Annotated in this window: 49 protein-coding genes (2 of these 49 only partly in view); 26 read left to right on the top strand and 23 right to left on the bottom strand. The window is 44.6% G+C overall.

What is annotated here, in order from left to right; all coding sequences use genetic code 11:
* Positions 1–682: the 5' end (the start) of an exopolyphosphatase gene (gene ppx, locus MARME_RS17405; protein WP_013662579.1), read on the bottom strand. It extends 839 nt beyond the left edge of the window; the window shows 682 of its 1,521 coding nt (coding positions 1–682); it begins with the start codon at positions 680–682; the stop codon falls past the left edge of the window.
* A 654-nt stretch (positions 683–1,336) separates the two neighbouring features.
* Here ppx and rho point away from each other — a divergent pair.
* Entirely contained in the window at positions 1,337–2,602 is a 1,266-nt protein-coding gene (gene rho, locus MARME_RS17400) for a transcription termination factor Rho (RefSeq protein WP_013662578.1), read from the top strand.
* Between the two features lie 144 nt (positions 2,603–2,746).
* A complete protein-coding gene (locus MARME_RS17395) occupies positions 2,747–3,463 on the top strand; it encodes an NAD(P)H-flavin reductase (protein WP_013662577.1) in 717 nt (238 codons plus the stop codon).
* Between the two features lie 44 nt (positions 3,464–3,507).
* On the opposite strand, the gene MARME_RS17390 is transcribed toward MARME_RS17395, so the two are convergent.
* Positions 3,508–4,419 carry a lysine exporter LysO family protein gene (locus tag MARME_RS17390; RefSeq protein WP_013662576.1) on the bottom strand — a complete coding sequence of 304 codons (912 nt, stop codon included), beginning with the start codon at positions 4,417–4,419 and terminating at the stop codon, positions 3,508–3,510.
* Positions 4,420–4,734: 315 nt separating this feature from the next.
* Here MARME_RS17390 and MARME_RS17385 point away from each other — a divergent pair, with 315 nt between their 5' ends.
* On the top strand, positions 4,735–6,021 hold the full coding sequence (locus MARME_RS17385; RefSeq protein ID WP_049787835.1) for an MATE family efflux transporter: 1,287 nt from the start codon (positions 4,735–4,737) through the stop codon (positions 6,019–6,021).
* A 25-nt stretch (positions 6,022–6,046) separates the two neighbouring features.
* Here MARME_RS17385 and MARME_RS17380 read toward each other — a convergent pair whose 3' ends face one another.
* Positions 6,047–7,540, bottom strand: a complete 1,494-nt coding sequence (locus MARME_RS17380) for a cobyric acid synthase (protein ID WP_013662574.1) — start codon at positions 7,538–7,540, stop codon at positions 6,047–6,049.
* Between the two features lie 88 nt (positions 7,541–7,628).
* Between MARME_RS17380 and cbiB the strand changes: the two genes are divergently transcribed.
* The 6 genes from cbiB to MARME_RS17350 all read left to right on the top strand — a co-directional run bounded on the left by cbiB (position 7,629) and on the right by MARME_RS17350 (position 12,121).
* Positions 7,629–8,570 (top strand): adenosylcobinamide-phosphate synthase CbiB, encoded by a 942-nt coding sequence (gene cbiB, locus MARME_RS17375; protein WP_013662573.1) that lies wholly within the window; start codon positions 7,629–7,631, stop codon positions 8,568–8,570.
* A complete protein-coding gene (locus MARME_RS17370) occupies positions 8,555–9,673 on the top strand; it encodes an aminotransferase class I/II-fold pyridoxal phosphate-dependent enzyme (protein ID WP_013662572.1) in 1,119 nt (372 codons plus the stop codon). The genes cbiB and MARME_RS17370 overlap by 16 nt, the downstream gene beginning before the upstream one ends.
* Positions 9,670–10,218: a bifunctional adenosylcobinamide kinase/adenosylcobinamide-phosphate guanylyltransferase gene (gene cobU / locus MARME_RS17365; RefSeq protein WP_013662571.1), complete on the top strand. Its 549-nt coding sequence runs from the start codon at positions 9,670–9,672 to the stop codon at positions 10,216–10,218. The genes MARME_RS17370 and cobU overlap by 4 nt, the downstream gene beginning before the upstream one ends.
* A 251-nt stretch (positions 10,219–10,469) precedes the next feature.
* On the top strand, positions 10,470–10,967 hold the full coding sequence (gpt, locus tag MARME_RS17360) for a xanthine phosphoribosyltransferase (RefSeq protein ID WP_013662570.1): 498 nt from the start codon (positions 10,470–10,472) through the stop codon (positions 10,965–10,967).
* 406 nt (positions 10,968–11,373) lie between these two features.
* Positions 11,374–11,784: a DUF2914 domain-containing protein gene (locus MARME_RS17355; RefSeq protein WP_013662569.1), complete on the top strand. Its 411-nt coding sequence runs from the start codon at positions 11,374–11,376 to the stop codon at positions 11,782–11,784.
* Positions 11,785–11,788: 4 nt separating this feature from the next.
* A complete protein-coding gene (locus tag MARME_RS17350; RefSeq protein WP_013662568.1) occupies positions 11,789–12,121 on the top strand; it encodes a DUF1904 family protein in 333 nt (110 codons plus the stop codon).
* A 129-nt stretch (positions 12,122–12,250) separates the two neighbouring features.
* On the opposite strand, the gene astB is transcribed toward MARME_RS17350, so the two are convergent.
* The 4 genes from astB to MARME_RS17330 form a co-directional block, all read right to left on the bottom strand.
* Positions 12,251–13,600 (bottom strand): N-succinylarginine dihydrolase, encoded by a 1,350-nt coding sequence (astB, locus tag MARME_RS17345; protein WP_013662567.1) that lies wholly within the window; start codon positions 13,598–13,600, stop codon positions 12,251–12,253.
* Between the two features lie 11 nt (positions 13,601–13,611).
* Complete coding sequence (gene astD, locus MARME_RS17340; RefSeq protein ID WP_013662566.1) at positions 13,612–15,090, bottom strand: succinylglutamate-semialdehyde dehydrogenase; 1,479 nt, start codon at positions 15,088–15,090, stop codon at positions 13,612–13,614.
* 71 nt (positions 15,091–15,161) lie between these two features.
* Complete coding sequence (astA, locus tag MARME_RS17335; RefSeq protein ID WP_013662565.1) at positions 15,162–16,205, bottom strand: arginine N-succinyltransferase; 1,044 nt, start codon at positions 16,203–16,205, stop codon at positions 15,162–15,164.
* Between the two features lie 34 nt (positions 16,206–16,239).
* Positions 16,240–17,271 carry an arginine N-succinyltransferase gene (locus tag MARME_RS17330; protein WP_013662564.1) on the bottom strand — a complete coding sequence of 344 codons (1,032 nt, stop codon included), beginning with the start codon at positions 17,269–17,271 and terminating at the stop codon, positions 16,240–16,242.
* A 329-nt stretch (positions 17,272–17,600) separates the two neighbouring features.
* Between MARME_RS17330 and MARME_RS17325 the strand changes: the two genes are divergently transcribed.
* Positions 17,601–17,858, top strand: coding sequence for a DUF1653 domain-containing protein (locus MARME_RS17325; protein WP_013662563.1), 258 nt, complete (start codon positions 17,601–17,603; stop codon positions 17,856–17,858).
* On the opposite strand, the gene MARME_RS17320 is transcribed toward MARME_RS17325, so the two are convergent.
* The 3 genes from MARME_RS17320 to MARME_RS17310 all read right to left on the bottom strand — a co-directional run bounded on the left by MARME_RS17320 (position 17,847) and on the right by MARME_RS17310 (position 23,100).
* Positions 17,847–18,845: a LysR family transcriptional regulator gene (locus MARME_RS17320; RefSeq protein WP_013662562.1), complete on the bottom strand. Its 999-nt coding sequence runs from the start codon at positions 18,843–18,845 to the stop codon at positions 17,847–17,849. The genes MARME_RS17325 and MARME_RS17320 overlap by 12 nt on opposite strands.
* Positions 18,846–18,907: 62 nt before the next feature.
* Positions 18,908–21,988, bottom strand: a complete 3,081-nt coding sequence (locus tag MARME_RS17315) for an efflux RND transporter permease subunit (RefSeq protein WP_013662561.1) — start codon at positions 21,986–21,988, stop codon at positions 18,908–18,910.
* A gap of 2 nt (positions 21,989–21,990) precedes the next feature.
* On the bottom strand, positions 21,991–23,100 hold the full coding sequence (locus tag MARME_RS17310; protein ID WP_013662560.1) for an efflux RND transporter periplasmic adaptor subunit: 1,110 nt from the start codon (positions 23,098–23,100) through the stop codon (positions 21,991–21,993).
* A 352-nt stretch (positions 23,101–23,452) separates the two neighbouring features.
* Between MARME_RS17310 and MARME_RS17305 the strand changes: the two genes are divergently transcribed.
* The 3 genes from MARME_RS17305 (at position 23,453) to MARME_RS17295 (ending at position 26,115) form a co-directional block, all read left to right on the top strand.
* Complete coding sequence (locus MARME_RS17305) at positions 23,453–24,943, top strand: CoA-acylating methylmalonate-semialdehyde dehydrogenase (RefSeq protein WP_013662559.1); 1,491 nt, start codon at positions 23,453–23,455, stop codon at positions 24,941–24,943.
* A gap of 146 nt (positions 24,944–25,089) precedes the next feature.
* The gene (locus tag MARME_RS17300) at positions 25,090–25,788 is read left to right on the top strand and encodes a COG3904 family protein (RefSeq protein ID WP_013662558.1); all 699 of its coding nucleotides are present in this window, start codon (positions 25,090–25,092) and stop codon (positions 25,786–25,788) included.
* Between the two features lie 33 nt (positions 25,789–25,821).
* Positions 25,822–26,115 (top strand): DUF1289 domain-containing protein, encoded by a 294-nt coding sequence (locus MARME_RS17295; protein WP_013662557.1) that lies wholly within the window; start codon positions 25,822–25,824, stop codon positions 26,113–26,115.
* A 58-nt stretch (positions 26,116–26,173) separates the two neighbouring features.
* On the opposite strand, the gene radA is transcribed toward MARME_RS17295, so the two are convergent.
* The 3 genes from radA to glnK all read right to left on the bottom strand — a co-directional run bounded on the left by radA (position 26,174) and on the right by glnK (position 29,577).
* Positions 26,174–27,559, bottom strand: coding sequence for a DNA repair protein RadA (gene radA, locus MARME_RS17290; RefSeq protein WP_041648897.1), 1,386 nt, complete (start codon positions 27,557–27,559; stop codon positions 26,174–26,176).
* A gap of 369 nt (positions 27,560–27,928) precedes the next feature.
* Positions 27,929–29,191, bottom strand: coding sequence for an ammonium transporter (locus tag MARME_RS17285; protein ID WP_013662555.1), 1,263 nt, complete (start codon positions 29,189–29,191; stop codon positions 27,929–27,931).
* Positions 29,192–29,238: 47 nt separating this feature from the next.
* Complete coding sequence (gene glnK / locus MARME_RS17280; protein ID WP_013662554.1) at positions 29,239–29,577, bottom strand: P-II family nitrogen regulator; 339 nt, start codon at positions 29,575–29,577, stop codon at positions 29,239–29,241.
* A 630-nt stretch (positions 29,578–30,207) separates the two neighbouring features.
* Here glnK and MARME_RS17275 point away from each other — a divergent pair.
* The 8 genes from MARME_RS17275 to MARME_RS22220 all read left to right on the top strand — a co-directional run bounded on the left by MARME_RS17275 (position 30,208) and on the right by MARME_RS22220 (position 39,709).
* The gene (locus MARME_RS17275) at positions 30,208–30,450 is read left to right on the top strand and encodes an accessory factor UbiK family protein (protein ID WP_013662553.1); all 243 of its coding nucleotides are present in this window, start codon (positions 30,208–30,210) and stop codon (positions 30,448–30,450) included.
* A gap of 127 nt (positions 30,451–30,577) precedes the next feature.
* A complete protein-coding gene (locus MARME_RS17270; RefSeq protein ID WP_013662552.1) occupies positions 30,578–31,939 on the top strand; it encodes a fibrinogen-like YCDxxxxGGGW domain-containing protein in 1,362 nt (453 codons plus the stop codon).
* A gap of 79 nt (positions 31,940–32,018) precedes the next feature.
* Positions 32,019–33,536 carry a YifB family Mg chelatase-like AAA ATPase gene (locus tag MARME_RS17265; protein ID WP_013662551.1) on the top strand — a complete coding sequence of 506 codons (1,518 nt, stop codon included), beginning with the start codon at positions 32,019–32,021 and terminating at the stop codon, positions 33,534–33,536.
* A 125-nt stretch (positions 33,537–33,661) separates the two neighbouring features.
* Complete coding sequence (locus tag MARME_RS17260) at positions 33,662–34,576, top strand: bile acid:sodium symporter family protein (RefSeq protein WP_013662550.1); 915 nt, start codon at positions 33,662–33,664, stop codon at positions 34,574–34,576.
* Between the two features lie 92 nt (positions 34,577–34,668).
* Complete coding sequence (rep, locus tag MARME_RS17255) at positions 34,669–36,717, top strand: DNA helicase Rep (RefSeq protein ID WP_013662549.1); 2,049 nt, start codon at positions 34,669–34,671, stop codon at positions 36,715–36,717.
* 34 nt (positions 36,718–36,751) lie between these two features.
* On the top strand, positions 36,752–37,066 hold the full coding sequence (locus MARME_RS17250; RefSeq protein WP_013662548.1) for a cupin domain-containing protein: 315 nt from the start codon (positions 36,752–36,754) through the stop codon (positions 37,064–37,066).
* Positions 37,067–37,122: 56 nt separating this feature from the next.
* The gene (locus MARME_RS17245; RefSeq protein ID WP_013662547.1) at positions 37,123–37,464 is read left to right on the top strand and encodes a hypothetical protein; all 342 of its coding nucleotides are present in this window, start codon (positions 37,123–37,125) and stop codon (positions 37,462–37,464) included.
* A gap of 142 nt (positions 37,465–37,606) precedes the next feature.
* Positions 37,607–39,709: a methyl-accepting chemotaxis protein gene (locus tag MARME_RS22220; RefSeq protein WP_013662546.1), complete on the top strand. Its 2,103-nt coding sequence runs from the start codon at positions 37,607–37,609 to the stop codon at positions 39,707–39,709.
* An 85-nt stretch (positions 39,710–39,794) separates the two neighbouring features.
* On the opposite strand, the gene MARME_RS17235 is transcribed toward MARME_RS22220, so the two are convergent.
* Entirely contained in the window at positions 39,795–41,723 is a 1,929-nt protein-coding gene (locus MARME_RS17235; RefSeq protein WP_013662545.1) for a B12-binding domain-containing radical SAM protein, read from the bottom strand.
* 58 nt (positions 41,724–41,781) lie between these two features.
* Positions 41,782–42,060: a hypothetical protein gene (locus tag MARME_RS17230; RefSeq protein ID WP_013662544.1), complete on the bottom strand. Its 279-nt coding sequence runs from the start codon at positions 42,058–42,060 to the stop codon at positions 41,782–41,784.
* 251 nt (positions 42,061–42,311) lie between these two features.
* On the opposite strand from MARME_RS17230, the gene MARME_RS17225 reads away from it, so the two are divergent.
* Positions 42,312–43,553: a GGDEF domain-containing protein gene (locus MARME_RS17225; RefSeq protein WP_013662543.1), complete on the top strand. Its 1,242-nt coding sequence runs from the start codon at positions 42,312–42,314 to the stop codon at positions 43,551–43,553.
* 66 nt (positions 43,554–43,619) lie between these two features.
* Positions 43,620–44,153 carry a DinB family protein gene (locus tag MARME_RS17220; protein WP_013662542.1) on the top strand — a complete coding sequence of 178 codons (534 nt, stop codon included), beginning with the start codon at positions 43,620–43,622 and terminating at the stop codon, positions 44,151–44,153.
* A 16-nt stretch (positions 44,154–44,169) separates the two neighbouring features.
* On the opposite strand, the gene MARME_RS17215 is transcribed toward MARME_RS17220, so the two are convergent.
* The 3 genes from MARME_RS17215 to folE2 all read right to left on the bottom strand — a co-directional run bounded on the left by MARME_RS17215 (position 44,170) and on the right by folE2 (position 47,371).
* Positions 44,170–44,868, bottom strand: coding sequence for a lipoate--protein ligase family protein (locus MARME_RS17215; RefSeq protein ID WP_013662541.1), 699 nt, complete (start codon positions 44,866–44,868; stop codon positions 44,170–44,172).
* 258 nt (positions 44,869–45,126) lie between these two features.
* Entirely contained in the window at positions 45,127–46,470 is a 1,344-nt protein-coding gene (locus MARME_RS17210) for a dihydroorotase (protein ID WP_013662540.1), read from the bottom strand.
* Between the two features lies 1 nt (position 46,471).
* Positions 46,472–47,371 carry a GTP cyclohydrolase FolE2 gene (folE2, locus tag MARME_RS17205; protein ID WP_013662539.1) on the bottom strand — a complete coding sequence of 300 codons (900 nt, stop codon included), beginning with the start codon at positions 47,369–47,371 and terminating at the stop codon, positions 46,472–46,474.
* A 152-nt stretch (positions 47,372–47,523) separates the two neighbouring features.
* On the opposite strand from folE2, the gene MARME_RS17200 reads away from it, so the two are divergent.
* A complete protein-coding gene (locus tag MARME_RS17200) occupies positions 47,524–48,258 on the top strand; it encodes a PIG-L deacetylase family protein (protein WP_013662538.1) in 735 nt (244 codons plus the stop codon).
* Between the two features lie 192 nt (positions 48,259–48,450).
* Here MARME_RS17200 and MARME_RS17195 read toward each other — a convergent pair whose 3' ends face one another.
* The 3 genes from MARME_RS17195 to gap all read right to left on the bottom strand — a co-directional run bounded on the left by MARME_RS17195 (position 48,451) and on the right by gap (position 51,463).
* Positions 48,451–48,912 carry a methylglyoxal synthase gene (locus tag MARME_RS17195; RefSeq protein WP_013662537.1) on the bottom strand — a complete coding sequence of 154 codons (462 nt, stop codon included), beginning with the start codon at positions 48,910–48,912 and terminating at the stop codon, positions 48,451–48,453.
* A gap of 6 nt (positions 48,913–48,918) precedes the next feature.
* Positions 48,919–50,367 carry a pyruvate kinase gene (pyk, locus tag MARME_RS17190; RefSeq protein WP_013662536.1) on the bottom strand — a complete coding sequence of 483 codons (1,449 nt, stop codon included), beginning with the start codon at positions 50,365–50,367 and terminating at the stop codon, positions 48,919–48,921.
* Positions 50,368–50,449: 82 nt separating this feature from the next.
* Complete coding sequence (gene gap, locus MARME_RS17185) at positions 50,450–51,463, bottom strand: type I glyceraldehyde-3-phosphate dehydrogenase (RefSeq protein WP_013662535.1); 1,014 nt, start codon at positions 51,461–51,463, stop codon at positions 50,450–50,452.
* Positions 51,464–51,859: 396 nt separating this feature from the next.
* On the opposite strand from gap, the gene edd reads away from it, so the two are divergent.
* Positions 51,860–53,674: a phosphogluconate dehydratase gene (gene edd, locus MARME_RS17180; RefSeq protein ID WP_013662534.1), complete on the top strand. Its 1,815-nt coding sequence runs from the start codon at positions 51,860–51,862 to the stop codon at positions 53,672–53,674.
* Between the two features lie 416 nt (positions 53,675–54,090).
* On the opposite strand, the gene putP is transcribed toward edd, so the two are convergent.
* Positions 54,091–55,587, bottom strand: coding sequence for a sodium/proline symporter PutP (putP, locus tag MARME_RS17175; RefSeq protein WP_013662533.1), 1,497 nt, complete (start codon positions 55,585–55,587; stop codon positions 54,091–54,093).
* A gap of 449 nt (positions 55,588–56,036) precedes the next feature.
* On the bottom strand, positions 56,037–56,900 hold the full coding sequence (gene hexR / locus MARME_RS17170; RefSeq protein WP_013662532.1) for a transcriptional regulator HexR: 864 nt from the start codon (positions 56,898–56,900) through the stop codon (positions 56,037–56,039).
* A gap of 89 nt (positions 56,901–56,989) precedes the next feature.
* Here hexR and MARME_RS17165 point away from each other — a divergent pair, with 89 nt between their 5' ends.
* Positions 56,990–57,671 carry the 5' portion of a choline kinase family protein gene (locus MARME_RS17165; protein WP_013662531.1) on the top strand. Its footprint extends 194 nt past the window's final position, so only the first 682 of its 876 coding nucleotides appear in the window; it begins with the start codon at positions 56,990–56,992; the stop codon falls past the right edge of the window.

Genomic DNA, 57,671 nt, shown 5'->3' with positions numbered 1-57,671 from the left:
CGGCTTTAATGGTACCAGACGAACCAATGGAGACATCCCATTGTTCGTCGAGATAATCTTCTTGAATGCTGAGCAGTTCCAGACGTGCGGCCGTGACGGCTTTTTGAAAGTTGGATTTAGTGATTGTGCCGTCAGCGAAAAAGCGCTGGCGAAAGCTAACACAGCCCATATGCAAACTTTCAGTAAGAATGGGGTCTAAAGCGCGGCCAATAATAAACTCGGTACTGCCACCACCAATATCAACCACGAGTCGTTTTTGATCGCCGTGATCCATTGTTTTTGAGACGCCAACATAAATCAGTCGAGCTTCTTCTCGCCCTGCAATGATTTCGACAGGGTGCGAGATAACGTCCATCGCTTTCAAAATGAAGTCATATCGGTTTTTTGCCGCACGCAGTGCGTTTGTTCCGACAATTCGGACTGCGCCAGGTGGAAGGTCGTCAATAACTTGAGCAAACTGCGCGAGACAGTCTAAACCCCTTTGTTGAGATGCATCGTCTAATCTATCGTCACTCTGCAATCCTGCTGCAAGCTGAACTTTATCTCCAAATTGACCTGTAATACGAAGCTGTCCATGCGTAACCTGTGCAACGACCATGTGAAAACTGTTTGAACCGAGGTCGATGGCAGCAATTTTTTCAAATGGGAAGTCGTGGGATTGTTGCAGTAAAAGTGATTGCATCCAATTAAAGCCTTGTTTTGTCTATTTTGAAACTCTATGACGCACAACCTTCGCTTCTTTGTTTACCATTTGGCAAAAGCGGGTTGGGATCTAGAGTGCCGAATGAGTGACTTGGGACGAGGGCCCCAAAACTGACATAGGTGGATTTTACACACTAATGAACGAAATCAACATAGAAGGATGGGCATCAATTTTACTGTCGTTCGCGTTACTTACTGTGATAAAGCCTATAATTAAGAGCAGACAGACTACTTTCTGTTTGTTTTTTGAACATTGATTGTATGCTATTCCCTTGTTATTGATCAAAAAATAGCAAAAAAAGCATTTTTCATGTATTTTCCTATAGACCTTGCGAATAAGTCGAACTATAGTACCTAGTGTCTAAGGGACTTACTCTTACTCAAGATGACGTCTACTTTGACTCCAATCAGATTTTTTCGCGCTATATAACTTTGCACACCGTTGCGAGATTTCGCTCAGTGGCAGGTTTATTGATCACGGTTGTGAGCATCGTATTGAACGACGTTTTTCGCAGCCATAAATAATTAAAATGGCGATAATATTAACCACTTCCGACTTCGATTAGCATACAAACTAACTTTTCTAACGCTAGTCTCGTCAAGTGTCCGCAGATGAGCTAAATAAAACTCCTTTATGAACCTTACCGAACTAAAACAGAAATCAGTACCCGAACTTCTCGATATCGCTGCTGAGATGGGATTGGATAACCTAGCCCGCTCTCGTAAGCAGGATGTCATTTTCTCAATTTTAAAGCGTCATGCTAAAAGCGGTGAAGATATCTACGGCGATGGTATCCTAGAGATTCTTCAAGACGGATTTGGCTTCCTACGCTCTCCAGACAGCTCTTATCTAGCGGGCCCCGATGATATTTACGTTTCACCTAGCCAGATTCGTCGATTTAATCTGCGTACGGGTGACACCATTGCCGGTAAAATTCGCCCACCCAAAGATGGCGAACGTTATTTTGCATTGTTGAAAGTCAACGAAATCAACTTTGATAAGCCGGACAGTGTTCGTAATAAAATCTTATTTGAAAACTTAACGCCTTTATTTGCCGATGATCGCTTACTAATGGAAGCGGGTAACGGCTCTACAGAAGACGTTACGTCTCGTATTATCGACTTAGTTGCTCCAATGGGTAAAGGTCAGCGTGCTTTGGTGGTTTCACCACCGAAAGCAGGTAAAACCTTTATGTTGCAGAATATTGCCAATGCCATTACTCGCAACAACCCAGAATGTCACATGATTGTTCTTCTTATTGACGAACGTCCTGAAGAAGTAACAGAAATGTCTCGTACTGTACGTGGCGAAGTGGTTGCATCGACCTTTGATGAGCCGCCAGCGCGTCACGTTCAAGTCGCTGAAATGGTTATTGAGAAAGCAAAACGTCTAGTTGAGCACAAAAAAGACGTGGTTATTCTGCTTGATTCCATTACACGTCTTGCTCGCGCATACAACACTGTCATCCCGTCCTCTGGTAAAGTGCTTACTGGTGGTGTAGATGCAAATGCGCTTGAGCGTCCTAAGCGCTTCTTTGGTGCGGCACGTAATATCGAAGAAGGCGGTAGCTTAACCATCATTGCGACAGCACTTGTTGATACTGGCTCTAAAATGGACGAAGTTATCTTTGAGGAATTTAAAGGTACGGGTAACTCTGAGCTTCATTTGGACCGTAAGATTGCAGAAAAACGTACTTTCCCAGCGATTAACATTCGTCGTTCCGGTACTCGTCGTGAAGACTTGTTAACCACAGAAGACGAATTACAACGTATGTGGATACTGCGTAAACTTCTTAATCCAATGGAAGACATTGCTGCGACAGAATTCTTAATCGATCGTCTAAAAGTGACCAATACGAATGAAGAGTTCTTCCAGTCTATGAAAGGCAAGAATAAATAAGATAGCTCGCTCGCGAATATCTGACTAAAACCACTTTCAGAAAGTGGTTTTTTTTTGCTTGTCGAAAAGGTATAACCAATATCGTATAGTGTGATTCCTAAGGGCGATTAAGCCTTAACTTTTATAGAATGTGGAGTAAGTTGAGTGAGAGATGTACAAGCCAGTGTTCGTGCGGTAGAACAGATTAGTCACAACGTCTACAGTGCAACGCTTAATGTTGGTGATGCTGATTTTATTGCTGGGCAGTATCTAATGATTATTCTGCCAAGTGGCGAACATGTACCTTACTCAATTGGTAGTGGCCCGAGCAATCTTCCTGAGCTAACTTTGTATATTCTCGTTTCCGAAGAAACGTCGCTTGCAGCTAAAGTCATGGCGTACTTGAGTGAAAACGCTGTTGTGAATATTAAGATGGCGGGCGGCGATTGCCATATCGAAAATGGTGCTCTTGACCTAAACGCAGATAATTTGCTGATGATTGCAGGCGGTACCGGTTTTTCTCAAATTAAAAGCTTTTATGACGACCTAATTGCCCGTAACTATTCAGGCAAGGTTTCCCTGTACTGGGGGATTCGTACAGAGAAAGATGTCTTCATGAAAGAGTGGTTGGAAGAAACTCAGAAAAAAGCCCTTTTCGATTTTCATGTGGTTGTTAATGAGTGCAGTGATGAATGGGCTGGCCGTAAAGGTTGGTTATACGAAGCAATTTTGCAAGATCATCCTGATCTATCAAACAGTGCCGCGTATATCTGTGGCTCGGTTGCTATGGTTTATGGCACCCTTGATGAACTGGAAAAAGCGGGACTTGACGAAAAACGTTGTTATTCTGATGTCTTTGCTTACGCCCCGAGAAATAAGTAGCGAAACCTGCTGTGATATGGGGCTGCTGACTACAGCTCCATAAACTACAGCCCCATAAAAAGAGGGATTAGGAATGGGACGAAAAAGCTCATGATGAAGCCACTTGCAATACACACAGGCACGACTTCCACTCCGTGACACTTTCCAAGCAATGGTAGCGTAAAATCCATGGCCGTTGCTCCCGCGTAACCAACCGACATATGACTGTTTATTCTCGCAAGAAAAGGAACCAGCATCAGAGCAACGATTTCCCGACTGATATCAAGTAGGAATGCGGTTGTACCTAACACAGGGTCTCCAAGTCCAGTAATAAGGATTCCAGATAGGCTATACCAACCAAATCCAGAGACGGCTGCAAGGCTATGATTCCAATTTAAGCCAAGCAGAGCACCGCCAATTAAGCCACCTATTAGCGTTGTACTGATTGCAACTAATGCAATGACGCCCCCCTGTTTGTTTAAAAACAGTTTACGTAACCGATGATTCTCTTGCCTTAACTGGCAGCCCACCAGTAATAACAACGCATATAATAGCCACGTGACAAATTCGTCGACGTTGCTGAGCCAGTGTTTTAAAAAAAATCCTAATACGGTGCCTGCAATGACCCAAGCCAGTGTGATCGTTGCGTCGATCAACGCCTGTTTCATCGCGGTTTTGTTATCCACATTTAAGGTTGTGCTGTGGCTGGCGTGCATAAATTGACCGCTTATCCACAAAGCAATGAGCGGCAAGAGGGTGATAAAGAGGAATAATACGGCGGCTTGAGTGCCAGCAATGGCTACTTTTTCCATTAAATTGTCTAGCGCGCCAATGCTATAGCCAATAAACCCTAATATTAGGTAAGTCAGGTAACTTAAACTTTTAGAGACGATGTGCTGGTTTAGAAAAGGAATCTTAAACCAAAAGCCTACGAGGAGTGACGCCAATAAGGGGCCGAGAGTAGATAGTATTGTCATGTTGTGAATTCGTTCGCTACTAATATCAGGTCGTTTGGGTTGGCGGTCAAGGTAATTGCTGCTTTCTTAAGCGACGCACGATTCTGACAACCCTAATTCAGAAATGCAATTCTGTGCCTTTTTGGCGATGTTGCTTCCTTTATTTTTGGCATTTTAACGCTTTCGGCTTTTTTGCACTTAACGTAAGGTGTCTCGCATAAAGAAAGGGATGTTTGAACACGGCAAAACATAATAATCGACAGAGCAACGTAAGTGTTAAAAAGAATCTCTAAAAAATACCCAGATTTAGCTGAAATACTTCATCTTCTATTTCCCATGGTGCTGACCATGACAATAGAGCTTTCTATCAGTGCAGTAGATACCATTATGCTGGGGCATTATGACGCACTGCATCTTGCTGCGGTTGGCTTGGCGGCGAGCCTTTGGCTGCCATTAGGTTGCTTTCTAATGGGCATTACATTTGGTTTGACGCCTTTGATCACAAAGCATTTGCATGGTCGACAAATTAAATTGGTTAATGTTTATATGTCGCAGGCGGTGGGAGTTTGTTTCGTCTTTGGTATCATTGCTGCTTTGCTGACTGCTTTTGTCCTGCCTGAATTTGCGCAACTTTTAGCCAACGAGCCCGAAACTCAAAACGTCACAAAACAGTACTTAGTCATGATTGCACCAGCTATACCTATGCTGGCTCTTATGACTGCGTATAAGAATTTATACGAAGCCGCAGGTAAGCCAAATTTACCTTTGTTGATTGCAACACTCGGCCTAGTGATAAACGTCGTATTGAACTACGTATTAATCTATGGGCATTTTGGCTTTCCTGAAATGGGAGCTGAGGGCGCCGCGTTAGCCTCGTCGGTATCACTTTATCTTTCCGTGTTGATCTTTGTGTTCTTCGATCGGAAGATTAACCCTTCACCGTTATTTTCCAAACTAAAATGGCGCTATGTCAAAAACTTTACGCTTTTGCTAAAAGTCGGTGTACCTGCTGGATTTGCTTTCGCGTTTGAGCTTGGGCTTTTCTCATCTTTGACCTGGCTGATTGCCGCTTTTGGGGATGTTGCACTCGGCGCGGGACAAATCGTGATGTCCTACTCTACTACCTTATTTACGCCGTTAATGGCCATGAGCGCAGTCACTGCCATCGTGGTCGCTAAGGCCATTTCTATCGAAGGCATCATCGGCGTCAAGCGACGTGTGAAGTTGATACTGATCATGGGTGTTGGTTATTTTTGTGTTTGCTTTATGCTTACGCAGACCTTTTATAATGCGATTCCATACATCTACTCAAAGGATGTAGAGGTCGCGACGATGGCGGCGGGTATCTTGCTCATTTCGTCTTGTTATCAATTGCCTGATATCGTTCAAACGATCTTTACTGGCACATTACGAGGCCTACGAGATACCAGAACGCCGATGATCGCGTTTGGTATGTCGTTGTTTGGCCTAAGTATCCCGCTTGGCTATTGGTTATCCCATTATAGCCCTTGGGCAGAAACCTTAACGGTTCGAGGTTTCTATTTAGGGCTGCTTGCTGGGCTGTTCTTATTGGCTTTTCTTCTTATATGGCGGTTTCGAGTATTGTATCGTCGTTTGGCGTGATGCAATCGTCAGCAAACAGAATCCATCAAGCTTGCGTTACAAATGCGCGACAGGACTCAATCAGCGCATCGATGTCCATATGTTGTACGCAGCTATCGGCAAGCCGTTGTATTTCCTGTTCTCGAAAGGCTTGATAATCGAAGTGTTGCGTTTCCGTCGCGCCAGCCCATTTTAGAATCGTTTCTAATGACTCGGGGTGGTCGAGTAATCCATGTAAATAAGTGCCGATGATTTGTTTGTCTGGAGAAATATAGCCTTCACAAGACGACGCTAACTGGATCAAAGGCGTGATGTCTTGGTGGAAACTGGAAACACCGGAATGTATTTCATAGCCTTCTACGTGCGCAGCGGAATCGTTATTGTCAGCCAGCCCTACTATCTTTCCTTTTTGTAATTTCAGCTGTTTTTCTTCGGCCAGCACGGTTGTCATTGGAATGAAACCCAATCCATTAGCAGTGGTATAGGCGGTTTTATTTTCTAAACCGAGCGGATCTTCCAATGTTTCTCCTAACATTTGAAACCCTCCACAAATACCTAATACTTTGCCGCCGTAGCGTAAGTGATGATTAAGGTAACTTTCCCAACCTTGTTCTCTAAGGAAAGACAAATCTGTCTGAACGCTTTTACTTCCCGGCAGAATAACCAAATCACAAGCGGGAATAGCTTCGTTTGCACCGACAATCGTAACGTCTACATTGGGGTGCAAACGCAATGCGTCCCAGTCAGTGTGGTTACTGGTTCTTGGTAGAACCGGAACCACGACTTTTAGTCGAGTTTCGGTTTTTTCAAAGGTGTTGTGAGCAACGGCATCCTCAGATTCCAGATGAAAGCCTTGTAGATAAGGGAGTACGCCAATAACAGGCTTGCCTGTGCGCTCTTCCAGCCAATCTAAACCAGACTGGAGTAGAGACTTATCACCTCTAAATCGATTGATGACAAAGCCAATGATGCGCTTTTGCTCTGCTTGGCTTAATAATTCCAATGTACCGACTAGGTGAGCAAAAACACCGCCTTTATCGATATCGGCAATAATGATAACAGGGCAGTCTACGCTTTCTGCAAACCCCATATTGGCGATGTCTCGTGCACGAAGGTTTATTTCGGCTGGGCTACCAGCCCCTTCGATTAACATCATGTCTTGGTTTTCTGCCAGCGAATAATAGGACTCAAGAGCGGAGGCTTTGGCGATCGTTTTGTATTCATGATAGCCAACGGCATTCATATTGCCGATTGCTTTCCCTTGTATAATGACTTGTGCGCCTGTGTCTGTATTCGGCTTAAGCAATATTGGGTTCATGTGGACATTTGGCTCAAGACCCGCCGCCTGAGCTTGCACTGCTTGCGCGCGACCAATTTCATGACCTTCAGGCGTAACGGCGCTGTTCAAGGCCATGTTTTGAGGTTTGAATGGTGCTACTTTGTGTCCTTTTTGCTTCATGATTCGGCATAACGCCGTGACCAATGTACTTTTACCTGCATCGGACGTTGTACCTTGTACCATCAAACTTAATGTTGTCATGTATAGTGTTCACTTAAATTGCTTCAATCAGTGTTAGAATTCTAACCTTGTTTTCGTTTGTATTAGAGTGAATTTTTACCCCTTTCTTATGATTGATTTTCTTGTATCTTATTTTTCTGAGGCGGCGTTTGTCGTTGTTTCAGCTTTGGCCTTAGATCGAATGATCGGCGAACCTAAAAATTGGCATCCGCTCATTTGGTTTGGAAAGTGGGTGGATGCGTGTCGAGCACGATTTCAGTTACCACTCGACAACAGTGTGTTTCATCAGCGGTTTATGGGGGTAGTCGCATGGGGCTGTGCGGTGATCCCTTGGATTCTAATCTACGTGTTTATTATGGATAGTCTGCCGCATTGGTTACATATCCTACTTTCTATCGTGGTGTTGTATTTTTGCATTGGGTGGCAAAGTCTACGAGAGCACGCTGAGGCTATTTTAGTCCCTTTGGAGCAGGGCGACATTGCAAACGCGCGGGAAGCGGTAGGCCGAATCGTTAGCCGTGATACGAATGCCTTAGATGAATCCGGCATCGCCAAAGCGGGTATTGAATCGGTGCTTGAAAATGGTGCGGATGCGATTTTCGCCCCCATATTTTGGTATTTTCTACTGGGGCCTGTTGGTGCCTTGCTTTATCGATTAAGCAATACACTGGATGCGATGTGGGGCTATAAGAACCGAGCGTTTATACAATTTGGTTGGTGTGCCGCCCGATTCGATGATGTTATGAATTATCTGCCTGCTCGCCTTGTGGTGATAACCTACGCCATTTGTGGCGAGTGGGAACCTGCTACTCGTTGCGCACGGCAACAATCTTACACATGGAAAAGTCCAAATGCTGGCCCCGTTATGTCGGCGGGCGCGGGTGCGCTGGGCGTAGAGGTCGGTGGTGAAGCGCCTTACTTTGGCAAGCTAGAACAAAGGCCTGTATTAGGAGAGGGGCTTCCTCCGACGCCGCATCACTTGAGTGAATCCATTAAGCTAATCGATAAAGGTGTGTATCTTTGGGGAGTAGTAATATGCATTTTGATATAAAGCCTCCCAAACATGGCGGCGATTTAAAGAAATGGTCTCGAAAAACGAACGGCGCCGCGAAGACTTGGCTAGATTTGTCTTCGGCTTGCAACCGAGAACCGTGGCCGATCCCTGAGATCCCCATGCAAGAATGGCATGAACTGCCTGATCAAGATGCGCTATATCATGCGGCTCAAGAATATTTTCATTTGAAGCCCATTGCGATTGGGTCGGGAAGTCAGCAATTCATTGAGGCGCTGCCAACCTTTTTTTCGGCTAACGCCAGCATAGAAAGTAATGCACAGAAAGTAGTGAAAGTGCCGCTTATCGGGTATCAAGAGCATGCGTTTGCTTGGAAAAAATGGGGCTTTAGGGTCGAAAGCTACCGTACTGTCGAGGAATTAATTGATTCAACGTGGTTTGCGGCGGTAATCATAAACCCCAATAATCCAACGGGAGAATGCCTGTCTTCGGATGTGTTATCCCAGCTACTTTCTCAAGTACTTTCTCAAATAGAAAAGCGAGAGGAAGACAGTTCAAGTTCTGACGTGTCTGATGAGTGCCATTTGATTATCGATGAAGCGTTCATGGATGCAACTCCTGAGCAAAGTTTGCTGTTTACTCAAGCAGAGCAGATCGAGCGAAGCAATGTGTGGGTCATGAGATCTGTTGGGAAGTTTTTTGGCTTGCCTGGTGCGCGTATTGGTTTTCTCTTTGCCGCTGAAAAATACGCAAACAGTATTAACAACTTGATTGGGCCATGGCCGGTCTCGACCCCTGCACTCTATTTAGTTGAACAGGCTCTAAAAGACATAAAATGGCAAGAATCCGCTCGAGCGAGCCTAGTCAAAAGGCATGACTATTTTTGGCAAATTATTCGCCCAAAGCTAAATACCGTTTTTGATTCTCAGTCTATTACTGCTAATGCACTGTTTTATACTTGGCAATTAGAGTCACAACAAGACGCTGAGCGAGCGTTTGATTGGCTACAAAGTGTCGGGGTGCATGTGCGTCAAGGGGAGAGCTGGATACGGGTAGCATTGCCCGCGCTAAGCGAAATGGATCGACTGGATAAAAGCTTAATTCGATTAATACGTGGAGAGGGTGGGAAGGATCTTTCATGAAACATTTAGTCTTAGGCGGAGTTCGGAGTGGCAAGAGTGCCTATGCCGAACAATGGATCGAGCAACGAGAAGGAACGGTTTCCTATGTCGCGACCACTAAAATATGGACGGATGAATCTGGGAATGCAGTCGATGCGAATTTATTAGAGAGAATAGAGCTGCATCGACAAAGAAGACCAGATGCATGGCAGCTTGTTGAAGAGCCGATCGAACTAGCTGAAACCCTCTTAAACATTGCACGTCAACATCGAAATACCTCACATACTATTCTCGTTGAGTGTTGTTCGTTGTGGCTTACAAATCTGCTGTGTGAAGAGCCTAGAAAAGACATTGAAAAGTATAAGACAGCCTTGCTCAATGCCTTATCATCTGTTGAATGCGATATTGTGTTGGTTTCCTCTGAGGTTGGATTAGGGATAATGCCGATGAACAAATTGGCTCGAGAGTTTTCAGATGAACTAGGTTCACTTAATCAAAACATTGCGCAAAAATGTGACAAAGTCACTTTTGTTGCAGCGGGGCTTCCGCTGACAATGAAAGGGTAAGGAAGAGCGCAGCGGAAATGATAAGGAACGAATGCTGAAATTGGTTGAGATAATGAACTTTTTTGCCACTAATCATGCATTTTTTATCAAAGTCGACTAGAATGCGCTGCAATTAAAAAACTTGACTGCATGGTTAAATAAATCGAAATGATTTTACTTATCATGTCATTTATTTTTTATCGTTAACTGTTTTTAAATATCACCTGTTTATGTCACAGGGCGTAACGACGTTAAAATTGCTGGAGCCAAAAATGAACCCATATTCGAAAGACTTTCCTGTTTCTTGGCAAGAACTGCACCGTGATGCTCGTGCATTGTCTTGGAGGCTACTTGAACAAGGCCCTTGGAAAGGCATCATTGCCATTACTCGGGGTGGACTTGTACCGGCTGCGATTTTGTGTCGAGAAATGGACATTCGCTTAATTGATACGATTTGTATCGTAAGCTATGGTTCGGAAGACAAAGGCGAAGCAGCAATGAAACAAGGTGACCTTAATGTTCTAAAAGGCGTTGAAGGGGATGGTGAAGGTTTCATTCTAGTGGATGATCTTGTTGATACTGGCAGAACGGCTCAAAAAGTCCGTGATATGCTGCCAAAAGCGCACTTCGCGACCATTTATGCGAAACCTGCTGGAAAGCCACTTGTTGATACCTTTATCACAGAAGTGAGTCAGGACACATGGATACGCTTTCCTTGGGACATGGAATACACATTTTCGACTCCGTTAGCAGATCGTCAAGGGCGTTAATTTTTGTAAATTGCTTTGAATGTCGTAGAATACATTCGCTAGACTGATAAGTACGAGATAGAAATTGTATTTTTGTTTGGTATTGATGAGTTCGCAGGGCTGGGTTTAAATCCAGTCTCGTTTTTCTCTCGGGAAGCTGTAAATGCGCTGTGGTCTGCTAGATTGCAAAGCGAGTTTTGCAGAGATCTATCCTCAGATTCCCTAGAGTGTAAGTGATAGTTTGTTGTGTTGTCATGCCGTTGCGGTAGCGTTTATAGTCGAAGAGTTGCTGTGGTGCCTGATAGCAGAGTACAACGTTTTGGCGAGAAGCAACGTATGAACAAGAAATAGCGTAAGGCTTTCTTGTTCAATCGATACAAGGTACTCGATTAACGGTAATTCACTGGTATTCTACAAAGGAAGCGCTATGAGACATTCTTTCCAACGAGCATTTGTCTATCTGATACTTATATTTGCTGCTATCGGCTCAAAAGCTTGGGCGGAAGGCTACGTTGCTAGAGCTCAATTCTCGTCTGATGTCGTTGAAAGAGAGCCGATTGATGACATTGGTAATGTTATTAACGTTGAATACGGCGAAATTCAGCGGGTCTACTTTTTTACAGATCTTCGCGATATGAAGGGCAGTCAAGTCATACATCGCTGGTTATTGGATGGCGACGTACAAGTTGAGATTCCCTTTGATATTGGTGGTGACCGCTGGCGTGTGTGGTCAAGTAAAAAGCTGATGCCTGGGTTTGATGGTAAATGGACTGTCGAAGTGGTGAAAGACGGCAACGTTGTCAGCAGTTACTCTTTTGACTATGTAGACGAGTACTAACGTTATGTTCCGTATTCGTGTACGAGGTCTGCCATTTGAAGACCTTGAATTTTTGTCTGAGCGACTAATTCGAAAATTAGCCAGTCTTACCGATCTCCCCGCTTCACTTTTCACCTTAGAGTACGAAAAATCGATCTATCTAAGTGTCGCTGGCGCTTCTTCTGGTTTCCCGTACTTTGAAATCTCTTGGCTTAATAGCAGCCCGCAATTGAAGCCAAAGATCGCCACATCTATTGAAGAGCTTGTTAGAACGGCTGTCGAGCCTCAGCAAGAGATCGTTGTTGTCTTCCATGATATTGATGAGCAAAACTACTTCAAAAATGGAAAGCACGTTTGAACCTGTGGCTTTCCAGGTCGTTGCTTTAACCTACTACTTTACGTCAAAAACAGACTCTTTCTAGCCCCAAGAGAGCCTTTGCGTTCTAGATTTCTCCCAAATGATCTCCCAATTACAACTAAGACAAAGCTAGCGTTGGAAGTCGTAAATACTGCCTAATTTCAATATTTGGGTCAGTTCATCAAGCGCCTGTCTGCTTTCTTGAAGCAGTTGAGGGTCGGCTAAGTCACTTTCGACCAATTGATCTCGATAGTGTTGCTCAACCCACTGGTTAAGTGTGTTAAACAATTGGTCATTCATGAGTGTGTGTTGGTTTAACGCGGCTTTTTCTTCGTTTGTTAAGACGACTCTGAGTCGCAGACAAGCAGGACCTCCACCGTTACTCATGCTTTGTTTTAAGTCGAAGACGTTAATTTCTTTAATAGGAGAAGAGGCGTCTTTTAGACGGTTAAGGTAAGACCAAACATTTGGATTTTCCTGACATTCACGAGGCACAACGAGCATCATATGGCCATTTTCTAAGCTTAGTAATTGGCTATTGAATAGGTACGACTGAATGCAGTCTTGGACGCTGACTTCTGCACTGGGCACTTCAATAAAGTGAAAGGTATCTGTGTTGCCAGCGTCGTTCCAAGCCTTTTGGAGATCGTGTTGCATTGCATTCGTGTCTAAAAAAGCGTCTTGATGATAGAAGTGGACGTTTCCATTACCAACGGCGATAACGTCATTGTGGAAGACGCCTTTGTCTATGACGTTTGGATGCTGTTGCGCAAAGACAACGTGACGCTCATTGAGACCATGATTCCTTGCAATCGCTTGTGATGCTTCCAAGGTTTGGCGTGCTGGGAATTGCGTTGGCCTCGGGCTCTGGGTGTTGAAAGCAGACATGCCGTAAACAAAGAACTCGACCCCTTTTTCGCCGTAGCCTGAAGCAAAGCGTGTATGGTTTGCAGCGCCTTCATCGCCAAAGTGTTCAACGCTTGGTAGCGTGGGATGATGAGCAAAATGCGTTTTATCGTTAAACGTGGCTTTTAGAATACGTCCTGTGACTTCATGTTCTATTGATCGATGAAATTTGTTCACAAGATTGGCGGGGGTAAAATGCACTCTCCCGTCTTTTGTGTCTGCACTGGGAGAGACCGTCGCCGCATTGGCGGTCCACATGCAAGAGGCAGAACTGACGGCGGAGAGTAGTTTAGGGGCTTGTTTGAAGGCTTGTGTCAGAATCTCTTGATCAGAGCCAATAAAGCCAAGTTTTCGCAAGGTTGGAATATGAGGTCTTTCGTGAGGCGCAAGTACGCCTTGCACAAAGCCAAGGTCCGTCAACGCTTTCATTTTTTCCAAACCCTGTTTTGCTGCTGCTTTAGGGTTGGAGGGTTTGGATGTATTACCTGTCGAGGCGATATTTCCAAATGAAAGGCCACTGTAATTATGGGTCGGGCCGACTAAGCCATCAAAGTTTGCTTCGATCGTTGTCATGGTCCGTTCCTCTATTTAGGTAAGCTTAAGCCTGGGCTTAATGTTTCAGGGGCTTTTAATGTCTCGACTTCAATGCTCGCGACAGGGTAAGCACAGTAGTCAGCCGCATAGTAAGCACTCGCCCTGTGATTACCGCTGGCACCCGTCCCACCAAACGGTGCTGAGCTTGAGGCACCTGTTGTTTGTCGATTCCAATTGATGATGCCCGCTCGGCTGTGCTGTAGAAACCATTCGTATTCTTTTTTGTCGTCGGACAGAATACCAGCCGATAAGCCATATTGAGTGGCGTTAGCGAGCGTCATAGCTTGTTCCAATGTGTCGTATCGAATAACGGTAAGCAATGGACCGAAGTATTCTTTATCTGGCAGTGTATCGAGTATGTCTGTGACGTCGACAATGGCAGGGGATACATAGCCAGTTTCCGCCTCGCCACGTACCATAGATACTAAGCTGGTGGCTCCTAACGACACTAGATTTTCATAAGCCGAAAACAGTCCGTCGGCGGCGTTTGACGAGATGATTGGCCCCATAAAGGGTTGTGGAGAATCGTCATATTTACCAACGACAATGGCTTGGGTAGCTGTAATCAGATTGCTCAGGATATGGTCGCCATGCTCGCCTTTCGGTAAGAAGAGTTTACGAGCGCACGTGCAGCGCTGCCCTGAAGAAATAAAAGCGGACTGAATGATTTCATGAACCACCGCAGACGAATCTTTTGTCTTCTCTGAGACCAATAATGGGTTGTTCCCCCCCATTTCTAGTGCCAGTATTTTCCCTGGGTGTCCTGCGAAGTTTTTGTGAATAATGTGGCCGACTTCAGGACTTCCGGTAAAGAACAGGCCATCAATACCACTGTGATTAGATAAGATGATCCCCGTTTGCTTCTCGCCTTGAATTAGATTCAAAACGCCGTCTGGTAACCCGGCTTTTTGCCAAAGTTGAACCACTAAATCCGATGTTGCTGGGGTTTGTTCCGATGGTTTAAGAACAACGGTGTTTCCTGCAATCAGTGCCGGTACTATGTGTCCATTAGGTAGATGTCCGGGAAAGTTATAAGGACCAAATACAGCAACGACGCCATGCGGACGATGACGCAGTCTAGCCATTGCGCCGGGGACTTCGCTGGATTTCTCTCCGGTTCTTTCATGGTAGGCTTGTTTAGATATTGCGATTTTACCCACCATAGCCGCGACTTCGGTTCGAGTTTCCCAAAGCGGTTTGCCGGTTTCTTGGCTGATAACGGTGGCAATCTTTTCTGTGTGTTTTTTCAGTTCTTCCGCGAAGTTCTCTATGATGGCAAGGCGATCTGTTAGATCGGTATTAGCCCATGTCGGAAAAGCAGCGCGAGCGGCCTCAACGGCTTTGTCTACTTGTGATGATGAGGCTGAACGAGTCTTCCACAGTGAAAGGCCAGTGCTTGGGTCAATAGACGAAAAGACGGCGCCTTCGCCATCTAGCCACTGACCATTGATATAATGCTGCTGTTTCATGATGTGCTCCAAATTCGAATCTAAAGAGGGTCGACTCGATCAGAGATCAACCCCATCAATAAGAGAAATTGCTATCTTCGGGCGTGTGGAGATAGCTCTACAATGCGTATTGGGTCTTTGTAATCGACTTTTAACTGCTTTGCTTCTTCATCTGACAGAACCAAACTGCTGCTAGGCGGTGTGGAACGTTGAATCAAAATACACCTGAAGTCCTCAAGTTTGGCGTTGGATATCAGATAATGTGTGCCTTCAGCTCTGTCTTTTGGTGTGCCGATAGAAGACAGACATAGGCGACTTTCTCGTACAGCCCTAATATCTGGAATTCTAGCTTCGATGGTCGGGCCGCCATCGAAAATATCGACGTAGTTTTCATAGCGAAAGCCTTCTTGCTCCAGCAAGTGGCGTGCAGGCGCGGTTTTTTCATGTACTTTTCCAAGCACAGCCCGTGCTGATTCAGGCAGTAGATTCACGTACACCGGGTTATTGGGCATCAGTTCTGCAATAAATTGCTTACTTCCCAATGCCGTGAGTTCGTCCGCTCGTTCGAAGTCGATGGAGAAGAAATGTTTACCGAGACTTTCCCATAGAGGCGATAATCCGTTTTCGTCGCAAACACCCCGCATCTCAGCGAAAATCTTCTCTGTGAAGCGTTCTGGAAATTGCGCGAGAAACATAAAACGACTCTTTGATAAGAGTTGTCCATTTTTGGAATGTCGGTAGCCTTCTTCTAAGAATAACGTGCAGACTTCACTAAACCCGGTGTAATCGTTGTTTAAAACCAGAGTAGGATGAATGTTATGGACGCCTAACTCTCGAGAAGAATGCGTTGTCGTACCGATATGGTAGCTATAGAAAGGTTCTTCTAGGCCCACTGCGGCGAGTAAACCTGTGGTACCGACTACGTTACCTGTTTCGGTGTCTTCCAATACAAATAAGTAGTCTTCGTTACCTGGCTGATTTAGATTTTTCTTTGAGAATGACTCTAGCGACGCATTAATTTTACGTTCTAAGATAGCTTCATCGGCAATTAGGGAGGTGAATCCAACCCCAGTTTGCTCCGCTAAACGATACAGCGAAGGCATATCATCCTTTTGAATTGGGCGTATAACCATCATGATGTGATTCCTCGTTCAGTACGACAGGAGAAGCTTAGAGCTTTGTCCACTGGATTCGACTTCCTGAACTGATAGAAAGTCGGCTTTGGGTTTGTTCGTCAATGCTGAGGCCAGCCACTTGAGCAGTAGCCTGAGCGCTTGTCACTCGATAATCTTCAAGATGCCCAGCGGCGACTAAATACGTCGCGGCGTCTTCGGTTTTTAAATTAGACTCGGACGTTGGGGTAATGAGCGCTTTCCCTGATTTATGTTCTCTGATGGTTCTGAGATCACGAGTGCGTGCTTCCACGGTTGGGCCTGCGTCGAAAATGTCGACATAACCTCGGAATTCGAAGCCTTCATCAAGTAGTAAGTCGGAGGTTTTTGCGGACTCTTCGTGCACAACTCCAATGACATCCTGTGCCTCTTTTGAGAGTGTCGGAACATAGATCGGGTATCGTGGCATCAAATCGGCAATAAAATGTTTACTGCTGACGCCGGATAAATAATCTGCTTTCTTAAAGTCCATGCCGAAAAAATGCTTTCCAAGCGACTCCCAAAAAGGCGAGTAACCTCGTTTGTCGCTGTCACCACGCAATTCGACAAAGAGTTTTTGAGTAAAGCGGTCTGGGTGCTTGGCAATAAATAAAAGCCGAGCACGCGACAGCAATGACATAGCGGTTGGATTCTGGTGGTGTCTATCCAGAATCATTGCCATCATTCGGCTAGTGCCGCTGTAGTCGTGACATAAAAATAATGCGGGAATACGGTTGTGAATTTGGAGTTGGGGTGACGCGTGCACAACGTCGTCTATACGGTAACTATAAAAAGGCGTTTCAATGCCAACCATCCCTTCTAGGCCTGAGGTTCCGACGACGTCTCCGGTTGATTCGTCGACCAGAACAAATAAATAGGTTTCACTTCCAGGGTTAACGACATCGGTTTGTAATGCACGTTTAGAGGAGGCGATTTTATCGTTCAGCCTGTCTCGATTGGCAGGAAAGTTTGTAAAGCCGATACCTGCTTGTTGAGCGAGTCGCTCTAGCGCGGGTAAATCTTGAAAATCTGCCGGACGAACGATGTACATATTGGCTCCTTAAAACAATACCTGAAACAAAGGGGCTTAGCGTTTTGTCGTTCTTTGTTTCTTATAGGGTTAAATTATTGCCGAAGTCTTTCAAATTAAGTAGACCGCAACTTATCAAATTGCGACTTGGTATTCTCGCAATTGGACATATTAGGTCGAATTTTGAAAAGTGAATGCGAAAGAAAGCCCTTCAAGATAAAAATAAGTTGGTAAAAAGGTGGATTTTTAAGGCAACGAGATCCACTATTAGGAGCGCTTCTAGATGGCCTTTTCAGTTGAAAATCGGTTCGGCAAACAGTCAGGAAAGTGTGCTGGTAGGAAGCGCTCTGATGTTTTCTTTTCTTCAAATAAAATGGTTTGGTATCACTATGAAAGCAGGCGTTTATCGTCACTATAAAGGGGCGGAATATTGGGTTGAGCGTGTTGTACGACACAGTGAAACGGAAGAAGAGCTTGTTGTTTATCAGGCTCTATATGGAGAACGAGGGTGGTGGGCTCGACCAAAAAGCATGTTTATAGAAAATGTTTTGATCGAGGATGAAGAGATCCCACGTTTTGAATGGGTCCGTGACTCTCTAGACGTCTGATTTTGTTTTAGGCTCACTAAGCACCCAAGGAGAGGCCCGCATAAAGTCGATTATCTTATTTCGTAGCCATCGATGTGCTGCGTCGTTATTGTATCTTTCATGCCAGCATATATGGATTGGGTGTAACCCGTTGTAAGGGTCTAGCTCGACTGCTTCCTTGGGAATAGGGAGCACTTTCACAGGGTGAAACCCCTCTTTGCATTCCGTTATTGAACAAAATAAATCACCAATTGATCTAGAGGTTACCAGAGCCATTCCACGTTTTACGGCCTGTAATGTGACCATTAGGCTTTCAGCCTCGAGTTTGGGTTCAATATCATACCCTTTTTGTCTCAGGCGTTGTTTGATGGTATGCGCAGATGCGTGTTCTATATTTCTAAAGTGCTGAGTGACTACTTTATAGCTTAAAAATTCATCAAGCGTGATTTCTGCTTTATGATACAAAGGATGGGATTCACTGATTACGATACAGGATTCAATATAGCCGACCAACTTACTTCGGATGTGGTTGGGGGTATCGTTTACCGATACGACACCTAAATCACATTGGCCACTAATTAATTCTTCAAAGTTGGAATCCCCCCAGTTTAGGATCGAGAGTTTGACTTCGGGGGCCTCATAATGGATGGTTGCAAGTAGCGGTTCGACGAAGGTTTCTAGATCCCCTTCATTGACACGAACTCTAAAACGTCGATTCAGTGTTTTTAGGTTCAGTTCTGATGGTTTCATTAATTCAGTCAGCGAGTTAATGATTGGCTGAATCTGATCATGAAGCTCTTTTGCCTTGCTAGTGGGACTTAAACCATAGGCTTGTCGGGTAAAAAGAGGGTCGTTAAACAAGGTACGTAAACGCTGAAGCGATTTGCTTAATGCGGGTTGCGTCACGTTGAGGCGGTCTGCTGCTCGCGACACGCTTCCTTCTTCCATTATCGTGACAAATGACACCAAAAGTTTAATGTCGAGTTTCATAATATTGTCTGTATGCATAATTGTACCGTCGCCAGAAACACGATCTGTCGAAGCTGTTCGACAGATCGTGTTTTTGAAGGTTATGGAGTTTCAAACTCAGAACGTTTTCTGTATTTAACGCGGAACAAAATGGCGTAGAAAACAGGGACTGCAATCAACGTCAAGATCGTTGCAAAGCCAAGTCCGAAGGAAATCACGACCGCCATGCCTTCAAAGAATGCGTCGGAAAGCAGAGGGATCATGCCGAGAATCGTGGTGATTGCCGCCATACATACAGGCCGCACACGACTTACCGCAGAGATAAAGATCGCTTCGTACACTTCGGTTCCTTGCTCTCGTTCATAGCTAATTTGGTCCGCGAGAACGATACCGTTTTTCACGATCATGCCCGATAGACTCAAAAATCCGAGTAACGCCATGAAGCTGAATGCGGTGTTCATAACGAGCAAACCGGACGATACGCCAATTAACGCGAGAGGGACACAGAACCAGATCACTAATGGGATTCGGATCGAGTTAAAGAGCAATATCGTAATGATAAACATGAACAAGTAACCCATTGGCAGAGCGCTAAAAATATTAGCCTGTGCATCGCTACTGCTTTCATATTCACCACCCCATTCAAGCTTATAGCCGATAGGAAGCTCGATCGCCTCGATAGGCCCTCTAATGCGGTTGAAGACCGACATGGCGGTTTCGTCACCAAGAATTAAAGGGTCGGACATGATTGTGATGGTTCTTTTACGATCTCGGCGCTCTATGATTGGATCTTCCCATACCGTCTCAAAGCCACTTACCAGTGTAGCAAGACGAACGTATGAACCTGACGATGGGCTGTAGATCTGCATATCACGAATTTGTGCCGTGGAAGTATGCTCATCGTGTGGCGTCGTTAGGATGATCGGAAGTAAATCTGTACCGTCTCGGTACGTACCTACTTGCTTACCGCTGAAGTTGGTTAACAACACGTCATCGAGTGCCGCCTTACTGATTCCTAAACGTCTTGCTTGCACATCATCAAATAATGGACGTAACACTTTTACTGGTTGACGCCAATCGTCTTTGATGTTTTCTAGTCCGCCGTCAGCATGATAAATCTCTTTGATTTTCTCACTTACGTTACGTAATACTTCAGGGTCAGGGCCACTTACTCGAGCTTCTACTTTTGCACCAGAAGATGGTCCAAGCTCTAGTCGAGCAAATTTAACATGAATCTCAGGGTATTCTTTGTTCATCTGAGCATAGAGCTCTTTTAGAAGTCCTGGAATTTCTTCCTGAGTATGCGTTCGTATAATGAATTGAGCATAGCTGGAGTTAGGTTGCTCTGACGAATAGGTAAGCAAGAAGCGCGGCGCACCTTGACCTACAGTAGAAACAACATACTCGATGCGCTCATCTTTAATCAGCTTAGCTTCAATTTCTTCGGCTTTGTCTTTTGTCGCGTCAATATGCGTTCCTTCAGGTAGCCACACATTCATATAGAACATCGGGGTTGTTGAAGGAGGGAAGAATGCCTGTTTTACAAATTGAAAAGCCCAACCTGATGTGAACAAAGCGGCGATCAACAGCACAACGGTTATCCAGCGAAAACGCATTGCGATGTTCAGTAGCCATTTGTACCCAACAAAAAGAAAGCCTTTATACGGGTCTTCAGAAGAAGATTCGTCATCTTGCTTCTGTGAATCTTTGAAGAAAAGATCGCAAAAGAAAGGCGTTAACGTTATTGCCGTTACCCAGCTAAGGAGCAGGGAAATAAGCAGAACGTAAAAAAGCGAACCTACGAACTCGCCGACAGAGTCAGGAGATAATCCGATTGGCGCAAAGGCAACAACGGCAATGACAGTTGCGCCTAACAAGGGCCATTTAGTCTGTTTAACAACACTGCTGGCAGCGTCGAACTTTGTCATGCCTCGTTTTAGGCCAATTAACACACCTTCCGTTACAACAATGGCATTATCAACCAGCATCCCCAGTGCGATAATTAACCCACCTAACGAGATACGTTGAAGGTTGATGCCAAAATAATTCATGACAATGAAGGTGCCAAGAATGGTTAACAATAGGATTAGGCCAATTAGAATGCCTGAGTAAATGCCCATGAAAACAAGTAGGACAAGGATAACGATACCGACAGCAGCCACAAGGTTGAATAGGAAATCATTAACCGAACGATCCACTTCTTTTGACTGGAAGTAAACGGAATCCATGCTGATACCAACGGGTTGTTGGTATTTAAGTTCATCTAAGCGTTGATCAATACGCTTACCCACTTCGACTACGTTGACGTTACTGCTGAATGAAATACCTAACAATAAAGAGTTAGATCCGTTAAAGCTCACATAGTGCTCTTGTGGATCAACGTATTCTCGTTTAATCGTAGCGATATCGCTTAAGCGGATTAACTTACCTTCAACAGGTGTGCCAACGATGAGGTTTTCAAGTTCAGAGATGTCTTTGAATTCGCCCGTTGGGCTAATACGGATGTACTCAGAACCTACTCGAACTCGGCCCGCATTGGAGACTGCGTTTTGATTAGCAAGTAGAGATTTAAATTGATCTGTAGTGATGCCCATTGTTGCCAATTTAGCGCGAGACACTTCAATCGTGACTTGCTCATCTTGTTCGGCAGAAATTTCAACTTTAGCGACACCGTTGACGAGAACCAGCTCTCGTTTGAGGTAATCGACATAATCTTCTAGGTCTTTATAAGGGTAGCCTTCACCGTGTATCGCCAGCATAACACCGTACACGTCACCAAAATCGTCAATCACAATTGGCGTTTGAACACCTGTAGGAAGTGTTCCAGACATATCGCGAATTTTCTTACGCACTTCATCCCAAATTTGTTTGAGAGCTTGCGCGCGATATTTATCTTTAATGGTGATTTGAACTTTAGAATATCCCGCTTTGGATGTTGATTTTATTTTATCAACGTAAGGGAGATTCTGAAGTTCCCGTTCAATAGGATAAGTTACCTCTTCTTCAACCTGTTCTGGTGAAGCGCCTGGGTAAAGAGTCACGATCAATGTGTCTTTAATCGTAAATTCAGGGTCTTCAAGCTGACCTAGGTTAGTAAATGCGATGGAACCACCCACTAACAAGATCAGTGTCACCATCCAACTAGTGACTTTTCTTTGTATAAAATAGCCTGCGATATTCACGTTTAAATGCCTCGCTCTCGTGTCCAGGGACGAACTTTCATATTCTCAGTAAGGCTGTGTATACCCGCAGCAACGACTTTGTCGTTAGGGTTAAGGCCGGTCAGAATTTCAATTTTGTCGTCTTGCAACTCACCCAGTTCAACTTGGCGTGATGACACACTTTGAGTAGATTCATCATAAATCCATACAATGCTGTATGACGTGTTTGATTGCGTATCTTCCTTACGCATCACAGCTTCAACAGGTACGGTAATATGAACTTTTTTACCGAGTAATTTACCTACATCGATGTCAACGTTCGCAGTCATGCCAGGCAGTAAGAATAATGAGTCGCCATCACTTTCGAGTAGTTCCAAAGTAACGTCATAAGCTTTTGTTTGTTTGTTTGAGGTTGTCTCGTGCTCTTTGTATATTCCGTGATATTCAAAGTCAGGAGAGGCGTCGATATAAACGTTTGGAATCATTTCTGTTGTCGGATTCTGAATATTGACAACGATGTGCTCAGGTACTTGGAACAATACATCCATCGTATCGATATTCTGGATGTGCATAAGCGTTTGGGTGGCATTGACGTATTGGAAGTTTTCCACATCAACGGATGCAATTACGCCGTCAAAGGGGGCGTACAATTTGGTGTAGCCCAGTTGATTTCGGCTGCTTTTTAACGCATTGGAGGTTTGATCAAGGTTTGCTTTGGCTTCGTCATATTGCGATTTTGTTGTCGCATTTTGTTTTAGCATGGTTTTTATACGACCAAACTGAGACTTAGCCAATCGATTGTTGGCTTCCGACAGCTCAACCTGCAGTTTAAAGTCAGTGGGGTCTAGTGTTGCGAGTAAGTCGCCTTTTTTTACTCGTTGACCGGATACTACATTTAGAGAGGAAAGCTGTCCGCCAACTCTAAACGCTAAATACGCTTCTTCGCTCGCTTGCAGTTCACCGGGAAAACGACGAACGTTTTCCGCTTCAGTTGAAGCCACGTTAATAAGTTTCACCGGTCGGATAACTTCTTCGGCAACGACTTGTGTTTCTTCTGGAGAGCAGGCTGAAATTAAGCTTGCAGCAATTATGGCGGCGCCCACCAGGTTTGTTTTACGCAAAAAGCGGTTCATGCGGTACTCCGTAACGTCAAAGAAATATTTAATAACTTTATTTTATATCTGGTCTAGGTAAATATGAATCCATTGACATATATGTAAGATATGCCATTAATTCATATCGTGCTAAATATAGGCAAAAAATGTGTCTTCCGTTGTAAAATTGGCCTTAAAAATAAGGATTAAAAAAGTAACGAAAAGAATAGGGTGAGTTGTTGGCTGAGCGAATAGAACGCAATCCAGATAGATAATCGGATAGTTAAGTGTTTACTTAATTTATGTTAACTATATTAGGGATTTATAACCTAAAGCGGCTGATTTATTTTACGTCTCTAAACTATAAACACTACATTAGTCAGGAGTTTCTATGGATGTCATTGGTCATCTGATAAATGGTCGCCGTTCTACTGAGGCAACGCGCACTCAGGTTGTCTTTAACCCAGCGATAGGGGAGGTGACTAAGGAAGTTTCCATTGCTCCTAAAGAAACGGTAGAAGAGGCGATAGCAGCCGCTCAAGCTGCGTATACAGAATGGCGTGATACGCCAGCAATGAAGCGAGCTCGTATTATGTATCGCTTTAAAGCGTTACTGGAAGAGCATTCAGATCGTATTTGTGAGCTTATTGGTGCTGAGCACGGAAAAATATGCCATGACGCAGCGGGAGAGCTCCAGCGTGGGATTGAAAATGTAGAGTACGCCTGCGGCGCTCCTGAATTGTTGAAAGGCGAGCATACCAAAAATGTAGGCCCAAATATTGACGCTTGGAGTGAGTTTCAACCTCTGGGTGTTGTGGCTGGCATTACGCCTTTTAATTTTCCTGCAATGGTACCTTTGTGGATGTTCCCAATGGCGATAGTTTGCGGAAACACGTTTGTGCTAAAGCCTTCAGAACGTGATCCAAGTTCGACGATGTTTATTGCCGAACTTTTGCATGAAGCAGGGCTTCCTGCTGGCGTCTTTAATGTCGTAAACGGCGACAAGGTTGCGGTCGATACGCTATTAGAAGATAAGCGAGTGAAAGCGGTCAGTTTTGTTGGCTCTACACCGATAGCTGAATATATCTATTCAACTGCCGCAGCAAATGGTAAGCGTTGTCAGGCGCTTGGCGGTGCCAAAAACCATGCGATAGTGATGCCTGATGCTGATATGGATAACGTCGTTAATCAGCTTCTTGGAGCCGCTTTTGGATCGTCGGGAGAGCGTTGTATGGCGCTGTCTGTTGCGGTTGCTGTGGGACAGCGAGCAGGCGATGAGTTAATCGAGAAAATGAAAGCGGCAATGGAATCGCTCAAAGTGGGGGAATGCTCGGATAAAACAAACGATTTCGGCCCTCTGATCACTAAAGAACATAAAGATAAAGTGGTGGGCTATATCAATAGCGCAGAGGAGCAAGGCGCAGCGGTTATCGTTGATGGGCGCAACCCAACTGTTCCAGGCTATGAAAATGGCTATTTTGTGGGTGCTACTCTGATCGATAACGTGACAAAAGACATGACGTCTTACGAAGAAGAGATTTTCGGGCCTGTACTTCAGGTTGTACGCGTTGACACGATGGAAGAAGCAATGCAACTGATTAACGATCATGAGTATGGTAATGGAACCTGTATCTTTACTCGTGACGGCGAAGCGGCGCGTTATTTCTCAGACAAAATTGAAGTCGGCATGGTGGGTATCAATGTTCCTCTGCCCGTTCCAGTTTCATACCATAGTTTTGGCGGTTGGAAACGTTCATTGTTCGGTGACCTTCATGCTTATGGGCCTGATGCGGTACGTTTCTATACTAAGCGTAAAACGATAACGCAACGCTGGCCGTCTGCTGGTGTTCGTGAAGGCAAGACGTTTTCGTTCCCGTCTTAATGTGTTTCTGCGTTAGATAGAGAATAGCGGCGTTGGCCGCTATTTTTTTGTTTGTTATAGCCATTCTAGAAAACGAAAACTATGTATATACTGAATTTATGACTTCGGTTTAATCCTATTCCGATACGAATGATGAATGAGGGTATATGCAGCGCTATAAAGGGACATGGCCAGTTTTAGATAGTGGGTGCGTTTTAGATAGTTGGTCAGCGATAGGGCGCTGGCCAGTTGCATTATTGGTAATCGTGTCATTGGCCGGCTGTGCGTCTTCGAGTAGCAAGAATAGAGAAGATGGCGCTGCGAAAGCATCAGTGATTGATACGGATAGCAATATTCAACTTGTCGTCAACGAAGACAGTGCTTATTTATCAGGTGTTCTGGGACGTGAGCTGACGAACACGCTCAAATCAATGATAGAACAACACCCAAATGTGACGGAGTTGGTGTTGGTGGATGTGCCTGGAAGCCTTGATCAGCAGGAAACGATGAACAGCGCTCGTCTTATTCGACGGCTAGGGCTAAACACACATATTGCGCGTACTGGCTATGTTTTATCCGGTGGCGTTGATCTATTTCTAGGTGGCGTGAAACGCACAATTGGCCCCGGCTCTGCTGTTGGCGTACATGCATGGCGAGATCAGGATAACCCCTCTTCAAATACAGGTACTATAATGAAAGGTGAAGTGGATATGGCCGATCCCGTGCATGCAGAGTATGTAAATTTTTACCTATCTCTTGGCATACCTGAGCGATTTTACTGGTTTTCTTTAAATGCGGCCCCAGCGGAGCGGATTTATTATTTAACCTCGGAGGAAATCTATGATTTTCATCTCGCTACTGACTAATACTCAATGTATGTACGCGAATAGGAGCTAAGTTTGGATCAGTATGAACTTTTTGCCATTGAAAGTCCGTGTCGAGGCATCTGTGAAAACAGTAAGAAAGGGTACTGTAAAGGGTGTTTAAGAAGTCGAGATGAGCGCTTTCATTGGCATGGAATGACAGAGGTAGAACGTCGCCATGTTTTGCACTTATGTCGTTCTCGTTGGCAGAGAATCATCAAAGCGCGTCAGGACAAAATGGAAAAAAAACAGTCCGCCTCATTACCTTATGGGATGGATGAAACGGATATGTTGGATTTGTTTTCTACTCCGGCGAAAGAGAAAGAATAACGCGATGTTTAGCGTCTCCTTTCCTATCTTTCCCTACCTGTTTTTACGGTCTAAGTCATTATCCAAAAATCGCTTCTAATGCTTCAGAAAGTCGCTCCACGCCAATAACGGTCATGCCATTAATTAGCTTTTTAGGACAGTTTGTCTTTGGGACGATTGCTTTCGTAAAGCCATGCTTCGCTGCTTCAATAATACGTTCTTGACCCGACGGCACAGGGCGAATTTCGCCAGACAACCCCACTTCCCCAAGTACAACCAAGTCATGCGGTAGGACTTGATCTCTAAAGCTAGACACCACCGCTGCAATTGCCGCTAGGTCGGCACTGGTTTCAACGACTTTTACACCCCCTACGACGTTCAGATAGACATCCTGATCTGATGTGTGCAATCCGCCATGCTTGTGCAGCACCGCTAATAACATCGCAAGTCGATTGTGATCAAACCCGACCGTCACGCGGCGAGGGTTACCAAAGGCTGACTCATCAACTAATGCTTGAAGCTCTACGAGAAGAGGTCGTGTGCCTTCCCATACCACCATAACTAAACTACCAGCAGCAGGGTGTTTGGAGCGGTTTAAGAAGATGGAGCTTGGATTTTTGACTTCTTTTAAACCGTTTTCAAGCATCGCGAATACACCAAGCTCATTGATTGCCCCGAAACGGTTCTTCATGCCACGTAGTGTACGAAAACGAGAGTCTTCTGAGCCTTCTAACAGCACAGAGCAATCCACCATGTGTTCTAGTACTTTTGGACCCGCCAATGAACCATCTTTGGTAACATGACCAACGAGTAAGACTGCGGTTTGAGTTTGTTTCGCAAAACGTGTCAGAACGGCTGCACTTTCTCTTACTTGTGAAACACTGCCCGGCGCCGATTCAATGCCATCCAAATGCATGACTTGTATCGAGTCAATGACCATTATTTTGGGTTTTACTTGTTCAGCAACATTCAAAATAGACTCAACGTTGGTTTCCGACAACATTTTTAGATTCTGAGTAGGGAGACCTAAACGTTGTGCTCGCATAGCGACTTGTTGAAGTGATTCTTCACCTGTTACATAGAGTGCGCCTTGTTGTTGAGCGAGCCAGCACATGGTTTGTAAAAGCAGTGTACTTTTCCCTGCTCCAGGGTGCCCACCAATAAGAACCACGCCACCGGGCACTAATCCCCCACCTAATACCCGATCGAACTCACTGGCACCAGAGCTGAATCGAGGAACGTCACCAAGGTCTACTTCGGATAAATCTTTAACGCTTGTTGTTGCGCCTGCATACCCCTGACGTCTAGGGTCTTGCGTCGCGGCAACACGTGCGGATGTTTTAGTGGAGGTTAAGCGTATTTCTTGAAGGGTATTCCAAGCGCCACAGGCCTGACATTGTCCTTGCCATTTAGCGTAATCAGCACCGCATTCGTTGCATACAAAGGCTGTTTTTGCTTTTGCCATTTTTTGTCTCTGAGTTGTTATGCTTTTCATAACGACCCCTCCCTAACCCTCCCCTTAGTAAGGGGAGGGAATAAGAAATACCTCGCACTACTGCTCCCCTTACTAAGGGGAAGGAGTATGAAATACATCGATGCAATTCCTTCCTCTTTGTTAAGAGGAGGGAGGTTTGAAACACTGCATACTATTCCTCCCCCTTTACAAGGGGGAGGTTAGGTGGGGGTCATTAAACAATATTCAATTGCTTTTATAGTAACAGAGGAACTCAAAAAGTGTGGGAGAAAAAACGACAAACCCCCGCTAAAAGCGAGGGTTTGTATTTGATGTTCCAAACCCTACCTTAAAGGCAAAGTAGTGGACATTAAGAGTATCTTAGTTTTTGTTGAACTCTGGGTACGCTTCCATACCACATTCAGCAAGGTCAACACCTTCGTACTCTTCTTCTTCAGAGACACGAACGCCCATGATTGCTTTAATGATCAACCAAACAACTAGACTTGCAACGAATACCCATACGAAGATCGTTAGAGCACCAGCGATTTGCCCGCCAAATGTCGCACCGTCGTTTGTTAGAGGTACGGCAAGTAGACCCCAAACGCCGACTACACCGTGTACAGAGATTGCACCAACTGGATCGTCAATTTTCAGTTTATCCAATGTTAGGATAGAAACAACAACAATCAAGCCACCAACAACACCAATTAGAGTTGCACCTAGTGCAGATGGTGTAGAAGGTTCTGCTGTGATTGCTACAAGACCTGCAAGTGCGCCGTTTAGAAGCATTGTTAAGTCTGCTTTACCAAACAAGATACGAGCTAGGATAAGAGCTGCAATTGCGCCACCCGCTGCTGCTGCATTCGTGTTTAGGAATACCATTGCAACCGAGTTAGCGTTTGCTATATCGCCAAGTTTCAATACAGATCCACCGTTGAAACCGAACCAACCCATCCAAAGGATAAACGTACCTAGTGTTGCTAGAGGTAGGTTAGCACCAGGAATAGCGCGAACTTCACCGTTAGGTCCGTATTTACCTTTACGAGCGCCTAGTACCAGCACGCCTGCAAGAGCTGCTGCAGCACCGGCCATGTGTACGATGCCTGAGCCAGCGAAGTCAGAGAAGCCCATGTCGCCAAGGTTGTACATACCGAATACATCGTTACCGCCCCAAGTCCAACCACCTTCAAGTGGGTAGATCACAGCAGTCATAACAACGGCGAACGCTAGGAAAGCCCAAAGCTTCATACGTTCAGCTACGGCACCAGACACGATAGACATTGCTGTTGCAACGAAGACGACTTGGAAGAAGAAGTCAGAAGCGCCAGAATAAATTGAACCGCCTTCAAAACCGCCTTCACGGCCTTCAAAGTCAGATAGAGTAGATGCGACATCTACGTCTTGAATACCAGATAGGAACCAATCTCCACCATACATGATGTGGTAACCTACAACGAGGTACATGATACAAGAGATCGCAAACAGTGCGACGTTCTTAGTAAGAATTTCGGTTGTGTTTTTAGAGCGAACTAAGCCCGCTTCTAACATGGCAAAACCCGCTGCCATCCACATAACTAATGCACCACACACCAGAAAGTAGAAGGTGTCCATAGCATATTGTAAGTGATAAACTTCTTGCATTTTTCGCCCCCCTAAAGGCTTGTAAGATAAAAACGGTTTCTTATTATTTAAACCGCGTCTTCCCCAGTCTCTCCGGTACGAATACGAACCGCTTGTTCTAGATTAACGATAAAGATTTTACCGTCGCCAATTTTCCCAGTGTTCGCAGCGCTTGATATCGCTTCGACAACTTGGTCCGCCATGTCATCGGCGATCGCAAGTTCGATCTTCACTTTAGGTAGGAAATCTACGACATACTCTGCACCTCGGTAGAGTTCTGTGTGGCCCTTTTGACGTCCGAATCCCTTTACTTCTGTAACAGTGATACCTTGAACACCGATTTCAGATAGGGCTTCGCGAACATCATCTAGTTTGAAAGGCTTGATGATGGCAGTAATAAGCTTCATTCTGGCAATCTCCTTAGTTTTAGGATTATCTCGTATTGCGAGTACAACCAGATATTCAATATGCGTGCCACAACCATAAGAGTGAGTGTTTATAAGGGGTTGAGGAAAAGTGCACAAAAAAAGTACGGTCAATCGCGCACCAGAGAAAGCTAAGATTCGTGTTTTGTTGGTGCGCTGTGCGCTTTCTTGGTGCTTTTGGAGGGAGGTGGTTAAAGTAACTGGAAAAATGCGCTAACTATTTGGTTTTATAGTGGTTCAATAACATCAATTAGATGAATCACCTTCAGTTATGCGTCTGGTGTCACCAAGTCGGGTCACATATCTCGTTTTATGTGCACAAAAGTAAAGCGGGATTTAATGTTGTTCCAAATTGGGGCAATTTGCTTCGAAAGGGGAAAGGCAAACAGTGTAATAATGTATTTTAAGAAGTCGAATTGGTTTGTATACTTAGGGTAACAACAAACAGGTTACTAGCCCCTTATTTTTACTCGATAGCGATTATTTAAAATATAGTCGAATGCCCTAGTTAGCAAACTATCAAGGCAACCAAAAATAAGAGCGTAGTAATTTAACTCTTTTAAATAGGCTGCTTAAACGCAACCCTAATGACTATAGACGATAGAGGCCAATATGCTAGACCAATTTGTGAAACAAATGGGAGCTGGGCTAGAGCAAGCCGCAGCGACGTTAGGTAAATTGCCAGCAGAAGAAATCCAACAGCAACTGCATCAAGTAGCAAAAGACACGCTTACGAAAATGGACTTGGTTACAAGAGAGGAATTTGAAGTTCAGGCTGATATGCTGGCTAAATACCGAAAACGTCTTTTAGAACTTGAAGCGCGTTTAGAAGAGCTTGAGAAAACTGAATCTTAATCACTTTTGACCAGCTTTTTAGCTTCAGACCAGTTCTTTGATCCAGGTCTTTTTTTGTTATCTTCTTTTACAAAAAGCACAGTGATATAGTCATTGTGCTTTTTATTTGTAAAGGAGAAATGTAAGGATGTTTAAAAAAGCACTGTTAGTATCTGCTATGTCATTATCAGTTACCTATTCATATGGGGCTGATATAGGTGAAACTACTATAAACTCTGTTGTAAAGACGGTGGGTATTTCAGGTGTCTCTGACCCTATTGTTATAACAGGCGTTCCCTCTTCTAACGAAGCGGATAGTGGAGCAGTTAGTGTCTCAAATGTGACAAGTTCCACGTTCGACATTAGCTTTAAAGAGTGGGAGTACCTCGACGGTATACATAGTGATGAAACGGTACCTTATGCTGTTTGGGAGGCTGGTAGAGTTGAAAAAGCCGATGGTACTGTATGGGAAGTTGGTTCTTTTGATCAGGCTGCGAAATCTAAGCGAGTGGAATTTTTACAGCCTTTCGATGGCGTGCCTAAGCTCTTTATTACTGGACAGACGAGCAATGGCGATACCTATGTTGTCCGTGCAAAAAGTGTTACATCTTATGGTTTTGTCTCCGTTGCTCAGTTCTTTGAGGCTTCTAAAAATAAATCTTTTGATGAAAAAGTGGGTTATCTAGCAATATATTCAAGCGAAGAGGAAGGGCAGCTTGATAACGGATTGCCTTATGACTTGCAGTGGAAAAAATCGGATAACGTTTCTGGTAAGCCTGTGGTTAATTTCGCAGGTAAAACAGTGACACTTGAAGAGGACAGCTCTAAGGACACTGAGGTAGCTCACGTAAGTGAAGTGCTTTCTATGATGAGTATAAATGGAAATCTCTTTGCTAGTGATAGCAGTTTATATGGTAGTGATCCGATGAGCCTGAGGCAAGAGCCGGAAAAACTTGAGTTCCTTTCGAGCTGTAAGGCTTTAATAGATAACGATTCAACTTTACCTAGTGGTTACTATTCCATTGATCCTGATGGAGTTGGTGGTATTGCAGAGTTTACGACGTATTGCAATATGGAATTTAAAGGAGGTGGTTGGACATTAGTATCTAAGCGACGTTCGTCAATTGGCGATCCAACGGATGCTATCACATCAGATTCGGTTAGCCAGTACCTTCGAGATTCTCAATGGATTGAGCTTAGAGGGCAGGCCTCTGAGTTGTTAGCCGTGCAAGATGTTGAGTCAGATATTCCTACGAAATATGCAACTGGCGATATTTCAACATTACTTGCGGCCAATTGTGTACCTCTTGGAGACTCTTTATCTCAGGTTAAGTTAATTCATCATGAATCGTCTGGGTGCTCTGGAAATGGTTCTGATTATTCAGGTTTAGGCTCTACTAAGAACAATATGGTGTCGTTCTTGTGGGGCTACAATAAGAGTTTATGGTCTCATAACCCCGCATCTAACTATCACTCAAGTAGTGAAAATATAGACATTTACGTTCGCTAATCCATTGCTTATTATTTAGTTATTAAGGACAAACCCTCAGACTGTGAGGGCTTTTTATTTATATGATCAAGGAGTGATCATGAGTTTAGCCACTATTTATAGTCGCGCCCGTGTTGGCGTCGACTCACCTTTGGTAACCGTAGAAACCCATATATCCAATGGCTTACCAGCGTTAAATATTGTTGGTTTGCCAGAAGCCGCCGTGCGGGAAGCGAAAGATAGAGTACGCAGTGCGATTCAAAACAGCCATTTCGAGTTCCCAACGCAACGTATAACTATCAACTTAGCACCTGCCGATTTGCCAAAGGAAGGGGGACGATATGATCTTGCGATTGCTATTAGTATATTGCTTGCGTCAGGCCAACTTGGTGATTTGCAACTTCGTCAGTACGAGTTTCTTGGAGAGTTATCTCTAGCTGGAGACGTAAGAGCGATAACGGGCTTGTTGCCTTCTGCGGTGGCGTGTGCCAAAGCGAGTAGACAACTGATTTGCTCATCGGGCAATGAGCAAGAAGCGGGTCTTGTTGAATCCGACGCGCTTCATGCGAACGTATTGACGCAAGTGACTTCCCACCTCTTAGGGCAAAATAAGTTACCTGTTTGCCAGCTTAGTCGTAATGCATGCGAAGACGTCTCTAGGCAACTACCTGATATGGCGGATGTAAAAGGCCAATATCAAGCGCGACGAGCATTGGAAGTCGCGGCTGCAGGAGGGCACAACCTCTTGTTTGTTGGGCCTCCAGGCACGGGGAAAACAATGTTGGCGTCGCGTTTGCCCGGAATCATGCCTAAAATGATTGAGAAAGAAGCGCTTGAAGTGGCAGCGGTTCAATCTGTTTCAGGGCGAAAAATGGGCCATGATTGGTTTTGGTCGCAGCGAATTTTTCGTTCTCCCCATCACTCTAGTTCGGCCGCAGCACTGGTTGGTGGAGGATCAATTCCGAAACCCGGTGAAGCTTCTTTAGCGCATCGAGGGGTATTATTTCTTGATGAATTGCCAGAATTTGATCGTAAAGTATTAGAAGTATTACGTGAACCGTTGGAGAATGGTGAGATTCACCTTTCACGCGCTCGTGGACAAGTATCTTATCCGGCTAGGTTTCAGCTTGTGGCCGCGATGAATGCAAGTAATGAAGCCTATAAAGGTGAACAAGACTATTATCAGTCGCAAGCCAGTCAAAAGTACCTTAAAAAGCTGTCTGCTCCTTTTCTTGATCGAATTGATTTGCATGTCGAAGTTCCCCCTCTCCCTTCAAACCTGCTGGTGGATCAAAATGAATCAGGAGAACCCAGTAAGTTAATCCGACAGCGTGTCGAACTGGCAGTGTCTAGACAGCGAACTCGTCAGGGTGTCCAGAATGCACTTCTATCTGGCCGAAAGCTCGAATTGATTTGTAATCTGAATGAGGGCGATAAAGTGTTTATGCAACAAGCATTAGAAAAGCTCAAACTCTCTGCCAGAGCTTATCATCGAGTCTTGAAAGTAGCGCTGACATTGGCCGATCTTGAAGGGGTTGATGTCGCTAGGAAGCATCTAATGGAATCCTTAGGCTACCGCAAAATGGAAAAGTTATTAACCAAAGCAATCGGTGGGTAGGTTCAATTGTAAAGAAGCTGTTACATTGTTGACTAAAAACCTTTAGCCAGTAAAAATAGCTTTTACTTATATCACGTGCCTCTTATATAAGGATTTGGGGCATTTCAACATTGGAGATTGTGGGTATGGTTGTTCAGTTATTTCCTCTTTGGGCGGTATTGTTATCGTGTTGCGCCTATCTTTTTCCAGATTTGTTTGTTTCTTTTAAATCAAACATCGTTCCTTTATTGATGGTCATCATGTTGTCGATGGGGCTGACGTTACAGCTAGATGATTTTAGAAAAGTACTAACAAACAGAAAAGCCGTCGTGGTCGGAGTGATCTTGCAATTTCTGGTCATGCCGATATCGGCGTACGGCATTGCGAATATATTTGGTTTCAGCCTTGAGCTTGTCATAGGAATGTTATTAGTCGGCAGTGTCGCAGGCGGCACGGCTTCTAATGTAATGTGTTATTTGGCGAAAGGTGACGTGGCGCTTTCGGTATCAATGACCGCTATTTCTACTCTCATAGGCGTTGTACTCACACCATTGTTAGTGTCGGCCTTTATCGGTCAAAGCGTCAATGTGCCAACATATTCGATGTTTATTAGTTTGTTAAAAATTGTCCTAGTGCCCGTTGCTGTCGGAGTATTGGTCAATACCTTTGCCAACCAACTCGTGCGTAGGGTAGAGGGGCTGCTTCCTTATGTTTCTATGTTTACCATCGTGTTCATTATTGCCATTGTGGTTGCCTTGAGTGCAGACAAGCTCTCAACGATCGGTTTCTCTGTCGCGTTAGCCGTCATACTTCATAATAGCTTAGGTCTGATACTTGGGTATTGGGTGACTTTTACATTGGGATTCGACCAAAAAGTGTGTCGTACCATTGCTTTCGAAGTCGGTCTTCAAAACTCTGGGTTAGCATCTGCATTGGCGATTAAATACTTTACTCCGATCGCTGCGTTACCAGGTTCTCTGTTTAGTATCTGGCATAATATCTCTGGCTCACTATTGGCGGGATACTGGAGTCGAAGGAAAGAAGATCTAGGAAAGGTCTGAATAAGCTTCTAGAAATCGGCCCATACTAATGAGTGCCTCTGGGTGAGCGATCGGGTAAAATACTCGAATACTTTTATCACGCAGAGTCCCTCATGAGCCAACCCGTACCTTCAATTGCACAGCGATTAAAGAGTCTTAACAATCGCCAGCTCGAAGCCGTCAAACAAATAGATGGGCCACTTCTGGTGCTCGCTGGGGCTGGGTCAGGAAAAACCAGTGTAATCACAACCAAAATAGCCTATCTGATTCAAACATGTGGCTTCAAAGCGTCGAGTATTGTTGCGGTTACTTTTACCAATAAAGCCGCACGTGAAATGAAAGAGCGTGTTGTAAGCATGCTCTCGAAGCAAGAAAGTCGTGGCTTGAGTATTTCGACTTTCCATACATTAGGCCTCAATATCTTACGGCGCGAATACCGCAAAGCGGGCTTAAAAGAAGGCTTTACACTGTTTGACTCTCAAGACGGTCAAGCACTGATAAAAGAAATATTGGATAAAGAATTTAACGGTCAAACGGATTCCGTTGGATTTTGTCAGCACACAATATCCAATTGGAAGAATGATCTCATTCCGCCACAGCAAGCCATGGTCAATGCCGATACCGAAGAACTGTTGCTCGCCGCTCAAGTGTATACGCAATATCAGAGGTATCTGCGTGCCTATAATGCGGTTGATTTCGATGATCTGATTTTACTGCCTGTTAGTCTGCTCATATCCGATGATGCATTACGTGATAAATGGCAGAAAAAAGTACGTTATTTATTAGTAGATGAGTGTCAGGACACCAATACCAGTCAGTACGAGTTGATTCGCTTGTTGGCGGGTTTTCGTCGTTGTTTTACGTTAGTTGGAGATGACGACCAGTCTATCTATGCTTGGCGCGGTGCTCGTCCAGAGAACCTCGAACAACTTTCTGTTGATTACCCAAATTTAAAACTGGTTAAGCTTGAACAAAACTATCGCTCAACAAAAACGATATTAAAATCAGCGAACACATTGATCGCAAACAACCCGCATGTCTACGATAAATCGTTATGGAGCGATTTAGGTATTGGCGATCCTATTCGTGTGATGGTGACTCGCAACGAAGACGCTGAATGTGAGCGTGTTGCTGCTGAAATCCAATCACGACACCTTCGTAATGAAATTCCCTATAAAGATTTTGCGGTGCTTTATCGCGGCAATCATCAAGCTCGTCTCTTAGAGATAAAGCTACAGGCTTATCGAATCCCTTATAAAATGAACGGCGGAACCTCATTTTTCTCGCGAGCTGAAATAAAGGATTTGATGGGGTATCTAAGGCTATTAGTGAACCCAGAAGATGATAATGCATTCTTGCGGGTGATTAACCTTCCCAGACGCGACATTGGCCCTGCAACGCTAGAGAAGGTTGGACTTTTAGCAAATGATTTAAAAGTCAGTTTACTTGCCGCCGCGGGCGATAAGGCGTTGGAAGAGAGCGTCTCTGGTAAACCGCTAAAAAGCATTCAAGAGTTTACTCGTTGGATGGACACCTTGCGGAAAAGCTTGGAAAAAGGCTCACCCATTCCGGTCATCGAGCAAATGATCTACGACATTGACTACTATGGTTGGCTGCAAGAGCAAGCAAGCTCGCCCAAAGCGGCTGAACGTCGTATTGAAAATGTACGTTTTCTGATTGAATCCATCCAGCGCATGATGGAATCTGCTTGGGAAGAAGACGCGGATGCAGGGCTAGATCAAGCGATTGCTAAACTGCTTTTGATCGACATGTTGGAACGACAGGAAGAGGAAGAGGATGAAGATAAAGTGCAACTGCTGACGCTTCATGCCTCAAAAGGTCTTGAATACCCACACGTTTTTCTGATTGGTTGTGAAGAAGAGTTACTTCCTCATAGAAACAGTATAGAAAATGACGACATCGAAGAAGAGCGCCGCCTTGCTTATGTCGGCATTACGCGAGCCAAGCGTACTTTGTGCATTACAATGGCCTCAAAGCGCCGCCAGTTTGGCGAAGAAATGGATTGTCTACCCAGTCGTTTCTTAGATGAACTTCCACCAGAAGATCTTGTGTGGGAAGGTCGTGGCGATGAATCTGAGCAGCAAAAGAAAGAGCAGGGTAAAGCCTCGCTTTCTGCTCTTAAAGCCATGTTGAATAAGTAGTGAGCCAATTAGTTTATGCTTCAGCGAGGACCGTATGAATAATGTATTTTCAGATATTCCAAAGAGTATTCCTGACGAAATATTTGAGGACATTCTTTCAACAGGCAATATTCGTATTGAACGTATAGTGTCTGATGGCCACAGCTCTCCTGATGTTGGTTGGTATGATCAGTCTGAACATGAGTGGGTTCTCGTGTTAAAAGGGCAAGGTGTTATTGAGTTTGAAGCGGGGCGTATCTGCACTTTATCAGAGGGCGATTTCATTAATATCGAAGCAGGCACTAAGCATAAAGTGTTGAGCACTTCCCCTGACGAAGTCACAATTTGGCTCGCCATTTTTTATTCCTAATCCACTCTTAATATCTAAACTTAAATAATATCTAAACCTAAAAGAAGGTTACATGAATGCGTAAGTCTGATAAAAAAATGGATAATCAAATTCGTCTTGTTCTAACGGATGTTTGTGAAACCGCGTTAAAAGATATTCAAGGCTTTGAGTGGCTGACGCATACCGTTGATTACGCGCGTTTTCCTCAAACATTAAAAGTGACGTGCGTATTTGATACAAATGAAAACCTTGAGGCCTACCTGCATTCGACATTAAATCATTCACTCGCGTTACGTATTCATACAGAGCTTAAAAGTCTCGACATTAAAATTAAAAATATTCAAAACCACATCTCATACGATACAGAAGAACATTGTCATCATTCGCATGAAGGAAATTGGGCTGAAAGGCTTCATTAACGTAATTCCTCCAGTTATTTTAAAAAGACACAGCACGCTATAAAAATAGGTCATACCTCTTTTGGTGTATATCCTTGTCCTCCGTACTTCCCTACTCTCCTAAAAAGTTAATTGTATTGTATGAACCGCTCAAGGAGCTTTCATGTCGAGTCTAAGTATCAGGGTTAAACTTGTGTTTTTGTCTGGCTGTTTTGCAGCGTGTTTAGTGGGGATATTAATTGTCGTGTCGACTCAATCGATACGTGCGATGAATGAGTTTGCATCTAGTGAGCTGAATGAATTGCAGCGCGGGCAAGCAGAAACATTATTACGCTCAACCGCTGATCAGGTAAAAACTAAAGTACGTGTTTTTTTGGAGTCTACCGCGTCGACGACCATTAACTTTGCAGCCTTGTTATCACAAACCGCGAAAGGTAATGGTGGAGAGCCGTATTTGCGTGAGCGAGTACACGATATGGCACAAGGCTTACTAAAAAGTACACCAACCATGAGTGCATTGTACGCCCAATTTGAAGAAGATGGTTACGATGGGTTGGACCGCCGTTATCCAAAAAGTACCTTATTTACCTCAGATGTTGGCACGTTGGATGTGTATTGGGTGCTAGAGGATGGACAGTTTGTTCCCTATGAGTCGGACTCATCTAAAAAGTATGTGAGCAGTTTAGATGACAATGGCGTACGTGAATCGGAGTGGTATCTATGTTCATATGACACCGCTGAGCCATGTTTGCTGGATCCTTACCTCTATGAAATCTCTGAAGGTAACAGCGTTTTAATGACGAGTTACACTGAACCGGTTTTAGTCGATGGTGCGTTTGTTGGTTTAGTTGGGGCTGATGTCAATTTACCGGAGATACAGGTACAGGTACAGACGCTGGCAAAAGATTTATTTAGCGGACAGGGCGGTATAACGATTGTGAGTCAGCGTGGCGTTATTGTTGCGTCCAGTGTCTTTTCATCGTCGTTGGGTTCGAATATTAACGTAACCGATTTGAATACGGATGACCTAAAGCAAGATGGATTGGTAAAAGGCTCAGACGAATGGCGTTTTACTAGCCATTTTGACATCGGTAATGCAGCTCAAAATTGGACGGTTTATCTCTCAGTACCGACCGATGTTTTATTAGCGCCATCGATAGAATTAAACACAACTTTGGAACAAAAAACCAATCAGTCCGTCATGTTACTTTTAGGACTAGGCTTGAGCTTAATCCTAGTTGGATTGGTTATTATTTACGGCATCGTGCGTTCTGTTACCTCACCATTAAGTGGCATTGCGGCCCGAATGAAAGCGCTCGCCTCTGAAGAAGGGGATCTGACGCAGCGTCTAGGGCCGCAAAAGCACCTTGAACTAATACAGCTTGCACAAGGTTTTAATCTTTTCGTTGAAAAGCTTCAAGATATGGTGAAACGACTAAACGCACAGCGTAGTGTCGTGGCGTCATCAAATGAACATTTTGTTGGTATCACTGCTCAAGTTGATCAGTCTATTTCTTCTCAAACTGATCAAATTCAGTCAGTTGTTACCGCTGTTACTGAGATGTCTAGTTCCGCCTTTGAGGTTGCGAATCTGGCGCAAGACAATGGTCAAGCAACAAATGAAATGAGCGGCTATTTAAGCGCGTCATTTGCTTTGGTTCAGCAGAACTGTTCTCAGGTCGGAATGCTAGCGTCGGAACTTGATCGTGCAAATGTTCAAGTGGCAAGAGTCTCAGAGCGAAGTGACGCTATATACGGAATTTTGGATACGATTAGAGGCATTGCTGAACAAACTAATCTACTTGCATTAAATGCAGCGATTGAAGCGGCTCGTGCGGGTGAACAAGGGCGCGGTTTTGCGGTAGTGGCCGATGAGGTTCGAAGTTTGGCTGCACGGACGCAAGGTTCAACAGAAGAAGTTGATGAGCTAATTAAAGCGCTGCAAGACGATGTGCGCTCTGCCGTTAGTTTGCTAGATCAGAGTCGGACAAACGTTAGTGCTACAGTTGAAGCTGCTAATGAGAGTGCAGAAAAGCTCGGGTTTGTTAACGATCGCGTTACCATGATCTCCCAAAACTCCTCTCAAGTCGCGTCAGCGGCGACAGAGCAGTCGAATGTAGCAGAAGAGATAAACAAAAACCTTGTGGTAATCAGCGATGCTGCTCAATCATTGAGAGAGGTCGTCTCTGGTCTATCATCAAGCCATACCGATAATGTTGAAGCGGTTAACCAGCTCAATTTAATCCTATCTAAGTTGAAGGTGTAGCGTTTAGATCGGAAAAATATAAATAGCATCAGGAATAGAAGTCGATAAGCCAAGGTGATGCGCTGTTTCTACTTCTATTGCCTGATTAGCTACTCACGATGACATTGTTTATCGCGTTTTCAATCAGTGATTTTTTCACCGATGTTTTACTTACGGGTTGGTCAAACCAGAAATTCATCGGCTGATCAAAACCAATGCCATGCATGTAGTTGTAGAGTGATTTTCTAAGTCCTCTGCCGAGCATATCGTGGTCAGTATCGATTGGGTCAAAGAAATCGACGTCATTCTCAGCGAAGCGCGTTTCAGGGCGATCAGCCAGAGTGATGCCGTAGTCATCTGGATTAATCCCGATAGGGCTGTGAATCGTTGCCGCGAAGCGGTGCCAATAAGCGGATTGAAAACAGCCACTCGACATCATTTGACGTACCATTTCCAGCGAGTCGATGGTCTCTTGCTCGGTTTGAGTTGGGAAGCCATACATGAGATAGGCATGCACTAAGATACCGGCATCGCTGAATCCCTTAGTGACACGTGCCACTTGCTCTACGCTGACGCCTTTTTTCATTAACTTAAGTAAGCGGTCAGAAGCCACTTCGAGACCGCCGCTTACCGCAATACAGCCCGAATCGGCCAGAAGTTGGCAGCGTTCAGGTGTGAAGGTTTTCTCGAAGCGGATGTTCCCCCACCAGCTGATGACCACTCCGCGTTCGATTAAGCGGTTAGCCAATGCAAACAAGGCTTTTGGCGGGGCGGCTTCATCGACGAAATGAAAGCCTGTTTGTCCTGTTTCTTCTATGAGCTGTTCTATACGGTCGACCAAAATGTCGGCACCAGCTGCGTCGTAGCGATCGATGTAATCTAGGCTGACATCGCAGAAGCTGCATTTGCGCCAATAACACCCATGAGCAATGGTTAGCTTGTTCCAGCGTCCATCGCTCCAAATTCGGTGCATCGGGTTGAGCATTTCGCAAAGTGACAAATAGTCATTGAGCGGTAAACCATCGTACACCGGGGCAGCGACATCGGTTTGCGGTATATCATGCAGTGCTTTGTTGTCATTGAAATGGACAAAAAGCTCGCCATTTTCGTCTTCAGCGAGACAGTAAGTACGTACTAACTCGTCTACCTCTCGTTGACCGTCAAGGTATTCAAGTAACGTCATAAACGGTCGCTCGCCATCGTCAACACAAATAAAATCGACAAATTCGAAGACGCGTGGGTCTTTTAGTGCACGTAATTCCGTATTAACAAAACCACCGCCCATCACAATGGCAATATCGGGGTTGATTGCTTTGCACGTTTGCGCAATGCGCAATGCGCCCAGCATATTGCCCGGAAAGGGTACAGTCAGCGCGACCACGCTCGGCTGTGTTTCTTCTAGATAGAGTTCGACAAGCTGTTCTAGAATTTCAGAGCTAAAACTTGGTTCCCCCATCAATATGTCGTACAGGTCGTCGAAGCTTGGGTTTGCTGCAGCTAAACGTTCGCCATAACGGCTGACTTCAAAATGAGGATCGACGCCCTGCGTAATGACCGCTGATAAATCATTGATAAAGAGTGTTGCAAGATATTTGGCTTTATCTTGTACGCCTAGATCGCCGAAAGCGTTTTGCAGAACGTCACCAGAAATAGCGGTCATTTGTTCAATGGCATCGAAAGCCGGGCCTTCCGGTAAAAAGCGGCGCGATACGATACGCAAGGCTAAACTGGGGTCTTTACCCTGTAAGAAGCGAATAACAGGTTCAACGCACAATGAATATCGATCGAACTCCGACAAGAAGGCATAAATAACGTCGGGTAGCTCATCGTCATTGAATTGCTCAAAATTGTCTTCCACATGTTGGCGGATGATATCCAAGCCGTCGGATGTCATCATTTCTAAAAACAACTCAATGGCGGGATCTCGTTGTATCGCATCGTAATTACGAGATCGCAAGAACCCGGTTAAATAGGCCGTTGCTGGATAGGGCGTATTCAACTGAGTCATTGGGGGAGTCATTAAAAGAACGGTCATAGCCTGCCTTTACAGTGGAAACGGAATGGTCAAAAAAATAGAGACGAAAAGCGTCTCTTTAAAACGCCATAGGAAGCAATACAAACCCTAAATACGAGAACCACATTACGGCAATAGCGCTACCGAGCCATAGCATGATACGACGACGTCGTGATCTTACTGGCTTCTCGTCGTCTTCGTTATAATGAGCAAGGAAGTGCTCGACAGCTTCTTCTGGTGAATTCGCTTCAACGGTGGTTTTCTCTACGTAACCGCAGATTTTTAAGTGTTGGACGTCTTCCTTAACCGTTTCCGCACGGGTTATATGTTCACGTTTAAGAACAGTGTAGGTTTGCATGGAATACTCTCTTAACTTTGCACAAATCTGATGGGGGCAAATGCTACCATTACCGCTTTCATCTGTCTGTAAAAGGCGTTTGAAAGAGGGTAATCTTTCGGGTCTATTTGTTCTTCGTGGACGCCTTTTATTGGTTCAAGTGATTAAAAAGGGGACTAAATGTTTGACAAAACGCAGAGTGCTTTCCAAAAAATCGCTAGTCAGTGATTTGATTCTAGTATAATAATCACTCATCCGTTTGAGTGTGCCTCATGGACAATTCGTTTGTCGTTTACTTTTCATCTCATTTAGCTTTTTGTAAGGCTGATATAGAGGCGAGTTTATCGAACCATTCAATGTTAATCGAGTGGCGTTGTATCGATTCCATTGAAGAGTGCCCTGTTTCCAATACCGTCTTAATCTCGGAAGGTGAGCTTTCTGGGACGGACGTGCGTCTATTGGCAGCAAGAAGATCATTTGTCGTGGTTGAAAATTGGTCCTTAGAGGTCAGCGTAAAATGGATCGAAAGAGGCGCGATGAACTGTTTCTCTCATTCTACCCCGTCTCTTATTGCCTCCTATTTGTTTTCTGAATTTACTCACTATACGCGCACTGAGTCCGAAAAAGTGGATATGAGTATGTTTCAGGTCGTTATCGATACGATTCCTGTTCCCATTTTTTACAAAGATCATCTGCATATTTACCGAGGGTGTAACGATGCTTTTTGTGATTTTTTAGGGTATTCAAAGCAGAAGATTATCGGAAGCTCAGTTTATGACATTGCACCAAAAGACTTAGCGGGTATTTATTATGCAGCGGATTGTGAACTGCTTCGTCGAGGTGGAACGCAACGATATGAAGCGGAAGTTCGATATGCAAATGGCTCTCTCCATGAAATAGAGTTTAACAAAGCGGTTTTTATGCGACCAGACGGACAGCCTGGTGGCCAAGTTGGTGTCATGTCGGATATCACAGAACGTAATCAATTAATGCGGAAGCTGGAAAAAGCCAGTGCGACCGATCAACTGACGGGAGCCGCTAACCGCAGAAGCTTTGATCAAGTGATTCACGAGGAATGGAAAGTCGCAAAGGCATCTGGCAGCCCCCTCAGCCTGATGAGCTTAGATCTCGATCATTTTAAGAGAATTAATGATCAGTACGGCCATAGTGCTGGCGATACTGCATTAAAATTAATTGTTGATTGGTTGCAAGCAGGGCTGGGGGAAAACGATAGCCTTTATCGAATTGGCGGCGAAGAGTTTTATGTTCTTATGAAAGAGACGGATCTTAAAAGCGCACTCGAAAAAGCCGAATCGCTGAGAAGTGGGCTTGAAAAACATACGTTTATGATTCAAGACAATGAGATAAAACTGACGCTTTCGATTGGTGTTATACAGCTTGGTATGGAGATCATATTAGATCAGATTCTTGAACTGATTGATCGTGCATTGTATGAAGCAAAAAATAATGGACGTAATCAGGTCAGGGCGGTTTCTGGAAAAAGAATGTCATAAGTCGCATTATAAAGTCATCAGAAAAGTAGCACTTATCGGAACGCATTGTAAAAAGGAGACGTATTTATGTCGTTAACCTCTCATTTTGAATTGATGGCGGTTTACAACCAAGGGATGAACCAGCGCTTGTATCAAGTGGCGGCTCAATTGACACCTGAGCAACTGAGTAAAGCGCGAGGCGCGTTTTTTGATTCTATTATTGGAACACTGAATCATATTGTCGTTGGCGATGTTATTTGGCTGAAAAGATTCGCCAATCATCCTAATCATTTTAGCTCATTGGACTCCGTTCGAAGTATGCCGTCGCCCAATGCATTAGACGCAGTGCTTTATGATCGTTTATCTGATTTAGAAGAAGTGCGTATGCACTTAGATCGTATCATTGTTGAGTTTGCCGCTGAGCTGGACGATGACGTTTTGGCGTCACCATTATTGTTCAATAACATGAAAGGTAAGCCAAACAAAAAGCAACTGGGTTATTTGGTTCAGCATTTCTTCAATCATCAGACACACCATCGCGGACAAGCATCTACATTGTTGTATCAAGTGGGGTTGGATGTGGGTATTACCGATCTTTTAATTGATATCCCCAACGAATAATTTTTACCCTGCACATTTAATTCTGTACAAAGGCTTGAATAAGGCCTCTGTACAGGGTGTCGATCGCGGGAACGGTTTCTAATTGATCGGCTATGCAAGTATGGGCGTCTGCTTTGATTCTATCGTTCATCTGATTAAATTGATTGAAAAGGTTCACGGGATGAACGAGTTGTTCGAGCGAAACATCGACTAAAATACATGCTTGAGCAAGTATCACCTTCCTTTCTTTGCCAGTGATAACCCGCTGTGCCGTACCCACTATTTTTTGTCCGTTAATATTCATGTTGTAATCGCCGTCGCAGTATGAGTGAGGCGTTGCATGATTTTCGGTTGTTAGACCAAGAGCATTAAAAAAGTGTTCGAGCGTACCACAAAAGCGACTATAGCCTTCTTGAATAGCGTAATGTCTATCGGCGTCCCAGACATACATGTGGGTTAAGTTGATGACGCCTTGAACTTGAGGAACGGGAGCTCCGCCTGTTCGCCTAGAGACGATGTGCCAATTGTGTAGATCGAGCTGTGCTGTGAGCTCTGGTGTCGCCTTCCATTTTTGACTGGCAGGTAATACGAGCGTGGGCGTTGTTGTTCGCCATAGTAGTAGACATTGGTTTAGGTCGCCCGTTTGAACTTTTTTGATCAGTTCAGCTTCCTTTTCAAAAGCACGTTCAACTGACGTATTTTTGAACTGAATAATTCGGTTTTTGCTTGTGGTCATTATACCGCTTACGTCATTTTCTATTAGATAGATGGTGCCATAAATGATCTCTTGATATAAGAATTATCTTCATTTGTCATTCAAACTAACGTCTCTTTAGTCAGTCGCTCTATTCAGAAACACGCCTCTCCAAAAACACCTGATATTTCAAAGAGGCGTTTAAAGAGAGGCGTGCTTTGTCTATGTTAACTAAGCAGTTAGGTAACTAAGCAGTTAGGTAACTAAGTAGCTAAGTAACTTAGCGATAGAGCGATCAAGTTATAAAAAGGACAAAGCTTTGCCGCTAGGTTCACCTACCACGTTGCCGTTCTTCATCACGATTTTACCAGCAAGAATGGTGGCGATGGGGAAGCCCGTCACGCGGTCGCCGTGATAAGGTGTCCATCGACATTGGCTCGCCATATCGGCGTCGTCAAATGTGTGCACTTTTGCCATATCGACTAAGACAAGATCCGCGTCAAAACCTTCTGCAATATTCCCCTTATTTTCAATGCCTAATACTCGGCAAGGTCCTTCACAAATCAGGTCTACAAGCTTCTCAAGGCTGATTTTATTTTGATTTACCATGTTGAGCATGACGGGAAGTAGGGTTTGTGTGCCCGGCATGCCACTAGGAGAATTGGGGTAAATACGAGCTTTCTCTTCAAGCGTGTGCGGAGCGTGATCCGTTGCCATAACGTCAACTGTGCCATCGTGAATAGCGTCCCAAATAGCATACTGGTGATAGCGCTCTCGGATCGGGGGATTCATTTGTACTCTAGAGCCGCGCTGTATATAGCAATTTGGCGCATGAAAATGCAAGTACTGAGGGAGCGTTTCAACTGTGATTTGTTGGTTATTCAAAAGGCTCTTCTGTTGACGCAAATAGTCCATTTCATCGGCACTAGAGATGTGTAAAAGGTGCAGTTTCGCGCCTGTTTCTTTGGCAATCGTGACGACTTTTTGCGTTGCATTGAGGGCGCTTTTTACGTCCCGCCATTCGGGATGTGAATATACATCGCTTGATGATTCCGCGATGTGTTTTCGTTCGCGTAGGCGAGCTTCATCTTCCGCGTGGATTGCAATACGGCGTTGGCAGGATTTAAGGATATTGGTCAGAACGGTTGTATCATCAACCAACAACGAACCAAACGAACTTCCCATAAAAACTTTTATTCCTGCGCAACCAGGTAACTTTTCTAGATCTGGTAACAGGTGTGTGTTTTCTGCGCTGGCACCCGCATAAAAAGCAAAGTTGCTCCAAGCGGATTCTGCTGCAATATTAAGTTTTTGTTTTAGAGCGGCTTCGTTGGTAGTCGGTGGTGTCGTATTCGGCATTTCGATAATACTGGTGACGCCTCCCAAAATAGCCGCTTTTGTGCCGGTCGATATGGTTTCTTTGTGCTCAAGGCCTGGCTCTCGAAAATGAACTTGAGAGTCAATAACGCCCGGCAGCAAGTGCTTATTTGTGCCATCTAAGACGGTGTTACTTGTATAGGAATTTAGAGTATCAGTGATGGCTACGATTTTACCGTCATGACAAATGACATTGGTAGCCTGTTTACCTTCTGGTAAGACGGCCGTCACATTTCTGATGATTAAATCGACTTTATTTGACGACATACTAACGTTCCTCACTGCTAAAGAACGCTTGAGCAACAGCATCATGTCCGTGAAGGCTTTCCTGATGTGATACGTACAGTTTTCCACTGTAACCTTGCGTTTCCAGCGCTTGTATTAGGCGCCGACTGGCGTCTTCTACAAACATTGGGTTGGCGCCATTTCTCAGTGCAAATTCTTGTTCGTCGTCTCGTTTCACAAAGGTTTGTACTGGTGTTCCAAGAGCTTCTTCGCAGGTATTAATAAGCTCAGAGATGGGTAAAGGGCCGTCGGTAATACCCACCGTAATGTTTGCGATACTTCGCTGACTGTGGGGAATCGCAAGCGTTCCGTTTTTCTCCAACCACGAGGTTATTTCGCCATGATTAAGCGATTGAGAATCACGGAATGTTTGATCGAAGGTTTGACTCAATGCCTGACGTGATAGCGCGGCGGAGGCAGGGCAACTGGAAGAATAAGTGACTTGAATCCCCAGTGATAAGGTGAACCCGTCTTGATGTGAGTAGTTCGCATTGATCTCAACAGGGTATCGATTCCACCCATCGCCATTACTGTTCAAAGCAGGGCGTTTAATCTGAAGTTGCGTTTTGAGTTCTATCGATAGATTTGTTGCTTCTACTTCGGTTTGCTGTAACAAGGCGTGTTTCGCACACGAGGCGAGGGTTGCAGCAGACAGGGATGTTTCGCTAAGTTCTAATAACGATTCGTACATGCGGGACATGTGCAGTCCCTTTTGTCCATTTTGGACATTTGCAAATATGGCGGCATTCGCTGCACAGGTTTGAGTACCGTTCTCTACGTTTATACGAAGAGGCAAGGCGATGTTTGCCATTCCTACTTGATCTAACGAGATATCTGACACTATCTTGCTGGCGACATCGGGTAAGGGGGTTAGGTTATTCATGTGGAAGCAAGGGCTCCTTATTTCTATGACGATGCGTTCGTTGGTGATGGCTTCGTAAATTGTGATTGGCTTTCAATTATTTTGAATGATACCTGATTTAACTGTTATGTTATAACATTTAATTTGTTCGATTCATAACAATAAGGATGCGTATGTCTAATCAAGCACAAAAAACAGCACTCGTTGTCAGCGCTCACTCGGCTGACTTTGTGTGGCGGGCGGGTGGAGCTATTGCCGCTCACGTGAAACAAGGTTGGAAAGTAAAGATTATTTGTCTGTCTTACGGAGAACGAGGCGAATCGGCAAAATTGTGGCGTAAGCCCAATATGACACTAGAGCAGGTAAAACTAGTACGAGAGCGTGAAGCGAGAGCGGCTGCCGAGATTTTAGGAGGCGATATCGAGTTTTGGGATATTAGAGATTATCCCATGCGAATCGACGAAGCGACGTTATTCCGTCTAGTGGAAACGTATCGCCAATTGCAGCCAGAGTTTGTGTTAAGTCATTCAGAGCGAGACCCTTATAACTTTGACCACCCTCTGGCGATGAGAGCGGCTCAAGAAGCGCGTATTATTGCTCAAGCCGAAGGGCATAACCCAGGTGAAACTATTATAGGCGCACCGTCTGTTTACGCGTTTGAACCCCATCAAACTGAACAATGCCATTGGGAGCCAAATACCTTTTTAGACATTTCTGATGTCTGGGATTTAAAACGTCAGGCAATTGAATGCATGGAAGGGCAAGAGCACCTTTGGGATTACTATACGCGTGTGGCGTTACAACGTGGCGTTCAAGCGAAACGCAATATTGGTATTACAGCTAAACGCGCGATTCAGTATGCAGAGGGTTATATGAAATTAACGCCTATCGTGGTGCATCACTTATAGAGTAGATCTTTTCACTTTATTTCTGCCCACATAATTGTCTGTTCATATCGGTAAGTGCATCGTGACGACGAACTTCAATCTAGAGTTCGTCGTTTATTTTTCGTTGTTTCTCTGATCAGACTCATTCGTACCTTTATGTCAAATACGAGTCTTAAAAGGCTTGCATAAAAGAAATGCCGTCACAAAAAGAGCCTAAATTCGCTCATTTAAATAGCGGTCATAGTCCGGTATGGTCTTTTCAAACTCGTTTTCAAAGAGCGGAGAAGAGACCAGAAAATTAGCGGACGAAACACTACACGCAATTGGGATATTCCAAACCGCCGCCACTCGTAAGAGGGCTTTAATATCGGGGTCGTGCGGCATAGGTTCAAATGGGTCCCAAAAAAAGATAAGGACATCGATTTTACCTTCCGCAATGAGGCCACCAAGTTGCTGATCGCCACCTAGCGGACCACTAATCAGCGCTTCTACCTCGACTCCGAGCTCCTTCTTTAGCATATTGCCCGTTGTGCCGGTCGCCATCAGATGGTGACAAATGAGCTTTTCTTTATGCTCTTGAGCCCAACGAATAAGCTCTTGCTTCATGTTGTCGTGGGCAACCAGCGCAATGCGCTTGGTTGCCGGTGTGGTAACGACTTTTTTATACATAGTCATTGGCGCTTAAACGATTTGACCAACTTTCACGATTTTCATCGCATTGGTTGTGCCAAGGCTGACGAGGTGATCCCCTTTGGTCACAATGACTAGATCGCCGTCTTCTATGTAGCCCAGTGATTTAACTCGTTCAATTAATCCCGAGATAATGTTGTCTACATTGTAAGATTGCGAAGAGAATGACACAGGTGTCACACCACGGTACAAGGCGGTACGATTAAGTGTTTCTTGATTCGGTGACAAAGCGTAGATCGGCAAGCCAGATGTAATACGAGACATAAGCAGAGGAGAGTTACCAGATGCTGTCAAGCTGATAATGGCTTTAACACCTTCAAGGTGGTTCGCTGCATACATTGCCGACATGGCGATGGTCTCATCGATGCTGTTGAATTTAACATCGATGCGGTGCTTAGACTTCTTAACGGAAGGTTGTTTTTCCGCGCCTAAACAAACGCGATTCATCGTGTGAATTACTTCTTCTGGGTAATCGCCTGCCGCTGTTTCTGCTGAAAGCATAACGGCGTCAGTGCCGTCTAAAACTGCGTTCGCGACGTCGAATACTTCCGCGCGAGTTGGCATAGCACTTGTGATCATGGTTTCCATCATCTGAGTTGCCGTGATCACAGGGCGGTTCAATTGACGGCAGCGCTTAATCATGTGTTTTTGAACACCGACCAATTCTGCGTCACCAATTTCTACACCTAGGTCACCACGAGCCACCATGACTGCATCGGATGCAAGAATAATGGAATCTAAGGTTTCATTGTCTGCAACCGCTTCTGCGCGTTCTACTTTCGAAACAATGCCAGCTTTAAGTCCAGCGGCTTCTGCTAAGCTGCGGGCCTCTTCTAAGTCGGCTGCGCTACGAGGGAAAGACACCGCAAGGTAGTCCGCTTTTAGCGCTGCTGCTGTTTTAATGTCTTCTTTATCTTTGTCAGTAAGCGCTGCTGCTGAAAGACCACCACCAAGACGGTTAATCCCTTTGTTGTTCGACAGAGGGCCGCCTACAACGACTTTTGTGATGACTTCCATGCCTTTGACTTCTGTCACTTCAAGAACAACGCGACCGTCATCGAGAAGGAGGACGTTGCCTGGCTCAGAGTCTTTAGCCAATTGAGGGTAATCGATGCCGACACGAGTTTCATCGCCAGCGGTTTTGTCGAAGTCGACGTCTAGGATAAACGTTGCACCTTCTTCAAGTTGAACTTTTTGGTTATCTTTAAAGCGTGCTATGCGAATTTTCGGTCCTTGTAAGTCGCCTAAAATTGCTATGTGGCGGTTGTTCTTCTTCGCCATTTCACGAACCGTATTTGCTCTGTTAATGTGATCTTCTGGTTGACCATGAGAGAAGTTCAGGCGAAATACATTTGCGCCCGCTAAAATCAATTTCTCGATCATTTCTGGCGAGCTGGAAGCGGGGCCTAAAGTGGCAACAATTTTAGTTCTGCGTGTCATGATATTTACCAAAAATTAAGATACGTGAAGAGAAGTATATGAAACGACGAAGGCTGCGTCAGCAGCCTTCGTGTATTTTGAGCTATTTTGCACTCATTAATGCAATTGCGTTGTCTAACATTCGGTTTGAGAAGCCCCATTCGTTATCGTACCAAGCCATTACTTTAACCAGAGTGCCTTGTACACGTGTTTGTGTTGCATCAAAGTTTGATGTGTAAGTGCTGTGGTTAAAATCACTTGAAACCAAAGGCTCACGGTTTACACATAGAACGTCGGCAAGGACTGGATCTGCTGCAATCGCATCTTCGATGATTTGATTTACTTCTTCAGCCGTTGTTTCACGAGGTGCTTGGAAGGTAAGGTCAACCAAAGAGACGTTTACGGTCGGTACACGCACCGCCATACCATCAAATTTACCTGCTAGTTCTGGTACCACTAAACCTACCGCTGCCGCTGCGCCCGTTTTTGTTGGGATCATGTTCATTGCCGCCGCTCGAGCACGGTATAGGTCTTGGTGATAAACGTCAGACAGTTTTTGGTCATTTGTATACGCGTGGATTGTGGTCATCAAGCCGCTAACAATTCCGAGTTTGTCGTTTAGTGGCTTCGCGATCGGAGCAAGACAGTTAGTTGTGCAAGATGCATTCGAAATGACGGTCATATCAGACGTCAATACGTCTTGGTTTACACCGTATACAACCGTGGCATCGACTTCTTTACCCGGTGCAGAAATAATGACTTTTTTCGCGCCAGCAGATAAGTGAGCACTTGCCGTTTCTTTCGTTGTAAAAAAGCCGGTACATTCAAATACAACATCAACGTCAAGATCAGCCCAAGGCAACGCCGCTGGATCGCGCTCAGACAAGGTTAGAATTTTGTCTTCATTAATATACAGTGCTTCTTCATCGAAATTAACATCAGCATTGAAGCGACCATGAACCGTGTCGTACTTAGTAAGGTGAGCGTTTATTTTTGAGTCGCCTAAGTCGTTGATTGCTACGACTTGAATTTGATCTCGTTTACCAGACTCGTAAAGCGCTCGAAGCGTGTTGCGTCCAATACGTCCATATCCGTTAATTGCTACCTTAATAGTCATACCCACCTCTAAATTCGTCTGAAATTCATTTCATAAAGTCGCTAACACAAGTGTGGAACACTTATTCCAGAATTGCTTTATTTTGTAAAAATACTACATAAGCAGTTTTGCAAGCAAGAATCTAAATCAAATAACATTATAAATGATTAAAAAATAATCACATCGTTCGTTTAAATTGATACTACACTTACTTGTGTTACAGATTAGTTGCCATTCTATCGAAAAAAACTCGAAATAGGAGGCCTTAAGTAAAAAAATTACAATATTTTAGGGTTTTTCTTTAAAATAATCGGTTTTTGGGCGTGATTTATGATTTATATGTAGTAATATTACATAAAATTTATGTCATGCCGACTTACTTCAGTCGTAAGTCGCATAACAAAAGCGGAGTGAAGCATGAACCCCATTGTTACGGAAGTGACGAATAATATTGTTGAGCGCAGTAAAAAACTGCGAACGAAATATCTGGAAGATATGAAAAAAGCGCAGGAAAAAGGACCGCATCGTGGCGTTCTTTCTTGCGGTAACTTAGCGCATGGTTTTGCTGCTTGTAATCCACAAGACAAGCAAAAGCTAACGTTAATGGAAGAAGCAAACATAGGTATTGTCTCTTCGTATAACGACATGCTTTCGGCTCATCAACCTTATGAGGATTATCCTCGTATTATTCGAGAAGCTGTGACTGAAATGGGATCAGTCGCACAGTTTGCGGGTGGCGTTCCTGCAATGTGTGACGGCGTGACTCAAGGTCAAGATGGCATGGAATTGAGCCTATTTAGTCGCGATAACATTGCTCAAGGCGCAGCCATTGCCCTTTCTCACAACATGTTTGACGCAGCCCTTTTCTTAGGTATTTGTGACAAAATCGTTCCTGGCTTGTTAATTTCGGCTTTACGTTTCGGCCAGTTACCCTGCTTGTTCGTTCCTGCTGGCCCAATGAAATCGGGCATTACCAACGCGCAAAAAGCTGCGGTACGTCAGCGTTTTGCGAAAGGTGAGGCGAGCCGAGAAGAGCTTCTAGAAGCAGAATCGGCCTCTTATCATAGTGCCGGTACATGTACCTTTTATGGTACAGCGAACTCAAATCAGCTATTGGTTGAGATTATGGGGCTGCAGTTACCGGGTTCTTCTTTCGTGAGCCCTGACGATCCGCTGCGTGAGGCTCTAACTCGCCATACAGCGCAATTGGCCGCTAAAACAACGGCATTAGGACGTGATTATCGACCTATCTATGAGGTGATTGACGAGCGCTCGATTGTTAACTCTATTGTAGGGCTTTTGGCCACAGGTGGATCAACCAACCATACTATGCACATTGTTGCTTACGCTCGTGCAGCGGGTATTGTCGTTACTTGGGATGATTTCTCTGAGCTTTCAAAAGCGGTTCCACTATTAACGCGTATCTATCCTAATGGGCAGGCGGACATTAATCATTTTCATGCCGCAGGCGGTATGGCGTTTCTTGTTAAGCAACTTATTAAAGGTGGTTTGGTTCACGAAGATGTGAATACCATTGTTGGTAAGGGATTGAGTCACTACGCAAAAGAGCCGTTCCTTGACGGTGGTAACGTTGTGTGGAAAGAAGGCACTGATGTCAGTCTCGATGCTGACGTGGTACGCCCAATTGAAAATCCTTTTAGCAAAGAAGGCGGCCTGTCTCTATTGAAAGGCAATCTAGGACGATCTGTTATTAAGGTCTCTGCGGTAAAAGAAGAAAGTCGAATCATTGAAGCGCCTGCTGTAGTTTTCCACAACCAGAATGATCTAGCAAAAGCGATTTCATCGGGTGAGCTTGAGCGAGACTGTGTGGCGGTTGTGCGTTTTCAAGGACCGAAGGCCATTGGTATGCCTGAGCTGCATAAGTTAACGCCTTATCTTGGTAACCTTCAAGATAAAGGTTTTAAAGTCGCGTTGGTGACAGATGGTCGAATGTCTGGTGCATCAGGTAAAGTCCCGGCTGCGATACATTTAACGCCAGAAGCATTGGCTGGTGGCCTTATTGGAAAAATTAAAGACGGCGATCTAATGCGTCTGGATGCGGTAACTGGCACCTTATCCTTACTGGTTTCCGATGACGAATTGGCAGGACGAGAGGCTGCAACACATGATTTGTCTGAGTCTCACCAAGGGATGGGACGAGAGTTATTTTACGCTCAGCGCACATTGGTGAGTGGTGCTGAACAAGGGGCATGTAGTCTGTTTGCTGAGTAGTTATTCAGACTGACAGAGCAACGTTTCCTCTGACTACTAGCGGTTGACGTTAGTAATGGTGTTTGGGCCTACCTTTTTGGTAGGCCTTTTTTTATGCTTTCAATAACAGACGATACGTGGGACGAAATATTCAACCGGAGAGAAGTCAATTTGGCTGTGTATTAAAGCGTGAAAATAAGGTGTTAGAGCGTTGTTTATTCATGGTGTGTGGTGATTGGTGGTATCGAGACCGGAAAAAACTGTGGCGGAAATTAGGGGCAGGAGCGTTGAGTCTAGAGCAAGAACGCTATTTCATGTAAATGAAGAAGATGAATACATTGACTCAACTAAGCAGCCCCGTTATCGAAAATATCATTTGCAATAACGAGGCTGACCATACTTCTTTAGCTATTGACTCATCCTAAATAAGGTAGAATTTAGGCCATTGTGTCCAGCTTGTTAGTGTACTCGTCGAAAGATTCAGTCACTTCTTTAGATGGTGTACCAGAAGCTAAGCTTATAACGATGATAGAGATCGTTGAAAGAATAAAACCGGGAACGATTTCATAGACATCGAAGATGCCGCCTGACAACTGCTTCCAAATTACGATTGTAACGCCACCCACTATGATGCCTGCTAGAGCGCCGTTGCGGTTCATGTTTCGCCAGAACAAGCTCAGAATAATTGCAGGGCCAAATGCTGCACCGAAACCAGCCCAAGCGTAAGATACTAGACCTAATACAGAGCTATCCGGGTTCATTGCAAGCGTTAGAGCGATGAGAGAAATTGCGACAACACCGAAGCGACCAACGTTAACAATGTGCTCAGGTGACGCGTCTTTCTTAATGATTTGCTTGTAGAAATCTTCTGCTAGTGCAGAGGAAGAAACAAGCAATTGAGAGTCTGCTGTACTCATGATCGCAGCTAAGATAGCGGCAAGTAGGATACCCGCTACCACAGGATGGAAGACTGCGTTTACCAACACCATGAAGATCTTTTCAGAATCGCCAAGTGATCCAGCAAGGTTCGTGTCAACATAAGTAATACCAACAAAACCAACTGCCAATGCACCTGCCATAGACAGAGCTGTCCAAGTAACCGCAATACGGCGTGCTGTACCAATGTCTTTATTAGAGCGAGACGCTTTGAAACGAGCAAGAATGTGCGGTTGACCGAAGTAGCCTAGGCCCCATGCAACTAGAGAAATGATACCAATTGCTGATAACGGTTCGCCTTTCACATTGTTCCAAACTGTTAGTAGCTCAGGGTTTTTCGCTGCCAGTGTAGCGTGAAGCTCAGACCAGCTGCCATCTAAAGCAATAACAGGAACAATCACAAGTGCTGCTGCCATCATTAAGCCTTGGACAAGGTCAGTCCAAGCAACGGCTAGGAAACCACCAAATAGTGTGTACGATACAACACATACTGTGCCGATAATAACGGCGTAAGTGTAATCTAAACCAAATACTGTTTCGAAAAGCTTACCACCAGCAACAAGGCCAGAACTTGTGTAGAACAAGAAGAAAAGTAAGATGAAGAAAGCAGAAATCGTTTGAATCAGTTTAGATTTGTCGTTGAAACGCTTCGCTAGGAAATCAGGAAGTGTCAATGCGTTGTCTGTTTGGATACTGTAAGTACGCAGACGTTTCGCACAAATCAACCAGTTCAACCATGTACCTGCAAGTAGGCCACCCGCTAACCAAAGTGATTCCATACCTGATGCGAATGCATAGCCAGGTAGGCCAAGCAGCAACCAGCCACTCATGTCAGATGCGCCAGCAGAGATCGCAGTAGGCCATGGGCCTAGTGAGCGTCCCCCCAAGAAGTAATCTTCTGAGTTTGACGTAAGTTTGTAAGCGTATAAGCCGATGCCAAGCATCACAATTAGATACGCTAAAAAGGTTAAGCTTATCGCCCAACTGTTCTCAATCATGTGTAGTCCCCAAGAATATATTTATACGTATACCTAGGCGTTCAACTTTTCCTGAACAAAGAGCACTCTATTTGAGTGGGCTTGGCTCAAGCATCTTATAGTTGAGTGCTTTAGGCTTGGTTTTTCTGTTTGAGTCGTGTTCTCTCTAAAACATGTATTCGTCATCACAAGTAGGAAGAGTTATGCATGTTTTTCGACCAAGGCAAGGATTCTAGGGACGGGGAAGCGGATAATCTTTCAAAAACCTACTTTAAATTTGTAAATAAATCCGATTGATGGCCTGTTGGTGCGTTATTCTTGCATTTTTTGACAAAAATACTGAATAAGAGAAGGTGGAGGTGTAAACAGGGATAAAGAAAAAGGAGCCATACTTCAATATATCTTAGTTAGATGTATCAAAGTTATGACTCCTTATGGAAGCTATAAACTAAGTGGATTTTAACGTCGCGTTAGGTTTTGTTTTTCGGTAAACGAGTATCCTGTACGCTTGTTTTTAGTTTCTTAAGATGAGAGTTAAACTCAGGCCCACGTTTTAGAAGAACACCTGTCGCCAACGCATCGATTAATGTGAGGTACACAATACGTGAGCTCATCGGCGTATAGATATCAGTATCTTCCGTCTCTTCAATAGGAAGAACGATAGAACAATGCTCAGTAAGCGGGGATTCTGGGTTTGTGATCCCGATAACGGATGCACCTGCTTCACGTGCCACTCGAGCGGTTTCGATTAGCGGTAGAGTACGTCCTGTATAGGAAATCAAAACGACCGCATCGCCAGGATGCGTGCCTGCTGCTGCCATACGTTGAACCAATATATCGGTATAGGCAACGACAGGAACATTTAGACGGAAGAACTTGTGATGAGCATCTTTCGCAACGGGACCTGACGCACCTAAACCATAAAACTCAATACGTCGAGCGCCCGCAAGTACATCGACAGCGCGGCTGATAAGAGATTCCGGTAGGAGTTCCTGCGCACGAGTGAGGTTGTTTTTAGCCGCTTCAAAAATTTTATTAGTGACTGCGCCTGGGGCGTCGTCAGGTTCGACATTCAGGTTCACATAAGGTGTACCCGTTGCCAAACTTTGCGCTAGCGCAACTTTAAAGTCAGGGAAACCACTGCCAATCAAACTGCGACAGAATCGATTCACGGTCGGTTCACTCACTTCAGCACGAGCGGCGAGTTTTGCGATACTAGAATGTATGGTTGTCTTAGGGTCTGCTAAGATTGCTTCCGCGACTTTTCGCTCAGACTTACTTAACGTACTGAGCTTTTCCTGTATTTTACGAATAATATCGTCATGCTTGTTCATTAATTTGCTTCAACGGTAACTATTGACGGTAAGTGTTGTAATCGCCATTCTGACAGCCAGTGTGTCTGTTGACAACAAAAGGATGAAAAATGACCACATTATCTGTGCTTTTTGAACAGATTTCGCCGTATTTACCCCCTCAAGAAGCCCTAAAAGTGGAAAATATTGAAGACGGCTACTCAAATCATGTAATGAAATTACATTGGTATAACGCGCCAAGAGCCGTCCTCAGAGTCCCGATGCTGGATACTGAGGCTTTTTTGATCGATCGACATGCAGAGTTGAATGCCTTAAAAGCGGCGCAAAATGCAGGCATTTCTCCGACTGTTATCTGGTCTAATGATCAAGGTGCTATTCTAAGTGAATACATTCATGCACCTGCGCTAAGCTGGGACGTAAAGCACAACTCTCGTGATATTAAGCGAATCGGCGCCTTGTTTACTCAAGTACATGCATTGTCAGTTAACGCCCCGTCACGAAACATTTATCAGGTGATCGAACATTATGTGGGTGGCATAGAACACCACGACACAAACGGCGCCCATAAGCATGAAGTGGCATACCTTCAGCACTGCTTTGATCAGATGAATAAAGTGGATTCGAGGGGCAGACCGGATGTCTTGTGTCACAATGATTTGAATCCAAAAAATGTGCTGCTTAATAACGAAGAAATTTGGTTTATTGATTGGGAATATACAGCACTTGGCGACCCCTTGTTTGACCTTGCCGCAGTGTCACGTTCGCATAACTTAACCTTGGATCAACAAAAGA

It is taken from the genome of Marinomonas mediterranea MMB-1 (genome assembly GCF_000192865.1).
GTDB lineage: Bacteria > Pseudomonadota > Gammaproteobacteria > Pseudomonadales > Marinomonadaceae > Marinomonas > Marinomonas mediterranea.
This window is presented reverse-complemented; position numbering and strand designations above follow the sequence as displayed.

What these genes read in the sequence shown, in the direction of transcription:
- rho (WP_013662578.1), top strand. Translation starts at nt 1,337, where the DNA reads ATGAACCTTACCGAACTAAAACAGAAATCAGTACCCGAACTTCTCGAT.
- MARME_RS17390 (WP_013662576.1), bottom strand. Translation starts at nt 4,419, where the DNA reads ATGACAATACTATCTACTCTCGGCCCCTTATTGGCGTCACTCCTCGTA.
- MARME_RS17385 (WP_049787835.1), top strand. Translation starts at nt 4,735, where the DNA reads ATGGTGCTGACCATGACAATAGAGCTTTCTATCAGTGCAGTAGATACC.
- MARME_RS17380 (WP_013662574.1), bottom strand. Translation starts at nt 7,540, where the DNA reads ATGACAACATTAAGTTTGATGGTACAAGGTACAACGTCCGATGCAGGT.
- cbiB (WP_013662573.1), top strand. Translation starts at nt 7,629, where the DNA reads ATGATTGATTTTCTTGTATCTTATTTTTCTGAGGCGGCGTTTGTCGTT.
- MARME_RS17370 (WP_013662572.1), top strand. Translation starts at nt 8,555, where the DNA reads ATGCATTTTGATATAAAGCCTCCCAAACATGGCGGCGATTTAAAGAAA.
- cobU (WP_013662571.1), top strand. Translation starts at nt 9,670, where the DNA reads ATGAAACATTTAGTCTTAGGCGGAGTTCGGAGTGGCAAGAGTGCCTAT.
- gpt (WP_013662570.1), top strand. Translation starts at nt 10,470, where the DNA reads ATGAACCCATATTCGAAAGACTTTCCTGTTTCTTGGCAAGAACTGCAC.
- MARME_RS17355 (WP_013662569.1), top strand. Translation starts at nt 11,374, where the DNA reads ATGAGACATTCTTTCCAACGAGCATTTGTCTATCTGATACTTATATTT.
- MARME_RS17350 (WP_013662568.1), top strand. Translation starts at nt 11,789, where the DNA reads ATGTTCCGTATTCGTGTACGAGGTCTGCCATTTGAAGACCTTGAATTT.
- astB (WP_013662567.1), bottom strand. Translation starts at nt 13,600, where the DNA reads ATGACAACGATCGAAGCAAACTTTGATGGCTTAGTCGGCCCGACCCAT.
- astD (WP_013662566.1), bottom strand. Translation starts at nt 15,090, where the DNA reads ATGAAACAGCAGCATTATATCAATGGTCAGTGGCTAGATGGCGAAGGC.
- astA (WP_013662565.1), bottom strand. Translation starts at nt 16,205, where the DNA reads ATGATGGTTATACGCCCAATTCAAAAGGATGATATGCCTTCGCTGTAT.
- MARME_RS17330 (WP_013662564.1), bottom strand. Translation starts at nt 17,271, where the DNA reads ATGTACATCGTTCGTCCGGCAGATTTTCAAGATTTACCCGCGCTAGAG.
- MARME_RS17325 (WP_013662563.1), top strand. Translation starts at nt 17,601, where the DNA reads ATGTTTTCTTTTCTTCAAATAAAATGGTTTGGTATCACTATGAAAGCA.
- MARME_RS17320 (WP_013662562.1), bottom strand. Translation starts at nt 18,845, where the DNA reads ATGCATACAGACAATATTATGAAACTCGACATTAAACTTTTGGTGTCA.
- MARME_RS17310 (WP_013662560.1), bottom strand. Translation starts at nt 23,100, where the DNA reads ATGAACCGCTTTTTGCGTAAAACAAACCTGGTGGGCGCCGCCATAATT.
- MARME_RS17305 (WP_013662559.1), top strand. Translation starts at nt 23,453, where the DNA reads ATGGATGTCATTGGTCATCTGATAAATGGTCGCCGTTCTACTGAGGCA.
- MARME_RS17300 (WP_013662558.1), top strand. Translation starts at nt 25,090, where the DNA reads ATGCAGCGCTATAAAGGGACATGGCCAGTTTTAGATAGTGGGTGCGTT.
- radA (WP_041648897.1), bottom strand. Translation starts at nt 27,559, where the DNA reads ATGGCAAAAGCAAAAACAGCCTTTGTATGCAACGAATGCGGTGCTGAT.
- MARME_RS17285 (WP_013662555.1), bottom strand. Translation starts at nt 29,191, where the DNA reads ATGCAAGAAGTTTATCACTTACAATATGCTATGGACACCTTCTACTTT.
- glnK (WP_013662554.1), bottom strand. Translation starts at nt 29,577, where the DNA reads ATGAAGCTTATTACTGCCATCATCAAGCCTTTCAAACTAGATGATGTT.
- MARME_RS17275 (WP_013662553.1), top strand. Translation starts at nt 30,208, where the DNA reads ATGCTAGACCAATTTGTGAAACAAATGGGAGCTGGGCTAGAGCAAGCC.
- MARME_RS17270 (WP_013662552.1), top strand. Translation starts at nt 30,578, where the DNA reads ATGTTTAAAAAAGCACTGTTAGTATCTGCTATGTCATTATCAGTTACC.
- MARME_RS17265 (WP_013662551.1), top strand. Translation starts at nt 32,019, where the DNA reads ATGAGTTTAGCCACTATTTATAGTCGCGCCCGTGTTGGCGTCGACTCA.
- MARME_RS17260 (WP_013662550.1), top strand. Translation starts at nt 33,662, where the DNA reads ATGGTTGTTCAGTTATTTCCTCTTTGGGCGGTATTGTTATCGTGTTGC.
- rep (WP_013662549.1), top strand. Translation starts at nt 34,669, where the DNA reads ATGAGCCAACCCGTACCTTCAATTGCACAGCGATTAAAGAGTCTTAAC.
- MARME_RS17250 (WP_013662548.1), top strand. Translation starts at nt 36,752, where the DNA reads ATGAATAATGTATTTTCAGATATTCCAAAGAGTATTCCTGACGAAATA.
- MARME_RS17245 (WP_013662547.1), top strand. Translation starts at nt 37,123, where the DNA reads ATGCGTAAGTCTGATAAAAAAATGGATAATCAAATTCGTCTTGTTCTA.
- MARME_RS22220 (WP_013662546.1), top strand. Translation starts at nt 37,607, where the DNA reads ATGTCGAGTCTAAGTATCAGGGTTAAACTTGTGTTTTTGTCTGGCTGT.
- MARME_RS17235 (WP_013662545.1), bottom strand. Translation starts at nt 41,723, where the DNA reads ATGACCGTTCTTTTAATGACTCCCCCAATGACTCAGTTGAATACGCCC.
- MARME_RS17230 (WP_013662544.1), bottom strand. Translation starts at nt 42,060, where the DNA reads ATGCAAACCTACACTGTTCTTAAACGTGAACATATAACCCGTGCGGAA.
- MARME_RS17225 (WP_013662543.1), top strand. Translation starts at nt 42,312, where the DNA reads ATGGACAATTCGTTTGTCGTTTACTTTTCATCTCATTTAGCTTTTTGT.
- MARME_RS17220 (WP_013662542.1), top strand. Translation starts at nt 43,620, where the DNA reads ATGTCGTTAACCTCTCATTTTGAATTGATGGCGGTTTACAACCAAGGG.
- MARME_RS17215 (WP_013662541.1), bottom strand. Translation starts at nt 44,868, where the DNA reads ATGACCACAAGCAAAAACCGAATTATTCAGTTCAAAAATACGTCAGTT.
- MARME_RS17210 (WP_013662540.1), bottom strand. Translation starts at nt 46,470, where the DNA reads ATGTCGTCAAATAAAGTCGATTTAATCATCAGAAATGTGACGGCCGTC.
- folE2 (WP_013662539.1), bottom strand. Translation starts at nt 47,371, where the DNA reads ATGAATAACCTAACCCCCTTACCCGATGTCGCCAGCAAGATAGTGTCA.
- MARME_RS17200 (WP_013662538.1), top strand. Translation starts at nt 47,524, where the DNA reads ATGTCTAATCAAGCACAAAAAACAGCACTCGTTGTCAGCGCTCACTCG.
- MARME_RS17195 (WP_013662537.1), bottom strand. Translation starts at nt 48,912, where the DNA reads ATGACTATGTATAAAAAAGTCGTTACCACACCGGCAACCAAGCGCATT.
- pyk (WP_013662536.1), bottom strand. Translation starts at nt 50,367, where the DNA reads ATGACACGCAGAACTAAAATTGTTGCCACTTTAGGCCCCGCTTCCAGC.
- gap (WP_013662535.1), bottom strand. Translation starts at nt 51,463, where the DNA reads ATGACTATTAAGGTAGCAATTAACGGATATGGACGTATTGGACGCAAC.
- edd (WP_013662534.1), top strand. Translation starts at nt 51,860, where the DNA reads ATGAACCCCATTGTTACGGAAGTGACGAATAATATTGTTGAGCGCAGT.
- putP (WP_013662533.1), bottom strand. Translation starts at nt 55,587, where the DNA reads ATGATTGAGAACAGTTGGGCGATAAGCTTAACCTTTTTAGCGTATCTA.
- hexR (WP_013662532.1), bottom strand. Translation starts at nt 56,900, where the DNA reads ATGAACAAGCATGACGATATTATTCGTAAAATACAGGAAAAGCTCAGT.